This window comes from Rhodoferax sp., assembly GCF_034519335.1.
Lineage (GTDB): Bacteria > Pseudomonadota > Gammaproteobacteria > Burkholderiales > Burkholderiaceae_C > Allorhodoferax.
Genome location: NZ_JAXHOL010000035.1, coordinates 56,133 through 112,574 on the forward strand (window position 1 = coordinate 56,133; position 56,442 = coordinate 112,574).

The following is a 56,442-nucleotide window of genomic DNA, read 5'->3' on the forward strand; positions in this document are numbered from 1 at the left end:
GAAAAAAATAAAAATTAGGTGGCTTTCCAAAAACTAGCGCATAATGATCTCGCATTGCCCGGAGTACGGGTGTGCAAGTTTGCGGTGTTTAGTCAGTTTCGCGTCTGCTTTAAGTCTTCACTGGTTTGTTGATTGCGGTTAAGGACTCCATCGCGTTTTGAGTTATTTTGAGGAGTCCCTCCATGGGCAACAAACTTTACGTAGGCAACCTGCCTTATTCTTTCCGTGACGAAGACCTGCAACAAGCGTTCGCCGCACACGGTTCCGTTTCCAGCGCCAAAGTCATGATGGAACGCGACACCGGTCGCTCCAAAGGCTTCGGCTTTGTGGAAATGGGCAGCGATGCTGAAGCACAAACCGCAATCAACGCCATGAACGGTCAACAGTTCGGTGGCCGCGGTCTGGTTGTGAATGAAGCCCGTCCCATGGAACCCCGTCCTCCCCGTTCCGGCGGCTTCGGCGGCGGTGCTGGTGGCGGCGGCTTTGGTGGCGGCGGCCGCTCCGGTGGCGGTGGCTACGGCGGCGGCGGTGACCGCTCCGGTGGCGGCGGCTACGGTGGTGGCGGTGGCCGTTCCGGTGGCGGCGGCGGTGGTGGTTACGGCGGTGGCCGTAGCAGCTACTAAGCAGCACTCAGCAAGTACACGTACTTCGCAAAAAGGGACCTTCGGGTCCCTTTTGCATGGCGAAGAGATTTAGCTCAAGCCTCGTCTTGTCGGCGTTTGCGGGGGCGCCCAGCCAGCACTTTGTCAAACACCCCATTGGGCAATGCACGCAAAGCCTTGGCCACCCAACCCATCTGCCATGGAATCACACGGTAAGTTGCGCCCTTCGCGATGGCATCAAACGCGCGGTCGGCGAATGTCTCAGGCTGCATGAGGAACGGCATGCTGTAACGGTTCTGGCGAGTCAAGGGCGTATCGATATAGCCTGGACATAGCGTGACCACTTTGACACCACTGCTGCGCAACTCACCCCGCAAGGACTCGCAATAGTTAATCACGGCGGCCTTGCTTGCGCAGTAGGCACCATGACCGGGCAGCCCGCGAATGCCTGCCACACTGCCAATCCCAACCAGCACTCCGCTGCCCCTCTCCTCCATGGCGCGCACAAATGGATGAAAGGTTGCCGCCAGCCCCACGTTGTTCGTATTGAAGGTTCGCACCATGACATCCAGATCACTGCGGATACCGGTATCCATGCCCACGCTGATGCCGGCATTGGCAATCACCACGTCGGGAACCCCCAAATCTGCAACACAGGCATGGCCTGCAGCCACAATGCTATCGATATCTGACACATCAGCGCCGTACACCCGATACCGCGTCGTATCCAGCGACTGGCTCTGGGCCCACGCTTGGATCTCTTCGGTACGTCGTGCGACCAAAGCCAATGAGTAACCCGCCCGGTAGTAGCGCCAGGCCAAGGCTTGACCGATACCACTCGAAGCTCCAGTAATGAAAATCAAGGCGGCCATCGCAAGTACTCCAGCACAGCGTTTAAGGTTAGCGGGGCTCGGGCACCAATGTGCCGCGTACTCTGCCGCGCAGCTTCATGACCTGGTCTACATTGTCAAATTCCATCGCATCGGCGGTGAACCGATCGTTGCCACGGGTGAGCTCCACAGGTTGGTGGGACTTCACCACCTCCGTGTCCATGAATGCATGCAGAAACTCGCCCCGGTATTCCATGCGTGGCGCTGGCTTGCCAGCCACTGATTTGTCTGCTTCGCGAACCACCACTGCCTTCCCCATGAGTTGAACTTCGGATCCGCTGTCATTGGTCAGGCCCCGCTGGGCACTGGCAGTGGTAAGGCGCCCTTGGGCATCAAACGAGCGGATGCGGATGCGGTCAATCTCAATCCATTGCGTGTCAGGGTAATGGCGCGCAACCTCACCCTCTACTTCGGAGCGCATACGCCCCGTTGCATCATAGGTTTTGATGGAAAACCCATGCATAAAATAGTCTGGCTCGTGACCACGCACACGCTCGGCCTGCACGGCCTCTGGGGCCGGCGTGCTGCGCACCAGCCAGTAAGTTCCAAGCGCCAGTACACCCATCACCATTAGGGGCAGGTAAAGCAGGAAGCGCTCCCAAGCTTCGTATACAACGTTTTTCACTGGGTATACGCTCCAAGCAAGTCGGCATACCGGCCACCGGCAACCAGCAGCAAGTCACACAACTCGCGTACGGCACCATGCCCGCCTTGGGAGCGGGTTACAAATTGGGCTGCGCCCAACACTTCCACATGGGCATTGGCAGGCGCGCAGGCTAGCCCGGCGCGACGCATCACCGGCAAGTCGGGCCAATCGTCTCCCATCGCTGCCGCTTGCGACCATTCCAGGCCCAGTGTCTTGAGACTTTGCTCTGCGGCAGGACGTTTGTCCTCGGTGCCGAAATGCGCGTGCTCAACGCCCAGTGCCAGCAATCGAACTCGCAGTGCCTGCGAATCACGTCCGGTGATGATGACGGGGGTGATACCAGCCCTTTGCAGCAACTTCAAGCCATGTCCATCCAGGGTATTGAAGCGCTTGAGGGTTTCACCTGCCTCCGAAAAATACAGCCCTCCATCGGTCAAGACACCATCAACGTCCAAGAATACAACCCGAATTCCCTGGGCGCTCAACAGCAGGTCTGGAGCGAACTGGATATGTGGAGTCAAAGCCATCAGATGACTTTCGCGCGCATCAAATCGTTGCTGTTGAGTGCACCACACAAAGCGCCATGGGCATTCACCACCAGCACACTCGTAATGCGCTTAGCCTCCATAAGATCTGCAGCATCCACCGCGAGGGCCTCCTCCCCAATGGTGTGCGGGTTGGGACGCATCACGTCTTGGGCCAATTTGCCGCGCAGATCCACGCCCTGCTCAACAAGGCGGCGCAAGTCACCGTCTGTAAAAATGCCCAATACTTTTCCGTCTGATCCCACCACGGCGGTGGCACCCAGACCTTTGGCACTCATTTCACGCATCAGCTCACTGAATGTCGCTGTAGGCTGGACTTGCGGTACCGCCTCTCCCGAACGCATTACATCACTCACATGTGTCAACAATTTGCGGCCTAACGCGCCACCAGGGTGGGACCGGGCGAAGTCCTCTGCCCGAAAGCCGCGCGCATCCAACATGGCCACGGCCAGTGCGTCCCCCATGGCCAGTTGGGCCGTGGTGCTGGCCGTTGGTGCCAAATTGAGTGGACATGCTTCCTTGGCCACACCCGTATCAATCCAGAGATCGGCGTAGCGGGCCATGGTCGATTGCGCTTTGCTGGTCATCGCTACCAGTGGCGCGCCCAGTCGCTTGAGCACAGGCAGGATGGCAGCCATTTCTTGCGACTCTCCGCTGTTGGAGATCATCAACACCAAATCATCCGAGGTGACCATGCCCAGATCACCATGACTCGCTTCCGCGGGATGCACGAACAATGCAGGAGTACCCGTAGACGCCAGCGTGGCGGCAATCTTTCGGCCCACGTGCCCACTTTTGCCCATGCCCATCACCACGACACGGCCCTCAATACTCAGCATCCGTTCCACGGCCTGTGCAAAACTATCTCCCAGGCGCTCTTTCAGTCCCAAAATGGCGGCCGCCTCTATCTCGAAAGTTTCTTTGGCAAGGTCCAAAGCCCGGTGGGCGCGTGAAGACCCGCCGCTTGCTGCTTGTACTGTCATGCGGGCATTTTATAGACGTGCATGTCTCTTGCTAGTATGGAGTTATGACTGGACTCGAAATCACCCTGCTTTACCTGCTGGCTGCCGTGCTGGGTGTGGTCGTGTGCCGCTCGTTGAAACTGCCACCTATGTTGGGCTATCTGGCAGTGGGCGTGGTGATTGGACCCAACGCATTGGCACTCTCACAGAATTCTGAAGGTGTTCGGCATCTTGGCGAATTTGGTGTGGTGTTCTTGATGTTTGTGATTGGCCTGGAGTTCAACCTGCCACGATTGCGTGCCATGCGCAAACACGTCTTTGGGCTGGGGCTGTTGCAGGTGGTCGTGACGATTTGTCTAGCTACCGCAGCCACTTTGGGCATGGCGGTTTTGTTTCCCAGGATCTGGAACATGGAATGGCAAGCGGCACTGGCCCTTTCCTGTGCACTGGCCATGAGCAGTACCGCTATTGTGGTGAAACTGATGGTCGAACGCCTGGAGTTGGATTCCGAACACGGCAAACGTGTGATGGGTGTGTTGCTGTTCCAGGACTTGGCGGTGGTTCCACTGTTGGTGTTAATCCCCGCACTGGGCGCCTCTGGTGAACAGTTGTTCGAAGCGCTGGCCTTGGCTGCTTTCAAGGCTGTTGTACTGGTAACGGTGTTGCTGGTGGGCGGGCAACATCTTATGCGGCGCTGGCTCACGCTGGTGGCGCGCCGCAAAAGTGACGAGCTGTTTGTGCTGAATCTGTTGTTCATCACTTTGGGGTTGGCATGGCTCACAGAACTTGCCGGCTTGAGCTTGGCCCTGGGGGCCTTTATCGCCGGGATGTTGATCTCCGAAACTGAATACAAGCACCAGGTGGAGACAGATATCCGTCCTTTCCATGATGTGCTGCTGGGGTTGTTTTTCATTTCCATCGGCATGTTGCTGGACTGGCGTTTGGTGCTTGAGCGGTGGCCATTGGTATTGCTTTTGGTAGTGCTGCCAATCGTCTTCAAATCGGCACTGGTTGCGGGCTTGGCCAAGAGCCTCGGCACTTCATCCGGTGTCAGTCTGCGCACCGGTCTTTATTTGGCACAGGCCGGAGAATTCGGCTTTGTACTGCTAACGCTGGCGCAGAAGAACTCTCTGGTCCCGCCAGCCTTGCTGAATCCGATATTGGCCAGCATGGTGCTGTCCATGCTGGCGACGCCCTTCATCGTGATGTACAGCAACCGCATCGTAATGAAGCTGGTCAGCAGCGAATGGCTGTTGCAATCGCTACAAATGACCACCATTGCGCGCAAATCGATCAATGCCAACCAACACGTCATCATTTGCGGCTTTGGCCGTTGCGGACAAAACTTGGCACGCATGCTGGAGAACGAAGGTATTCCCTACATGGCCCTTGATTTGGATCCCGACCGAGTACGCCAGGCAGCGGCGGCCGGACACTCGGTGGTATTTGGCGATGCGGCCCGATTGCAGGCTTTGATGGCGGCCGGACTTGCCCGTGCAAGCGCTGTGGTGATCACTTACCTGGGTGAAGGCGCAGCACTCAAGGTTCTGGGCAACACCCATGCGCATGCGCCCCACGTTCCAGTCATTGTGCGCACCCAAGACGACCATGCACTGGAAAAGCTGCGTGCTGCAGGCGCCACCGAAGTGGTACCAGAGGCTATCGAAGGTTCTTTGATGCTTGCCAGTCATGCGCTTGCCCTCGTTGGCGTACCCATGCGCCGTGTGATCCGCATTGTGCAAGACCAACGCGATGCCCGCTACAACTTATTACGCGGCTTTTTCCACGGGGCAGACGATGACTCCGTGGATGAGTTGCAACAAGAACGATTGGTAACCGTCAATTTACCGATGGGCGCCAAAGCCTCTGGGAAATCATTGGCGCAATTCGGATTGGAAGTACTGGGCATTCAAGTGCTAAGCCTGCGACGAGGCGATGGCTCCTCTGTTCGAACGGATGCCAAAACTACTCTTGCCAGTGGCGACACCTTGGTTCTGTCAGGCAAGGCTGGCGCGCTGGCTATGGCAGAGCAAAAGCTGCTCAAAGGCTAATTCTGGGATAGTGCGGTTAGGGGCACAATAGCGCCTGCTTCCATTTCAGTACCTGCCAGCCTCTATGCAACACCTCAGCGTCAACCAATACCTTCGGGACAATATTCGCACCGTTCCAGACTGGCCGGCCCCAGGTGTGCAATTCCGCGACATCACCCCTTTGCTGCAGGATGCCAAGGTATTCAGGGTACTGATAGATGCGTTTGTCCATCGTTACATGGATCCGAGCATGCGACCCGATGTGGTAGCCGGGCTTGATGCACGCGGCTTCATTTTGGGTGCCGTTGTTGCCTATGAGCTCAATATCGGCTTTGTGCCGATCCGCAAGAAAGGCAAGCTGCCCTTCACCACCGTTGAGGAAACCTACGAACTCGAATACGGCAGCGCCACCGTAGAGCTGCACACGGATGCTGTGAAGGCTGGTGACCGTGTGCTGTTGATTGACGACCTCATCGCCACCGGCGGCACCATGATGGCCGGGAAGAAGCTGTTGGAGCGCCTGGGAGCCCATGTAATGGAAGGCGCGGCAATCGTGGACCTACCTGAGTTGGGCGGATCAGACCGTTTGCGCGAGTCCGGTTTGCCCTTGTTCACCTTGGTGGATTTTGCGGGCCACTAAGGCGACTGATCACTTCAATTCAATTCGCCGTACTGGGTACCACTCAGCGGCGAGTTACGGTCGTCCAGCTCCGTGTCCTGAAAGCTGGGAGGCGCTGGGTTGCGCCTCCCGGAGCGAACAATTTCTCCAGGCGCTGACAGGGCCGTGGGTGAGGGGATTGCGGCCAATGCCTGTTTGAATGCTGCCACCTCGTCGGCCTGCAAGGGTTCATAGCGAGGCACTGTGGGCGCAGGTGCCACGACAGCAACAGGGGCCGCTGAAACCGGGACTGCATTAGCACTGCGCGCCAAACCTGCCGTTACATGCTCATTCACCCGCCAATACACGGCAGTCACCAAAATGTCATGTCGGGATTTGGCTACCTTTGCGATGTGGCCCTCCATATCGGCAAGTCGCTGCGGGTCAGCGACATTTTGACGCGCCATATCCATCATGATCAGATACTGGCGGCCCCGAGAATCGAGGGAGAGCACTTTGAATTTGTAGCTGGTAGACAGCAATCCCGCACGCGCCATGGATTCACGCACTACCGCATACAAAAGCTCTCGGCGCTCCAAGCGTTCACTTTTGCGATTCGCAGCACTGCCCGGTACTGAATGGGGGCCTCTGGAGCGCGACTTGCTGCTATGGCTAAACGGCAGGGTGGCATCGATATGGCCCAAGCCGGAGCTTTCTGCTGCGGGCTGGGGAGCCCGTGTTTTTCTGGAGAACCAACGGAATAGGGACATCGTTATTGCTTTCTGCAATCTGGAGCGCTGGAGTGTAGTGCAGGCTATTTGCCAATGCAAAACTTCGAAAAGATCACACCCAGCAAATCGTCTGAGCTGAATTCACCCGTTATTTCACTGAGTGCGTTTTGTCCCAGACGCAACTCTTCTGCCAATAGATCCAGCGCATTCGCCCCCGTACTCAAATGTGCGTAGGCCTCCATCAAATGGGCATCAACCTGGCGCAAAGCCTGCAAATGACGCTGACGGGCGATGAAATTACCCCCCGTAGAGGGTTGCCAACCGGCTGACACCAGCAAGCGCTCTCGCAAGACATCCAAGCCAAAGCCTGTTTTAGCCGACAGCACGATGCCCGGCTGTGGTGCTCGGCCAGTCGCGGAATCAGCTTTGTTCCATACGTGAATGATGGGCGTGTTTTTCGCAAGCTTTTGAGCCAATTCGCTTGCTATGTCTGCGTCGGCAGCTACATATTCAATAGCATTCTGACGCGTTAGGTCATGCAAAAACAACACGGCATCCGCTGACTCGATGGCCTGCCATGCACGGGCAATACCAATCTGCTCCACCGCATCGTCACTACGGCGCAAGCCCGCAGTGTCCACCACGTGGATGGGAATACCCTTGATTTGTATGGTTTCCTGCACCTTGTCCCGGGTAGTACCTGCAATCGGGGTAACGATGGCCAACTCGGCACCCGCCAAAGCGTTGAGCAATGACGATTTGCCCGCGTTCGGCTGGCCCGCAATAACCACAGTAATTCCCTCGCGCAGCAAGGCGCCTTGCGTAGCCTGTTGCAGCACTTGCTGCACCGCCGCTTGCAGTTTTTGCAACTGGCCCAGCGCATCCGCTTTCTGCAGGAAATCAATTTCTTCTTCTGGAAAGTCCAGTGTCGCCTCCACCAGCATGCGCAAATGGATCAGCGCCTCCAGCAGGTTGTGTACCTGCTTGGAGAACATACCTGACAAGGACTGGGTAGCACTCCGTGCTGCGGCTTCGGTGCTGGCGTCGATCAAATCCGCAATCGCCTCCGCCTGCGTCAGGTCAATCTTGCCGTTCAGAAAGGCCCGTTGGGAAAACTCGCCGGGCTCTGCAATGCGCAAGCCCTGCAGAATCGAACCATTTGTACCGCCGTGCGGGGTGGCCGCTAACTCCAGGCAACGCGCCACCAATAGCTGTAAAACTACCGCCCCACCATGTGCTTGCAACTCCAGCACGTCTTCACCGGTGAAGGAATGGGGACCGGGAAAGTACAAGGCCAGTCCCTGGTCCAGAGACTGGCCTTGTGCGTCCGCAAAGGGTAAATAGGTAGCCTCACGGGGACGCAAGCTGCGTCCGAAAAAGGCTTGGACAAAACCAGACAGATCTTTGCCGCTGATACGAACTATGCCCACAGCCCCGCGTCCGGGGGCCGTGGCCACGGCCACAATGGGATCGCTCTGGCGTATCAGCAAGACCGCATCCCGCCCTGCTTACTTGAACTTGGGCAGGTTGAACTGAGGCGGTACACCCATGCGGGTGTTGATAATCCATTGCTGCGCAATGGACAAAATGTTGTTGGTAATCCAGTACAACACCAGGCCCGATGGGAAGAAGAAGAACATCACACTGAATGCCAACGGCATGAACCACATCATCTTGGCCTGCAGAGGATCTGGCGGCGCAGGGTTCAGCGCCGTCTGCAACAAGGTGGTCAGGGTCATGAACACCGGCAAGATGAAATAGGGGTCTGGCGAAGACAGGTCCTGAATCCAACCCAACCACGGTGCGTTGCGCATTTCAACACTGGACAACAGCACCCAGTACAAAGCAATAAAGACCGGAATCTGGACCATGATGGGGAAACATCCGCCCATGGGGTTGACCTTCTCCTCCCGGTAGATACGCATCATCTCCTGCTGCATCTGCTGTGGGTTGTCTTTCAGGCGCTCACGCATTTCCATAATGCGCGGGTTCACGGCTTTCATTTTGGCCATGCTGGCATATGCCTTGGCATTGAGCCAGTAGAAGGCAATCTTGAGCAAAAGCACCAAAGCCACGATGGACCAGCCCCAGTTCTGGATAAAACCGTGCAACTTGTCGAGCAGCCAGTACAAAGGCTTGGCGAGGATGGTCAGCCAACCATAGTCTTTGACCAATTCAAGACCCGGAGCGAGGGCCTCCAGGGCCTTTTCCTCTTGGGGACCAACAAACAACGTCGCCGACATCGTCTGGGTCTTGCCCGGCTCAATGGCGGGCACAGGGGCGATCATGGTGGCGCGGTAGCAGCAGTCAGCAGTGGTGGAGCCGATATCCACCCCATCCAAAGAATAGGTACGTGCAGTACCTGCAGGCAGTATCCAAGCGCTGGCAAAGTAATGCTGCACCATGGCGATATAGCCGTTATCCGCTTCCTTTTCAAACGTTGCACTCTTCTTTTTAATCTCGCTGAACTCTACCTTCTGGTACTTCTTGGCCTCGGTGTAAACCGCTGGGCCTGTGAAGGTGGAATAGAAGGAGGACTCGCCCGCTGGCTTGTTGCCATCCCGCACCAACTGCAAGTACAACTGTGGAGACAAGGCTGCGCTGGAAGCGTTGGTCAGCTCGTGCTTGACTGCGATGTCGTAAGCACCACGGCGCAAGGTATAGGTCTTGACCAGCTTCAATCCACCCACTTCGGGGGAAGTGAAGGTGATGACCAATTCGTCTTGGCCTTCTTTCAATGTGCGCTCACCACTGGCCGTCATGACCGATTTGTGCGTTGGCGATGCGCCACCGGCAGCGCCCGGGATCACGCCGGTTTGCGCCAAGTAAACACGGTCTTTGGAATCGTCCAACAACACGAAGTTGCGGATCTTGTCTGCCATGTCCGAGTATTTGAGGAACTCGGAGCGCACCAAGGATCCACCTTCCGTGTCAAAGGTCAGTTTCAGCACATCAGTGCTTACTTCAAACCGTTCGCTGGCTACGGCAGGCGTGGCGGGTGCTACCGGTGCGGCACCTGCCTGGGCGGCAGTTGCAGGCACCAAGGCATCTGTCTTTCCTGCCGCTCCTGCGGCCGCAGGAGCGGCAGCCTTGGTAGGGCTCGGGAAGAAAGTGGCTTTATTGCCGTTGTGGATCTGCCATTGGTCCCAAAGCAACACCATGGAGAAGCCAAAGATCACCCACAGGATGGTGCGGCGAATATCGTTCATGAAGTTTTCTTTTCAGAAGGAGAGGAAATCAGACGGCCAAACAGCCGAGGACGTTCGACAGGAACCGGATCGTGCCCACCCTCACACCAGGGATGGCAACGTGCCAGACGGGCAAGCGTCAAGTAGGTGCCGCCAGCAGCACCATGGCTTTGCAAAGCCTGCAGGGAATACACGGAACACGTGGGCTCGAACCGGCAGGCAGAGCCCAGCCAAGGGCTCAAAAAGAACCGGTAGCCCCTGACCAAGCCCATCAATGCGCGCTTCATCATGGCTTGGCACCGATCACACTAGTGCGCGCACGCGCAAACAGCTGCTGCAACTCACTGCGTACGGCGGCCTTCAAAGGCTCAGAAGTCGCGCTTGGAAATTGCTTACGGTCAAACCCGGACCGCAAACGCACCAGATGCGCATGCGGCCCCAGTTCCGCTGAGAACTCAGCCCCCAGCGTATAAATTTGACGCTTGATGGTGTTGCGCGTCACGGCGCGTTTGGCCCAGCGCTTGGGCACCATGGCCCCTAACCACACCGCAGGTTCCGGAAACAACAAAGCCTCCGACACGTCGGAGGCTGCTGCCAGTGCACGAGCGTGCAGAGCGAAGTGGGCTGTTTTGGACACAGTCATCCCGCCAAGCACCGCTTGAAACTGGGCACGGGTTTTGAGGCGCCGCACCGGGGAATTGCCGGCATGGAGCGAATCCGCAAGGACCAAAAGCCAGTCAGCCTTGGTTTGCCCGATCCGCGCGGATTAGACAGCCAGACGCTTACGGCCTTTGGCGCGGCGTGCATTGATCACGGCGCGGCCACCGCGGGTCTTCATGCGAACCAGAAAACCATGGGTGCGTGCGCGGCGGATTTTGGAGGGTTGGTAAGTGCGTTTCATGTCAATTTTCCTAACAGGCTCTGTGGGTATCCGTACCCACTCCAGAAGGAGAACGGGGCACGAATGTCGGTCTATCGCCCCGAACACAATCAGGGGAACCCGGCATTATCGCAAATTTTATGAATCACAGCAACACCTTATGGCGCACATGCGGTGCAGCACTGTAAGATTTGATTCTGGCGAGCAGAATGTGGATAAAGTCTTGATAAATTACAATCCAGCGCGCAGCAATCCATAACTATCCACAGAAGCTGACACCGACAATGACCCAGGGCCCCCCTCCCCACACTCCAGACATCCACAGCCAGGAACTCGGGCAAAGCCTATGGCAAAGCTGCGTGGACCAACTGGCCCAAGAGCTGCCTGAGCAGCAATTCAACACTTGGATCAAACCCCTTGCGGCCCATGTCCACGACGACATGTCCAAGGCCACCATTTTTGTGGCCAACCGCTTCAAACTGGATTGGGTTCGCGCCCAATACAGCCAACGTATTGCAGCCCTGCTGGAAAAACTTTATGGCCAGCCCGTTGCGATTGAGTTAGCAATCACTCCGCGCGAAGCTCCCACTAGACAAGCCAGTCTACCCCGAGCTGCCGAAGTACCTGCGGCGGTCGATGAGGTTGAAGTGGGCGAAGACCGCGTTAGCGGTGGCCCCAAAAATCGGCTCAATAGCCTGCTGACGTTTGAAAGCTTGGTGGAGGGCACGGCCAACCGCATGGCTCGGGCCGCCGCCATGCATGTGGCCACCATGCCCGGACACCTGTACAACCCACTCTTCATCTACGGCGGCGTGGGCTTGGGCAAAACCCACTTGATGCACGCTGTGGGCAACCGCCTGCTGGCGGACAAACCCGGCTCCAAAGTTCTCTACATCCATGCGGAACAATTTGTATCGGATGTGGTTAAGGCCTACCAACGCAAAACTTTCGATGAATTCAAGGAGCGTTACCACTCCCTGGATTTGTTGCTGATCGACGATGTGCAGTTCTTTGCCAACAAAGACCGCACCCAAGAGGAATTTTTCAACGCCTTCGAGGCTTTGCTGGCCAAAAAGTCGCACATTGTGATGACCAGCGACACCTACCCCAAGGGCTTGGCGGACATCCACGAGCGCTTGGTCTCGCGCTTTGACTCGGGGCTGACGGTAGCCATTGAGCCACCCGAACTGGAAATGCGGGTGGCGATTTTGATCAACAAAGCGCGGGCCGAGGGGTCAGAAATGCCCGAAGAGGTGGCCTTCTTCGTGGCCAAAAACGTGCGCTCCAACGTGCGTGAACTGGAAGGGGCACTGCGCAAGATCCTGGCCTATTCGCGCTTTAACCAGAAGGAAATTTCCATCCAGCTGGCCCGCGAAGCACTGCGTGACCTGCTGTCGATCCAGAATCGCCAGATTTCTGTGGAAAACATCCAAAAAACGGTGGCCGACTATTACAAGATCAAGGTTGCCGACATGTACAGCAAAAAGCGCCCCGCCAGCATTGCCCGGCCGCGCCAAATTGCCATGTACCTGGCCAAGGAGCTGACGCAAAAGAGCCTGCCCGAGATCGGAGAGTTATTTGGCGGTCGCGACCACACGACGGTGTTGCATGCAGTTCGGAAAATCGGGGGGGAGCGCCAGCAACTCACCGAGCTGAACCAGCAGCTTCACGTCCTGGAACAAACCCTGAAGGGTTGAATGTAAAAACTAGTGCCAGACCCCTCAAGTCGCTATCAAAAAAGGGGAAAATGGTGAGATTGTTTGTAAATGCGGGGCTTTTTGCGCCTTGCGTCCATGGTTGAGTTTCAAAAAGAGGTTGACATGATCGTATTGAAGGCAACGCAAGACAAGGTTCTATCGGTTCTGCAGTCCGTGGCCGGTATTGTCGAGCGCCGCCATACGCTGCCTATCTTGGCCAACGTGCTGTTGCGCAAGACTGGGACATCGCTTCAGCTGACCACCAGTGACCTGGAAATCCAGATCCGCACCACAGCCGAACTGGGCGGTGACACTGGCAACTTCACCACCACTATCGGCGCCCGCAAACTGATCGATATTCTGCGCACCATGCCCGGCGACCAGACCGTGTCGCTGGAGTCCAGCCAGAGCAAGATCATCCTCAAGGGTGGCAAGAGCAAGTTCACGCTGCAGACCATGCAGGCCGAAGACTTTCCGCTGGTGCAGGAAAGCGCCAGTTTCGGCCCGGTCTTCAGCGTGCCGCAAAAGACCCTGAAGGACCTGCTGAGCCAGGTGTCCTTCGCCATGGCGGTGCATGACATACGCTATTACCTCAACGGCATTCTGTTTGTCGCCGAAGGCAAGCAACTCAGCTTGGTGGCGACCGATGGTCACCGTTTGGCATTCGCCTCCGCCACACTGGATGTGGAAGTGCCAAAGCAGGAAGTGATCTTGCCACGCAAGACCGTGATCGAGTTGCAGCGCCTGCTGAGCGATGCCGAAGGCGCCATCGAAATGCAGTTCGCCAACAACCAGGCCAAGTTCACCTTTGACGGCATGGAGTTCGTGACCAAGCTGGTCGAAGGCAAGTTCCCCGACTACAACCGCGTCATCCCCAAGAACCACAAGAACAGCATCACCTTGGGCCGCGAAGCGCTGCTCAAGACGCTGCAACGCACCGCCATCCTGACCAGCGACAAGTTCAAGGGCGTGCGTCTGAACATCGACCCCGGCAGCCTGCGCGTGGCGTCCAACAACGCCGAGCAGGAAGAAGCGGTGGACGAGCTGGACATCGACTACGGCGGTGACAGCATCGAAATCGGCTTCAACGTCACCTACCTGATCGACGCCCTGAGCAATATGAGCCAGGACATGGTGCAAGTCGAGCTGTCGGACGGCAACAGTTCGGCCCTGATCACCATCCCGGACAACGCGACCTTCAAGTACGTCGTGATGCCCATGAGAATCTGACGCTACAAAAACAGTAGCTGCTTGCGCAATCAAACCCCCGGCCTCCGGGGGTTTGGTCATTAAAGAATCGAGAGAAAGTTAGCCATGACCGAAGAAAACAAGTCTGTTCCAGCACCCGAAAACAACGATGGCCTCGTCCATACGGGCGACGCGGGCACAGACAGTTCCAACTTCCAGCCCACCATCGACACCAACCAAGCCGGTGCGACCGAGGCCTATGGCGAAGGCTCGATCCAGATTCTGGAAGGCCTGGAAGCGGTGCGCAAACGCCCCGGCATGTACATCGGCGACACGTCGGACGGCACCGGCTTGCACCACCTGGTGTTCGAAGTGGTGGACAACTCCATCGACGAATCGCTAGCCGGTCACTGTGATGACATCCTGGTCACCATCCACTCCGACAACTCCATCAGCGTGGTCGACAACGGCCGTGGCATTCCCACCGGTATCAAGATGGATGACAAGCACGAGCCCAAACGCTCGGCCGCTGAAATCGCCCTGACCGAGCTGCACGCCGGCGGCAAGTTCAACCAAAACAGCTACAAAGTCTCCGGTGGTCTGCACGGCGTGGGCGTGTCCTGCGTGAACGCGCTGTCCAAAATGCTGCGCCTGACCATTCGCCGTGACGGCAAGGTACACACGCTGGAATTCTCCAAGGGCTTTGTGCAGGGCCGCATTGTCGAAACGCAGAACGGCGTTGAAGTCTCGCCCATGAAAGTGATCGGCGACACCGAGAAGCGCGGCACCGAGGTGCACTTCCTGCCCGATACCGAGATCTTCAAGGAGAACAACGATTTCCACTACGAAATCCTTTCCAAGCGTCTGCGCGAACTGTCCTTCCTGAACAACGGCGTGCGCATTCGCCTGAAGGACGAGCGCAGCGGTAAGGAAGACGACTTTGCTGGCGCCGGTGGCGTGCAGGGCTTTGTGAACTACGTGAACAAGGGCAAGACGGTTCTGCACCCCAATGTGTTCCATGCCATGGGCGACCGCCAGAGCGACCAAGGCACGAACATCGGTGTGGAAGTGGCGATGCAGTGGAACAGCGGCTTCAACGAGCAGGTGCTGTGCTTTACCAACAATATCCCGCAGCGTGATGGTGGCACCCACCTGACCGGCCTGCGCGCCGCGATGACACGCGTCATCAGCAAATACATCGAACAAAACGAGCTGGCCAAAAAGGCCAAGGTCGAAGTCACCGGTGATGACATGCGCGAAGGCCTGTGCTGCGTGCTGTCGGTCAAAGTGCCCGAGCCCAAGTTCTCCAGCCAGACCAAGGACAAGCTGGTGTCGTCTGAAGTGCGCGGCCCGGTGGAAGACATCGTCGGCAAGCTGCTGGCCGACTACCTGGAAGAGCGCCCCAACGATGCCAAGATCATCGTCGGCAAGATCATCGAAGCCGCCCGCGCGCGCGAAGCCGCGCGCAAGGCCCGCGACATGACGCGCCGCAAGGGCGTGCTGGACGGCATGGGCCTGCCCGGCAAGCTGGCCGACTGCCAGGAAAAAGACCCGGCGATGTGCGAGATCTACATCGTCGAGGGTGACTCCGCCGGTGGCTCTGCCAAGCAGGGCCGCGACCGCAAGTTCCAGGCGATCCTGCCCCTGCGCGGCAAGATTTTGAACGTGGAAAAAGCACGTTACGAGAAGCTGCTCACCAGCAACGAAATCCTGACGCTGATCACCGCGCTGGGCACCGGCATCGGCAAGGCCGGTGGCAGCACCGGCGGGGACGACTTCAACGTCGCCAAGCTGCGCTACCACCGCATCATCATCATGACCGACGCGGACGTGGACGGCGCGCATATTCGCACCCTGCTCTTGACCTTCTTCTACCGCCAGATGCCCGAGCTGGTGGAGCGCGGCCACATCTACATTGCGCAGCCACCGCTGTACAAGGTGAAGTCCGGCAAGGAAGAGTTGTACCTGCAAGGCCCCGCCGAGCTCGACGGCTTCTTGCTGCGCGTCGCACTGGTGAATGCCTCCGTCTTCACGGGTGGACCCAATGGCACGACCCTGAGCGGAGACACCTTGGCCGAGCTGGCGCGCAAGCACCAGCTGTCCCAGGCGGTGATTGCCCGCCTCAAAAACTTCATGGATGCCGAAGCTCTGCGCAGCGTGGCCGACGGCGTGGTGCTCAACCTCGACACGGTGGCCGATGCCGAAGCCTCTGCAGCCGCACTGCAAGCCAAGCTGCCCGATGCCGAAGTCGCTGGCGAGTTTGACGCCCGCACCGACAAACCCATTCTGCGCATCAGCCGCCGCCACCACGGCAACGTGAAGAGCAGCGTGCTCACGCAAGACTTTGTGCACGGCGCCGACTACGCTGCCCTGGCCGAAGCCGCCAACACCTTCCGCGGCCTGCTCTCCGAAGGTGCCCGTGTGATGCGTGGCGAAGGCGAACGCCAGAAGGAAGAAAAAGTCTCTGACTTCCGTGAAGCCATGGCATGGCTGATTGGTGAAGCCGAGCGCACCTCCAGCCGCCAGCGCTACAAGGGCTTGGGAGAAATGAACCCTGCCCAGCTGTGGGAAACCACCATGGACCCGACCGTGCGCCGCCTGCTCAAGGTGCAGATCGACGACGCCATCGAAGCCGACCGCGTGTTCACCATGCTGATGGGCGACGAGGTGGAACCACGCCGCGACTTCATTGAAACCAACGCATTGAGGGCGGGGAACATTGACGTGTGATGGAGATGTTCCTCCATGGCGCGCGAACTGATTCTTTATTGCGACGAGTCTGACTCTTCAGGCAAGCACTTTGGCAACTTCTATGGTGGCGCGCTCGTAGAGTCAGCACATCAAGCCGAAGTGATTGCCAGACTCGAAAGCTGCAAAGTTCAGCTTAACCTTCTTGGCGAAGTCAAATGGCAGAAGATTACGGAGCCCTATGCGCAAAAGTACATGGAGTTGGTGTCTGAGATTTTTAGCCTGATCCGCGAAGGCAAACTAAAACTGCGAATCATGTTTACGCAGAATTATTTTTCCGCGTACAGGCTTACGTCCGAGCAACGCGAAAACGGTTTCTTCCTTCTGTATTACCAATTCATCAAGCACGCATTCGGTTTGAAACACGGCGGCTTTCCCAATTTCCAATCCGCTGGCGTACGCATCTACTTTGACAAGCTTCCCGATACCGCCGAAAAATGCGCTGCGTTTAAAGGCTACGTTACGGGTCTCACAAAGAGTGTTGATTTCAGGCGTGCTGGCATTGTCATCCGGCAAGATCAATTGGCTGAAATCGACTCGAAGGAACACGTCATATTGCAGGCGCTGGATATCGTGCTTGGTGCGATGCAATTCAGACTGAACGATAAGCACAAAGAAAAACCAGAAGGCAGCAACCGCCGCGGCAAGCGCACTATCGCCAAAGAGCGTGTGTACAAACACGTGCTGAGTGAGATCCGCACTACCTATGACGGCAAAGCATTTAACGTCGGTACAAATACAGGTAGGCCGCAGGGCATGTTGAGCCTGTGGGCTGACCCTTACAGGCACTGGCTATTTAAGCCAGCAGATGGGGCCATCCGCCCTGAGTACGCGAAAAAACGGGGGGCAAAAGAAAAAGGCCCCGCGATCACTACATCAGCGTCCCAAGTGGAACTTGGGCGTTCGTGAATCGAAGGGCCGAGCTGGATCGTACCATAGGGCCAGTTTTGAGTTCGTCGACGCGTCTAGAACACCCCATGCCCACCCTCACCCAGCAACGCACCCAAAAGTACCTGAGCGCCCGCCAGCAGCACCCGGCGTGGATGTTGCTGGCAGCGCGGCGGGGGCCGCTGATGCTCAGTGGCTTGGAGGCGCTGTTTGAACACCAGCGCGACGGCGTGCCCTTTGATGCCGCTGTGCAAGCCTTGGCGGACATGCTGGCCGCGCACGCCAACGACCCGGACTTTGAGATCAACACCGCCGATGTAGCCACCCAGGCGCGGCACGAGCTGCGCGACTGGATCAAGCGCGGACTCGTGACCGAACGGGAAGGCCGCATCTTTGAGACGGATGCGCTCAAGACCGCGCTGCGCTTTGTGACGCAACTCGACCAGCGCATGATGACCTCCACCGCCTCGCGCCTGGCCGTGGTGCAACGCGAAATTGACAACCTGGCCGCCGCCCTCAACCCCGACGCCAAGAGCCGCGCCGCGCACCTGGAGCGGCGCATGGCAGAGCTGCAACAGCAGCTCGACGATGCGCGCGCCGGCCGCATCGCCACCTTGACCGAAGACCAGGCCATAGAGGGCATCCGCGAGGTCTATGCCCTGGCCACCAGCTTGCGTGCCGACTTTAGGCGCGTGGAGGACTCCTGGCGCGAGGCCGACCGCGCACTGCGCCAAGCCATCATCAGCGCCCAATATCACCGGGGCGCGGTGATGGACCAGCTGCTCGACGGCCACGCCCACCTGCTCAACACGCAAGAAGGGCGCGTGTTTGAAGGCTTCCAGCAACAGCTCAACCAGCAAAGCGAGCTGACCGATATGCGCCAGCGCATACGCGCCATCTTGCAGCACCCCAGCGCTGCACGCGCACTGGACGACGTGCAGCACAGCACCCTGCGCTTGCTGGTGCAGCAGCTCATCAAAGAAGCCCAAGTGGTGCAGGGCGTGCGTGCGCGCAGCGAGCGCGAGGTCAGCCAGTTCATGAAAACCGGCCAAGCCGCCGAGAACCAGCGCGTGGGCCAATTGCTCAACGACATCCTGCAAGAAGCCTTGCAGGTGGACTGGCAGCGCCAAGCCGTGCGCCGCCAAGACGCGCCACTGCCCCCACTGGGCGTGGCGCTGGCCCACCTGCCGCTGATCGAGCGGCTGCGCATCAAGTCGATGGAAGGTGGTGCAGGGGCCGAACTGCAGCTCACCACGCAGTACGCCAATTTGGACCAGGTGGAAGACGAGTTCTGGCAAGCCTTCGAAGGGCTGGACCGCGAGGCACTGCGCGCCCGAACACTAGACGTGCTGGAGCACAGCGGCCAGCCCATGACCCTGGCCGCGCTGGCAGAGGCACTGCCGCCCGGCGCGCACGACCTCGAAACACTGACCCTGTGGCTGGCCCTGGCGCGCGAATCGGGCGCGCAATTTGATGACGGCGAGGTAGAACACATTACTACCCACGACGCCGCCACCGGCTGGCAATTCACCGTGCCCCGCGTGGCGCTGGATGCTGCTGCACTCCACGCAGCGGGCGCGTCTGGCGGCGCTGAATGATATGAAAATGATAGCTGCCCACGTATATTACATGGGGGCTACAGCCAAGAATGGCATAAAAAGCTTGCGCAGAGCCGTTTGAGAGCCATCTGAAAAATGCAGAGAGAAACCGATGCCACCTGAACCCGCAGACATCTTTGACCAGTGGGCCAGCGCCGTGCCGACCCACGGCGCACCACGGGGCCAGACTGCCGATAGCGAGGCCGCCACCATGCCCGACGACGCACACGACGCCACCACAGCCGCCGCCGCTACGCCCGCCGACAGTATCCCAGCCACCCCTGCCACGCTGCGCCGCGCGGTGCAAGAGCTGCTCAAGCAAGGCATGCTGGAACGAAGCGCCAAGCCTGCGCTGTTTCGCCACATGGCCACCGACACCGCACGCATCAACGCCTTGCTGGAGCCGCTGGACTTGACTGTGCGCCTGGACGAGCACCGGGGCCTAGCCTTTGTGGCCATCGCCGCCACCTACCAGGCGGACGACGAAGACGAGGATGAATGGACACACCCGCTGGTGCGCCGCCAGCGCCTCACCCAGGAGCAATCGCTCTTGCTGGCCCTCTTGCGGCGTGAATTTTTGCAGCGCGAACAAGAAAGCGGCCTGGGCGTGCCTGTGCAATTAACGGTGGACCACCTGCTGCCCCAGCTGGAAATCTACTTGGGTAGCACTGGCAGCGACATGCAAGAGCGCAAGCGCCTGCTGAACCTGCTGGACAACCTGCGCGGCCACGGCGTGGTGTCCGAGGTGGATGCGCAAGAGCGCTTCACCATTCGCCCCCTGATCGTGCACCTGGCCAACCCCGAAAACCTGCAAGCCTTGCTGCACAGCCTGCGCGAGATGCAGCACGCCCGCGCAGCCGCCGCACCAGGAGGCGAGGCATGAGCAACATAGCCAGCGGTTACCGCCTGCAAGCGCTGCACCTCTACAACTGGGGCGCCTTTGCGGGCCGGCATGTGGCCCACATCGATGCGGACAACACCGCCATCATCGGCCCCACCGGCAGTGGCAAAACCACGCTGATCGACGCGCTCATGACCCTCTTGTGCGCCAGCCCGCGCTACAACCTGGCCTCCACCGGCGGGCACGAGAGCGACCGCGACCTGGTCTCCTACGTGCGCGGCGCCAGCGGCCCCGGCCAGGGCGCGGTGGACAGCACCGACAGCCACAGCCACTTGGCCCGCAGCGGAGGCTGTGTGAGCGCCATTGCGGCGCGGCTGGTGCGCGGCACGGGTAATGCGGGCAGCGCAACGCATGGCGCCCAAGACAAAGCACCAGGCAGCGAGCCAGACTGTGTGCTGATAGGCGCCCTCTTCTGGTTTGACGGCAGCAGCTCCAGCGCCAGCGACCTGAGCAAGCGCTGGTTCTTCGCACAAGGGCCGGAGCACACGCTGGACCTGTGGCTCGAAGAACACCACCACGGCGGTGCCCGCGCGCTGGGCAAGCTGGAAAAAGCCACCGAGAGCCTGCGCATCTTCCCCAGCAAGACGGCGTACTTGGCGCGGCTGCAAAGCTGCTTTGAGGTCGGGCCCAACGCCTTCACCCTGCTCAACCGCGCGGCGGGGCTCAAGCAGCTCAACAGCATTGACGACATCTTTCGCGAACTGGTGCTGGACGACCACAGCGCCTTCGATGCCGCGCTGGACGTTGCCAAAGGCTTTGACGAACTGGCCACCATCCATGCCGAGCTGGAACTGGCCAACCGCCAGTACCTGGCCCTGCTGCCGCTGCGCGCGATGGCAGAGCGCGAAGCGCAGCAAAGCCAGCGCCTGAGCGAGCTGCGCCTGCTGCAAGCGGCGCTGCCGCACTGGTTTGCAGCCCAAGGCGCGCGGCTGTGGGGCGAACGCGTGGCGCAGTTGCAGGCCACGCTGGAGGCGCAGCAGCGCCAAATGATCGCCGCCGCCAACGCGCAGCAACAAGCCCGCGAGCACGAGCACACCCTGCTGAGCGCCTACCTGAGCGCAGGCGGTGGAGACATCGCGTCGCTGGAACAGCTCATCGACGCGCAGCGCAAAACGCTGACCCACAAGCAAAGCAACGCCAAGCAGTACCAAGCGTTGGCGCAGCACCTGGGCCTCATCACCACGCAGCAGGGCGCCACGCCCCTCACTACCGAGCGGCTGGCGCAGCACCAGCAACAGGCCGCGCACCAACTGCAGGCGCTAGAGGCGCAACAAGCCGCACTGCAAGAAGCCACCGAAGCCGCCGTCACCCGCGAGCGCAACGCGCACGCCGAACTGGCGCAACTGCGCCAAGAGCTGGAGGCCGTGCGCGCCCGCCCCGGCTCCAATGTGCCCACCGCGTTCACGCAGTTCCGCACGGCATTGGCCGAGCAGTTGCAACTGTCGCCCGACGAACTGCCCTTTGTGGCCGAGCTGGTGGAAGTGCAGAAAAAGCAGCAGGCCTGGCGCGGTGCCATCGAGCGCGCCCTGGGCAGCCACCGCCTGCGCATTCTGGTGCCGCCGCACGCGATGCAGGACGCACTGGCCTGGGTCAACCAGCGCCATAACCACCTGCATGTGCGCCTGCTGGAAGTGCGCGAGCTTGCCCAAGCCGCACCGTCTGCCGTGCAATTTTGGGGCGACGGCTTTGCCGCCAAACTCAACGTCAAAGACCACGCCTACGCGGGCACGCTACGCCAGTGGCTGGCCGAACACGACTTGCACTGCGTGGACAACGCAGAGGCCCTGCGCACCACGCCGCACGCCATGACGCAGCAGGGCCTGATGTCTGGCAAGGCCCGGCACTTCGACAAGCAAGACCAGCGGCGCATCGACCAGGACTGGATGACCGGCTTTGACAACCGGGACCGCCTGCAGCAGCTCGAAGCGCACATCCGCGAACTGGCTGGGCAGTGGGATTTGCTACAAAAAGAGAAGCTACTCGCGCAGGAAAAACAAGCGCTAGCGGCCCAAAAGGCTCATTTTTTGGGGCAATTGCAGGCCCTGCGATGGGACGATCTCGACGTGGACGGTGTGCAGGCCGAACTGCAGCGCCTGCAAGACCGCCTGCACTCCCTGCTGGCCCCCCAGTCCGACACCGCCCAGGCCAAAGCGCGCTGGGAAGCCGCACGCACTGCCACCCTGCAAGCCGAAGCCGCGCTGCGCACCTTGCAGCAGCAAAGCGCCACCACACAAGCAGACCATCGCCAAGCCGAAAAGCAGCAGGCCAGCTACGCAGCCCGTTGCGCAGAAGCCCCTGCAGACGCACCCGTGCTCACCGAGGAAGCACTGCGCCAGCTGCCCCAAGCCCGGCCCCCGCTGGACTGTGACCAGCTCGACACCCAGGAACGCAAGGCGCTGGCGGAGGTGCGCCAACACCTCGACACCCAAAGCAGCCAGCTCACCGAGCTGCACAAAGACATCATTCGCCAAATGGCCCGCGCCCACAAAGAAGACCGGGGTGCGCTGGCCGAAGAGCTGCAAGAAGTAGCCGCCCTGGGCGCCTACCTCGCCCGCCTGCGCACGCTGGAGGAAGAAGACCTGCCGCCCAAGCGCGCGCGTTTTCAGGACTACCTCAACGCCGCCTCCGACCAGGGCGTGAGCACGCTGCTCTCGGGCATTGAAGCGCAGGTGTCCGAAATCACCGAGCGGCTGGACCGCCTCAACGACACCCTGGCCCGCGTGGACTTCCAGCCCGGCCACTACCTGCAACTGGCGCCGCAAGCCGTGATCCACCCCGTGCTGCAAGAGCTGCACAAAACCATGGCGCAACTGCGCAGCGAACGCCTGCGCGACGACGGCGGCCACAGCCACTACCGGGCGCTGCAAACCATGGTGGCCCTGTTGCGCGAGCACGCCACCAACCGCCGCACCAAAGCCGCCCAGGCGCTGCTGGATGCGCGCTACCGCTTGCAATTTGCAGTCCACGTGCTGGACCGTGCCACCGGCCAGGTGCTGGAGCGGCGCACCGGCTCTCAGGGCGGCAGCGGCGGCGAGAAAGAAATCATCGCCAGCTACGTGCTCACCGCGTCCCTCAGCTACGCGCTGTGCCCGCAGGGGCGCAGCCAGCCGCTGTTTGCCAGCATCGTGCTGGACGAAGCGTTTTCCAAAAGCTCGCAGGCGGTGGCGGCGCGCATCATCCAGGCGCTGCGTGAATTTGGCCTGCATGCCCTCTTCGTCACGCCCAATAAAGAACTGCGCCTGCTGCGCAACCACACCCGCAGCGCCGTGCTGGTGCACCGCCTGGGGCGGCAGGCCACGCTGGCATCCTTGCGCTGGCACGAACTGGACGCGCGCGCTGCGCAACGGCAGCTTGCACAACAAATAGGCCGATAGCGCAGGTAAATCATGCGCAAGCAGCTATCTTTTTAATAGCATATGAAATCTCCCCACCAACTCGCACACCAGCTGCTGCGCCAGTGGCAGCGTGGCGACTGGCGCGAACAACACCTGCTGCGCGACCGGGACGCGTGGCCGCTGCGCCTGTCCATTGGCGAGCCCGGCGCGGCCCGCTTTCGGGACGACAGCGCAGCCCTGCGCCAGCACCTGCAGCAATGGCGGGCGGTGGCCGCGCAGGGGCCGGGCCATGTGGAGTGGGCTGCACGCCAATACCGGGCCGGCGCCACGCCGGTGGACATTCCCATCCACTGGGTCTTGCGCCCCTCCGACTGCCCCGCTGTGTTGGAACAGCATGCCACTGACGGCGGCGGCACGCAGGCCAGCGCCGACTACCGCGCACTCACCGCGCTGCTGCCCCAGGTGGACGCGTGCTTTCACACCTTGCTGGTGCGCAGGCTGGCGCTGTGGCGGCATCTGGAGGTGGCGCAGGTGCTCACCGCCACCCGCATGGCCCTGCAGCTGGAACCCGGCTGCGCCCAAGGCCGCCCCCTGCGCGCACTGGCCTTGGCGGGCAATGACAGCAAGTTTTTTGAGCGGCACGAGGCGCTGCTCACCGCCTTGCTGGACGAACGCTTTGCAGGCGAAGTCAGCGCCCAGGGCCTGGGTGCTTTTCTGGGCGCAGCCGTGGAGGGCGAGCACTGGTTGTTGGTCGTGCCCCTGGCACCGGGGCTCCTGCCCTTCCAGCGCCAGCGCGTTGCTGCCAGCGAACTGCTGAGCACCGCCTTGCCCGCCCGCAACATCGTGCTGGTGGAAAACGAACGCTGCCTGCACCAGCTGCCCCAGCCCACGCCCGACACCATCGCCATTCTGGGGGCCGGGCTCCACTTGGGCTGGCTCGCCGCCCCCTGGCTGCCACAGCGGCGTGTGGCCTATTGGGGAGATATGGATACCTGGGGTTTGGCCATGCTGGCCCAGGCGCGACGCCAGCTGCCGCAGGTGCATGCGGTGTTGATGGATGCGGCCTGCTTTGCGGCGCACCACCACTTGGCGGTGCCCGAACCCGTGCATGCGTCCACAGAATGGAGCGAATGGCTTTTGCCTGCCGAAGCGGCGCTGGACCGCCACCTGCGCACCCTGCCCGCCGGGCGGCTGGAGCAGGAGTTTCTTCCTCCGGCAGCGGTAAGCAACGCCATTGCTCGCTGGTTGAGCGCTAGCTAGCCACCTTACACTGCCGCCTTTGTCACCTACACCTATGCCACAAGCCTCTATTACCCGCATCCACCCAGCTGCCCAATGGTCCGGCGCCGTCGTACACAACGGCACCGCCTACTTTGTGGAGGTGCCCGAAAGCGGCACGGACATCACCAGCCAATCGCAGGCGGTGTTTGCCCAGGCTGAGCGCACGCTGGCGCTGGCCGGCAGCGACAAAAGCCGCTTGCTGATCGCCACCATCTACCTCAAACACATGACTGACCGTGCGGCGTTCAACGCTGCGTGGCAAGCCTGGTTGCCGGAGGGCTGCGCGCCAGCCCGGGTGTGCGTGAGCGCCGAGATGGCCAGCCCGGACTACTTGCTGGAAATAGCGTTTACCGCAGCGACAGCGCAGGGGTAGTCAGGCAGATTTACAAGCAAAATATGCCTTTGGAGTTTATGGATGCTGCGCAAACAGCTCCTTTTTTGATAGCATTTAAGTCGACTTTCACAGACACCCGTATCCACAGCCGCTAGCCGGCGCGCACTCTGGCCGTGGACGCACGCACCACCAGCACCGGGTCGGGCACGTGCACGATGGTGGGTTCGTGGGTAGCGTCTTCTATCAAGTCCAGCAGCAGGTTGATAGAGATGGTGGCCACCTGTTCAATGCCCAAGGCCACGGTGGTGAGCGCCGGGCGCATGTCGCGCGCGAGCTGGATGTCGGTAATACCAATGATCGAAATGTCTTGCGGGATGCGGATACCCCGGTCGGCCAGGGCCTGGCTGGCACCGTAGGCCATCAGGTCGTTGGTACAAAAAATGGCGGTGATGTCAGGGTGCTGTTCCAGCAGCGCGTCGGTGGCTTCGTGACCTCCGGCCACGGTGTCGCTGACATTGCGGACCATGGCGTCTGACAGGGTGATGCCGCTGGCGGCGAGAGCGCTTTTGAAACCATTGAGGCGGCCCAGCTGCATGCCCTCAAGACCACACCCGACGATGGCGCCGATGCGGCGGTGCCCCAGCGCCAGCAAATGCTGGCCCGCAATCTCGCCCGCACGGTGGAAGTTCACCACCACATGGGGGATTTGGTTGGCCAAGTCCACCTGTTCTTCAGATGCCAGCACGATGGGGGAGCGGCGAGTCTTCAGCTCGTTGATGTCCTCGGCGCTGATACCGGTGTGCAGCACCAGCACGCCATCGGCCAAGGTGCCGGCAATCTGGTGCAGGTAGGCGCGGCCAATATCGGGGCGCTCGTCGGTGTTGCACACCATGAGAAAGTAGTTGCGGTGCCTTGCCACCCGCTCGGCCACCCGCACAAACTCCGGGTAGAACGGGTTGTTGATATCGGGCAGCACCAGCGCCACCATGGACGACTTGCCTTCGGCCAGCGCCCGCGCCATCAGGTTGGGCCGGTAGCCCGTGGCGGCAATCGCCTCCTGCACCTTTTGCACGGTGGCAGGCTTCACCTTCTGCGTATTGCGCAGCACGTTGGAGACGGTGGCGGTGGTGACACCGGCCAAGCGGGCGACTTCACTCAGGGTGGCCATGGCGCTGCAACTTCTTGTGAAATGGCATGAATCGATACGTTTTTTGAATCCTAGGACTTACCCTAGGGGCCGGCTTATTTGCGAGCACCCCTAGGTATACTCCAAAAATTGCTGAATTTAACCGCTTAAATTTTAATTTTCGAGGTGTAGCAAGGGAGCTTCCGGGATGTCGCTCCCTTGGCTAGTCAGCGTATGCGGGCCGCAGGTCAGGCCAGAAATTTAACCGCTTAAATTTTGGAAAGGATGCCAGTCGCACCACCGTCATTACACGCAAACCGGAGACAACAAGCCGTGTGCACCAGTGTTCCACTGGGCGCCACTTGCCACTTATTCATTGACACAGAGACAGGAAAACACACCATGAATTTCGCCAAACGCAGCACCCTCAGCACCATGATCGGTCTGGCCCTGAGCACCTCCGGCCTGATGGCCAGCCACGCCGCCAACGCCGGTGAGGTCACCATCTGGGCTTGGGACCCCAACTTCAACATCGCCATCATGCAAGAGGCTGCCAAGCGCTACACCGCCAAGCACCCCGGCGTGACCTTCAAAATCGTGGACATGGCCAAGGCCGACGTCGAGCAAAAGCTGCAGACAACCCTGGCTTCTGGCGTGACCAAGACCCTGCCGGACATCGTGCTGGTGGAGGACTACAACGCCCCGAAGTACCTGCGCTCGTTCCCCGGTGCGTTTGAGCCCCTGTCTGGCAAGGTCGACCACAAGGCGTTTGCCAACTACAAGGTCAACCTGATGACCATGGGCGGCAAGGTCTACGGGCTGCCCTTTGATACCGGCACTACCGGCATGTACTACCGCAGCGACCTGATCAAGCAGGCCGGTTTCAGCGACAAGGACATGCAGAACATCACCTGGGACCGCTACCTGGAAATCGGCAAGCAAGTCGAAACCAAGACCGGCAAGAAGATGTTCGCCATGGACCCGCAAGACATTGCCAGCATCCGCATCATGATGCAATCCGCCGGTCGCTGGTACTTTGACAAAGACGGCAAGCTCGACATCAAGAACAACCCCGCCCTCAAGGCCGCGCTGGAAACCCAGGTCAAGTTCATGAAGACCGGTGTCTACAAGCCTACTTCCGGTTGGGGCGAGTGGGTCGGTGCCTTGAACAAGGGCGACGTGGCCTCCGTCATCACCGGCGTGTGGATTACCGGCTCGGTCAAGGCCGAAGCCAGCCAGTCCGGCAAATGGGCAGTGGCTGCTACGCCCCGCCTGAACGTGCCGGGCGCCACCAACGCGTCCAACCTGGGCGGCTCCAGCTGGTATGTGCTGGCCGCAGGCAAAGAGAAGGCTGCTGCAGCCGACTTCCTGAACGAAATCTACGCCAAGGATGTGGACTTCTACCAAACCATTCTGCAGTCCCGCGGCGCAGTGGGCTCCTTGCTGGCCTCGCGCAATGGCAAGGCTTACTCTGAGGCAGACCCCTTCTTCGGCGGTGCCAAGGTGTGGCAGCAGTACAGCGACTGGATGGGCAAGGTGCCTAGCGTGAACTACGGCATTTACACCGCCGAGGGCGATGCAGCCGTGGCAGCGCAATTGCCTGCTTTGGCACAAGGTCTGCCTGTCGAGAAGGCGCTGGAAAACATCCACAACCAGCTCGCCTCGCAAGTTAAGTAAACCGACCAAAGGAGCACCATGGGGCCCAAGCCTACGACCAGCTACCGACGTTTTTACGACGTCAACGGTTGGCTATTTGTTTCCATCGCACTCGGGCTGATCGGGGTCTTCATGGCCTACCCGATCGTCCGCTCGCTGTGGATGTCTCTGCACGCCGGACAGGGAACGGTGGTTGAGTTCGTAGGCGTGGGCAACATCGTGCGTCTGGCCAGTGACCCTGTCTTCTTGAAAGCGCTGCAGAACACCAGCATTTTTTTGGTGATCCAGGTGCCCATCATGCTCTTGCTGGCGCTGGTCATGGCCAGCTGCCTCAACATGCCCAACCTGCGCTTTCGCGGGCTGTTGCGCACGGCGGTGTTTCTGCCATGCGTGACCTCGCTGGTGGCGTATTCGGTGGTGTTCAAGAGCATGTTTTCGTATGACGGCCTGGTCAACCACGCCCTAGCGTGGCTGGGCCTCATCAGCGAGCCGATTCCTTGGCTCAACGATCCGTTCTGGTCCAAGGTGGTCATCATCATCGCCATCACCTGGCGCTGGACTGGCTACAACATGATCTTTTATCTCGCGGCCATGCAGAACATCGACAAGTCGATCTACGAGGCTGCGCGCATTGACGGCATCTCGGCCTACCGCCGCTTTGTGTCCATCACCATTCCCAATCTGAAGCCGGTGATTCTGTTCACCACCGTGACATCCACCATCGGCACGCTGCAGTTGTTTGATGAACCCATGAACATCACCACCGTGGGCACGGTGTTCTCCGACAACACGCTCACGCTGTCCATGTACATCTACAACCTGTCGTTCAAGTTCGTGCCCAACTTTGGTTATGCCGCCACGGTGTCTTACGTCATCGTCTTGCTGGTTGCCGCGCTGGCCGCCATCCAGTTTTACGCCGCACGGGAGCGTAACTGACATGAGCAACTGGACCGAAAAATTCCGCATGGGCGGCGTCTACCTGTTTCTCGGGGTGATGGCCTTTGTGTCCCTGTTTCCCTTTGCCTGGATGGTGATCAGCGCCACCAACGCATCGGTCGATGTAACCAAAGGCAAGTTCACGCTGGGTAGCGCCTTGCTGGAAAACTTCGAAAAGCTCAACAAGAGCTTTGACGTTGCCCAGGTCTTCTGGAACTCCGGAAAAATCGCCATCATCGGCGGATTCTTCACCCTGGCCATCTCGTCCCTGGCGGGCTATGGCTTTGAGGTGTTCAGCTCCAAGGCGCGTGAACGCCTCTACAACAGCCTGTTGCTCACGCTGATGGTGCCGTTTGCCGCGCTGATGATTCCGCTGTTCATCCTGATGGCGCAGTTCGATTTGCTGGACACGCATCTGGGCGTGATCCTGCCTGCGCTGGCGTCAGCCTACATCGTGTTTTACTTTCGCCAGAGCACCAAGGCCTTCCCGCCCGAGCTGCGCGAAGCCGCCCGCCTGGATGGCCTGAAAGAATGGCAAATCTTCCTGTTTGTCTATGTGCCGGTGATGCGCTCCACCTACGCGGCGGCTTTCATCATCGTGTTCATGGCGGCATGGAACAACTTCCTCTGGCCCCTCATCGTGCTGCAGTCGCCAGAACTCAAAACCATCACCCTGGTCTTATCCTCACTGGGCTCGGCCTACTTCCCCGACTTCGGCGTGATCATGCTGGCGGCCATGCTGGCCACCTTGCCCACCCTGGTCGTCTTTTTCGCAATGCAACGGCAGTTCGTACAGGGCATGCTGGGCTCCGTCAAATAAGGTTTTTCACATGCGTACCGTTACCAAGCTCGTCTCGGGCTGGACCTTCCACACCTCTTTTGCGTCCGAACTGATCACCAAGGCCCAGCCAGGCGCCGCCGTGCGCCTGCCGCACAACGCCGTCGACCTAGACATGACCTACTTCGACGAGCGCAGTTTCCAGAAAGAATTTGCCTACCAGTACACCCTGGCGTGGACACCCGACATGACAGGCCGCGAAGTGGCCCTGCGCTTTGACGGCGCCATGGCCAACAGCGTGGTCTGGGTCAACGGCCAGCAAGTGGCTGCGCACAAAGACGGCTACACCCCCTTCAGCGCCCGCCTGACCGGCTTGCTCAAAGAGGGCGACAACCTCATCACCGTCAAAGTAGACGGTAGCGAGAACCCCGAAATCCCCCCCTTCGGTGGCCAGATCGACTACCTGACCTACGCCGGCATTTACCGCGACGTGTGGCTGCAAGTGACCGACACGGTGTCAATTGCCAACCTGAAGGTGGAAACGTCGAATGAGCTGACGGACGCAAAGGGAGTTCTGGTCAAGGGTTTCATCGCCAACCCCACCAACGCCCCCATCAGCGGCAAAGCCTTGGTGGAACTCTGCAAGGTGGATGGCACGGTACTGCAGCAGCAAACTGTGGCCGTGTCGGGCGCTGGCTTTGAAGCGAACTTCGCGCAACTGACAGGCCTCAAGCTCTGGGAGCTGGACGCACCGCAGCTCTACCTGGTGCGTGCCACCATGGACAACCGCGACCAGCTCAGCACCCGTTTTGGCTTCCGCACTGCGCGATTCACCACCGAAGGCTTTTTCCTCAATGACAAGCACGTCAAGATTCGCGGCCTGAACCGCCACCAAAGCTTCCCCTACGTGGGCTACGCCATGGGCCAGCGCGCGCAGGCCAAAGACGCCGACGTGATGAAGGACTTGCTCAAGTGCAACCTGGTGCGCACCTCGCACTACCCGCAGTCCACCTACTTCCTGGACCGCTGCGACGAAATCGGCCTGCTGGTGTTTGAAGAGATTCCGGGCTGGCAGCACATCGGCGGCCAGGCCTGGCAAGACGAGTCGGTCGAGAACGTGCGCCGCATGGTCGAGCGCGACTGGAACCACCCCTCCATCATCATTTGGGGCGTGCGCATCAACGAGTCGCAGGACAACCACGACTTCTACACCCGCACCAACGCCATGGCCCGCAGCCTGGACAGCACCCGCCAGACCGGCGGCGTGCGTTACATCGAAAACAGCGAGCTGCTGGAAGACGTGTACACCGTGAACGACTTCTGCCACGTGGCCACCGAGGAATGGATGAAGGGCATTGCGCCTACACCGCTGCGCCAGCCCCGCCAGGTGACGGGCTTGGACCACGAGGTGCCGTATTTGGTGACCGAGTTCAACGGCCACATGTACCCCACCAAGCGCATCGACCCCGAAGACCGCCAGGCCGAGCATGTGCGCCGTCATCTGGATGTGCTGAACAAGGCCTACGAGAACCCCGTGATCAGCGGCGCCATCGGCTGGTGCATGTTTGACTACAACACGCACAAAGACTTCGGTGCGGGCGACCGCATCTGCCACCACGGGGTAATGGACATCTTCCGCGAGCCCAAGTTCGCCGCCTGGGGCTACACCAGCCAGTGCAGCCCGGCCGAACAAGCGGTGCTGCAGCCCGTGACCTACTGGGCCCGTGGCGAGAAAGACCGCTGCGAGGTGTTGCCCCTGATCGTGCTGACCAACTGCGACTACGTGGAACTGCAAGTCGGCGACTTTGCCCCCAAACGTGCTGAGCCTGACCGCGAGCGCTACCCGCACCTGCCACATGCGCCGGTGATTTTTGACAGCCGCCACGTCAACATGAACGACCTGGGTGCCTGGGGCATGCTGTGGCGCGACGCCACCGTCACCGGCTATATCAACGGCAAAGCCGTCTCCACCGTCAAGCTCTCCGGCAACCCGGTGCCTACCACCTTGCAAGTGCAGGTGGACGACACGGCCCTGCACGCCCATGAAAAAGACGCCACCCGCGTCATCGTGCGCGCGCTGGACCAAGCTGGCCGCCTGTTGCCCTTCATGGACGATGTAGTGCAGGTCGAGGTGACAGGCGCTGCCAAGCTGCTGGGCCCGGACCTGCTGACGCTCAAGGGCGGCACCACCGGCTTCTGGGTGGAGACCACCGGCGCCGTGGGCAACATCAGCGTGCGCGTATCCACCCGCCGCATGGGCGAACAGCGCGTGACGCTGCAAGCCGCGTAAATTACGGAGTCGACGAGGAATAGAACATGGCAGACGTCAAACTCACCCAGGTCCGCAAATCATTCGGCGAGATCGACATCATCCGGGGCGTGGACCTCGACATCAAACACGGCGAGTTCGTGGTGTTCGTGGGCCCCTCCGGCTGCGGCAAGTCGACGCTGTTGCGCGCCATCTCGGGCCTGGAAGACATCACCAGTGGCGAGCTGCGCATCGGCGAACAGGTCATGAACCATGTGGACCCGTCCAAGCGCGGTATTGCCATGGTGTTCCAGAGCTACGCGCTCTACCCCCACATGACCGTGCGCGAAAACATGGGCTTCGCCCTGAAGCACGCCGGTGTGGCCAAAGACGTGGTCAAGAGCAAGGTCGACGCTGCGGCCAAAATTTTGGGCCTGGAGCCGCTGATGGACCGCAAACCCAAGGCCCTGTCGGGCGGGCAGCGCCAGCGCGTGGCCATTGGGCGCGCCATCGTGCGTGACCCCGAGGTGTTTTTGTTTGACGAGCCACTCTCCAACCTCGACGCCGAGCTGCGCGTGCACATGCGCATCGAGATTGCGCGTCTGCACCGCGAGCTGGGCAGCACCATCATCTACGTCACGCACGACCAGGTGGAGGCCATGACCCTGGCCGACAAAATCGTGGTGCTGCGCGCCGGTGTGGTGGAACAGGTGGGTGCCCCGCTGGAGCTGTATGACAACCCGGCCAACACCTTTGTGGCGGGCTTCATCGGTTCGCCACGCATGAACTTCTTTGACGGTACCGTCAGCGGCCACAACCGCTTCAACGGCGTGAACCAATGCCAGGTGACGCTCGCCGGTTTCAACAACGCAGTGGTGAACCTGCCACTGGATGGGACATTGCCCCCGGTAGGCACTGAAGTGTCCGTGGGCGTGCGGCCCGAGCACTTTGTGGAGGACGGCAGCGCCACGCTGCCCGTCACCATCGACATGATGGAGCACCTGGGCGGTGAGACCTTTGTGTATGGCCGTTCTGCCAGCGGTGTGATGGTGGTGATGGAAAGCAAACACGGCCGCAGCCTGCGCTCGGGCCAAGCTTTGGAAGCACGCTTTGATGCGGCCAAGGCCCTGCTGTTCGACAAGAGCGGCGCCCGCATTTACTGCAACTGAACTGCGCCATGCCCACCCACGCGCCCGAGGCCTCTGCCGACTTCATCACCCTGCACGGCACCTATACCAGCGTGGTGCTGGAAGCGCGCCCGTTTGAGGCCCCGCTGTGGCGCTATTGGGGCCCGCGCCTGCCAGACCACTGCGTGCCGCTGGCCCCGCTGCGCGATGGCCGTGCCATCCCGCCCAGCAGCATGGAGTTTGACCAGCCGCTGACGGTGGCGCCCACCTTTGGCGTGGGTTGGTATATGCAGAGCGCGCTGCTGGCCCACCGCAACGGGCAACAGTTTGCACAGCAGTTCACCGGCTGCCACATCGAGACCCTGGCAGCGGGCCAACGCATTGCAGTTCATCTGACCGACAGCGTGGCGCAACTGCGTCTGGTGCTGCAGGTAACGCTGGATGCGCACGATGTGCTGCAACTGCGCAGCGAGCTGTTCAACGACGGCACGGATGTGCTGGACGTGCAATGGCTGGCCGCAGGCACCGTGCCGCTGCCCGGCGATGCGCACACCGTGCGCTCTTACACCGGCCAGTGGGCCAACGAGTTCCAGCTACAGGAAGACGCACTCTCGCGCAGCCTGTGGCAGCGCGAGAACCGGCGCGGCCGCACCTCGCACGACAGCTTTCCGGGCGCCGTGGTCACCACACCGGGCGCCACCCAGCACAGCGGCACCGTGTATGGCGCGCAGCTGGCCTGGTCGGGCAACCACCGCCAGGCGATTGAGTGGCTGCACGACGGGCAGTACCAATGGCAGATGGGCGAATGGCTGGCACCGGGCGAAGTGCGCCTGGCCGCGGGTGAATCGCTGCAAACACCCACGCTGGTGGCCAGCTGCTCCACACAGGGCCTGAACGGCCTGGCCGCCAACTTCCACGCCACGGTGCGCAGCCGCCTGCCCTGGCCCGGTGGCCGCATGCGCCCGCGCCCGGTACATCTGAACACCTGGGAAGCGGTCTACTTTGACCACCGCACCGACGACATCCGCGCCCTGGCCGCTGCCGCCGCCAGCGTGGGGGTGGAGCGCTTTGTGCTGGACGACGGCTGGTTCCAAGGCCGCCACAGCGACCAGGCCGCCCTGGGCGACTGGTGGCCGGATGCGGGCAAGTACCCGCACGGCCTGCAACCCTTGGCGCAGTACGTGAACGAACTGGGTATGGAGTTTGGCCTGTGGGTAGAACCCGAAATGGTCAGCCCCGACAGCCAGCTCTTCCGCACCCATCCCGACTGGGCGCTACAGCTCGAAGGTCGCCCCCTGCTGACCATGCGCAACCAGCTGGTACTGGACGTGGCCCGCCCTGAGGTGGCGGACTACCTGTTTGCCAAGCTCGACACGCTGCTGCACAACGTGCCCATTGCCTACCTCAAGTGGGACATGAACCGCGACCTGACCACGGCAGGCAACGTACTGGGGCGCCCCGCCTACCGCAGCTTCGTGCATGCGCTGTACGCGCTGTGGGACCGCGTGCGCGCCGCCCACCCGCAGCTGGAGATCGAGAGCTGCGCTTCCGGCGGCGCCCGGCTGGACATGGGCGCACTGGCACACACCCACCGCGTCTGGACCAGCGACTGCAACGACGCCTTGTCGCGCGTGGCCATCCAGCGCGGTGCGCTGCAGTTCTTGCCGCCCGAGATTTTGGGTGCCCACATTGGCCCCGCACCCGCGCACACCACGGGCCGCAGCCAGAGCCTGAACTTCCGCGCCGGTGTGGCCATCAGCGGGCACCTCGGCATTGAGGCCGATGTACGCCACCTGAGCGACACCGAACGCATGGCGCTGAGCCGTTGGGTCGGCCTGTACAAGCAGCTGCGTAACCGCCTGCACACCGGCCAGGTCTGGCTGGGCGAGGCTGGCGACGGCGTGCTATGGCAGGCCCATGGCGATGCGAACGCCAGCGAAGTGCTGCTGCTGGTCTACCGCACCACGCCCACCAGCCACCGCAACACGCCGCCGCTGCGCCTGCCCATGCTGCGCCCCGCAGCGCACTACACCATCGAGCGACTGGACCCGACACCGCCCGACTGGACCAGCAGCCCGCTCAATGACGCCGCGCTGGCCGCCGGTGCCCAACAAGCCCTGCCACCCACGGCGCACGGCGCGTGGCTGGCTGCGGTGGGCCTGCCGTTGCCGCGCATGAACGCTGAGAGCGCACTGATCTACCGGCTGCGCTTCATCCCGCAATAGGCCAAGTTGGCGCGAGGCGGCGACAATCGGAAGGAAACCACCACCTTCCGGGGCTCCCGCATGAAAACACTCGTCGCCAGCATCACCCTTGCCCTGATGGCCCTCTCGGCCCAGGCCAAAGACGTCATCATCGATGTGCGCAGTCCGCAGGAATTTGCCGCCGGGCATGTGGAAGGGGCCATCAATATCGAGCACACCGCCATTGCCCAGGAAATTGCCAAGGCCGGCGTGAGCAAAGACGACACAGTGCTGCTGTATTGCCAGAGCGGCCGGCGCAGCGGCATCGCGCTGGACACACTCAAGGGCATGGGCTTCAGCAAAGCCCAGAACGTTGGCGGCATTGAGCTGGCCCGCAAAACGCTGTCCAAAAAGTAAGGCCGCGTCTCGCCAACGCCCGATTCAGGGCACAAGCTCGGCGGTGAAGGTTCTCAGGCTGTAGCCGCCCTGCGCCATTCCGCGGCACAGCGGGGCTGTTGATGCGTCGGTGAGCACGAAGCCCTTGTCCGTCCAGACCCAGGCATAGTCGGCCCCGCAGTCGTTCACGCCACGCCCCTTGGCGTAAGAGCTCAGGCGCCCATCCTCAAAGCTGGCGTTCATGACGTAGTCGCTGGTTTCGCCACCGGGCATCGGCAGCTCCAGCCGCTTGGCGCGATAGGGCGGCTTGCTGTTGGCAAGCCACAGGCCGCTACCGCCCTGGTAGGCCCCCCGGCCGCATTCCCGCATCACCAGCACCTGCGTAGCGGAGACGCGCGTAATCGACGTCTCGGGGTCGTTGTCGTCGGGCATGTCGTCCCAGCAATCGCGCTCTTTGACGGATTTCAGGATGGGTTGCAGCAGCGCCTCGTCGGCTTTGCTGGTGCCCGGCAGCGTTGCAGCCCGGACCTTCGGAGCGGGCAAGGGCGGCAAGACCGAGGCTTCCGGCTTTTTGCCCTTGCGAAGCAAGGCGCCCGGCGTGCCGACGCGGCCCTGCACATCGTCCATCTTGAGCAGCGCTGCATTGCTGCCGGCCAGAGACACCTCCCAACGCTTGCCACCATCGGCCAGCGTCAGCTTCTGGCCTACCAGCACATGCGCCAGCAGCTGCTGGGTCTGGGTCGGGCTCAGGTCTTCGCCACGGGCCAGGCCCTTGAGTGTTGTACTGCCCAAGCGCAGAGTCAGCTGTCGCGGGTCTTCACTGTCATTCACATCCAGCTGCACCCGCACTGGGGCATTCGGTCCCGCGTCGCGCGACAACCAGAGCACCACGGGCTCCGACGCCGAATCTTCGCTTTGGTAGGCCACGGCTTCACAGTGGCGTGTGTTGTCGCAGGCCACCGCCCAATCCTTGTAGACAAAGGCCTGGGCGTGCGCCATGCCCGCGAGGGCGAGGAGGGACAGTACGGCGGTGTGCGGAATGAAATGCATGCTGGGCGGGCTCACTGGCAGGGTCAGAACATTGGCGAGAATAGCGCAGCAACATCCACCTGATCCGCCCATGCCCACCACTGTGCTCACCGGCCTGCCGCCACTGGTGTCGCCCGCCACGCGGGTGCTGATTCTGGGCAGCTTTCCCGGCGTGCGTTCGCTGCAAACGCAGCAGTATTACGGCCACCCGCAAAACCAGTTTTGGCGCATCTTGCAAGCCATTTGGCCCCTTAGCCCCCATGAAATAAGCGCAAGCAGCTATGAAAACCGTAGCAAATGGCTGCTGGAGCGCGGCTTGGGCGTGTGGGACGTGTACGCCAGTTGCGAGCGCGAAGGCAGCCTGGACAGTGCCATCCGCAACGCGGTGCCCAACGACATCGCTGCGCTGCACCTGCCGCAGCTACAGGCCATCGCCCACAACGGCGGCGAAAGCTTCAAACACGCCCGCCACACCCGCACCCTGGGCGTGCCCGTCTACCAGCTCCCCAGCACCAGCCCGGCCAATGCCAGCTGGAGCTTTGAGCGCAAGCTGGCAGCGTGGCGGGAGGTGATGGAGCAGCATGGCTTGGTTTAAGGCCATAGGGCACTTTGGATAATGGGAAATTGGCTAAGTCTTTGTTTATTAAAGATAATTTTGCTTCTCAGCTTTCATTATCCAGCGGGTTAGATAATGAAATTGTGCGAAGCGCACGACCCATTAGCTCCCTTCCGGTTGTATGTCGTGCAGTAAATCAGCATCTAGCTGACTCGGCTTGCGATAGACCGTGTTGCGCTTGCCCCGCGTGTCGTCACTCACAAGAAGCCCCTGAACAACCCACTTTTGCAGCTGCTTTGAGGACTTCAAGGTGTCCAAGCCCGTAATTTGACAAAGTGCACCGTTGCTAATTGGGCCGTTGCGATCCATCCAATCGCTCACTTGCTCCCACACCGGAGGGCGCTCTTCATTCAACAGCGTCACCACGATCGCCTCTTGCGCCTGATCACGTATTTCTCGGTACTGTGGGGGATACAGATTGCCAGCACGCATCAAACTAAACATCATTCTGACCCCTTCGCCTGCATCCACGTTTGGCGGGACAGGGAACTCACGCAAATTGCTTGCAATGAGTGGGTTGCGTGAAAAGGACCCCATCTTGTGCACAGTGGCTGCAGTGATGCGCCCCGGAAACAGCCCTGGACTAATGACTTCAATACGGTTGTCGAAGATACGTATCTGAACATCACGGTTCAACCGATAGTCCCGATGAATCAGTGCATTGGTGATCGCTTCTTTGATCACACGCACAGGATAGCGATGCACGGTTTGAAAACCAGACGCCGCCAAAGTAAGCCCCTGCGCAAGCTCATCTTGCACATACGCATCAACTTGTGAAATCAGTTGATAAACCTGACCAGAAAATGTTTTCGGCGGCCTCTTCAAATTGGGCACGTCCCCCAATTGCTCCAATGTGCCTTTGTAATGAAACACCCTTACATCAGCGCGGGTCCCCGACGCTGCCAACAGAGCCCCTGGATGATCCGCAAACAAAAGCACGGCAGCTCGTAATGGCTTGAGCACACCACTAGCCTTTTTTGCCAACCCAATGCGGTACAACTGATCTGCAATGTCTGTGGAGGCTAGTCCACGCCCTTGCAGGAAAAGGCGCCAAACCCCGGTATCCAGCAAGTCAAAGTCCACATCAACCGGCTCACTTTCTGCACTATGAACGCCACGGCGGTATGAAAGGTCGGTGATCTCGCTTGCAACCATTTCACGATTACTTGCAGGCAAGCGGATCCATGTACCGCCGTCAATGATCGAATGAACTTTGTCGCTAGGGGGTACCTGAATGCAAATTAATTGATCTAGCTTGCCATCGCGCAACTCGGTCATCAAAAACCAAGGCTGGATACCGGAGATGGGCGGGGTAAAGTTAGTGCGGACTTTGCGCAGTAATTCATCAACTGCTTCTGGATTTTCTTGCACGCCATAAAGGCGGTCACGCCCTGTAGCTTTATCAAAATCCTCCACGCCTAGCATTAGCCACCCGCCGTGGGTGTTTGCAAAAGCACAAATGGTCTGCAATGCCTTGCCAACCATTTTTCCTGAAACTCTTTTGGTCTCCAACTGCAAGGTCTCGCGCCCCTGCAGCACAGAGTCCAACAAAGATTCCGCCATTGCCTTCGGCATTGGAGACATGCCCCATCCATTTTCAAGTAATTTAGGGTAATCGATCATGGGTTCAGTGGCTTTTAGTGGCTTTGCTTGCGGGAGTCTACAAAACCCAGATGCCGACTGGCGCTTTGAGCGCAAACTGGCAGCGTGGCGGGCGGTGATGGAGCGGCATGGCTTGGTGTGAGTCATACGTTCACTGCGACTTGGGTCTGAGCGTCATTTGTTTGTCGGACAGCGTGATCTCGAACTGATTCAAAAAGCTCTGGCCCAGCAGCGCCTCGTCGGGCTCCGCGCCCACCAGCCCCACACCGACCCGCACACCCGACACCTGCGCGGGCCCCAGAGACACCGGCACACCCGTCAGCACACGCCCCTGCAAATCGCCGTTGGCCGTTTTGAACACCGTGGGCGTGCCGCCCACCAGTCCCGCCTGCTGCGCGAACGCCTCGCTCACCGTCACCATGGACGCGCCCGTGTCCACCAAAAACCGCGCCGGCTTGCCGCCCACCGTGCCCGTGGCATAGAAGTGGCCATCGCGCGACATGGGAATCACCAACACCCCACCGGGCAACACCGCCACCGGCTTGGGCTTGAGGTACTGGGCGGACAGCAGGTACAACACGCCCATGACCGCCAGCCACACGGCCACGATCGCCATGGGGCCCCACTTGAGGCTGGTGGGGAGGTCGTTGGAGGGAGGGGTGGAATTAGCCATGCGTTGATGATTTTTACCTAGGATCGCAACACTGGCTGCGTGGCAGGAGGTGATGGAGCGGCACATCAGCCCTCTGGAATGACATGCCCCGCGTCTCGGGCAATCGCAATCCATCGGCGGATACGGGCACTCAGGGCGCGCTGATTCACATCAGGCGGCATGTTTTTCACCAAGGCCAACGCCTCGGAAGGGCGCAGGTACTGGTGCACCAACAGCGCCGTACAAAACTCCATGTCCTTGGCGCGCCCGGCGGCGGCCTTGGACAAAAACAGATCCAGCACCCCAATGCAATAACCCACGCCGGTGGCAAAAGAGGCCTCTGGCACCCGCACCACCCGGGCACGCCAATCGTGCGGGAGTTTGGCCGTGTGGATATCCACACCTTGGGCGTAGTAGCCATTTGTTTCGTGGAAAACCGAACCCTCGCCAATGGCACCATCGATCAACTCGGACAGCGCAGGATTGTTGAGCGGATAAATGTCGGCCTCGGCCGAAACCGTCAGCTCTGCAGGTGGGTTGGGGTGGGTACCCAGAATGGCCTGACTCCCGATGACCACCAACTCGTACTCCTGCGTAATCTCGCTGCAGGCCCGGATCAGGTGTTCCAAGTCGATGCGCCTCATGACTCGGCTCCCTGTATTGGCTGCCCCAAGGTCACACCGGTTTTGAGCTGTGACACTTCGTTCAAGATGGACTGACGCACCTCGGCGGGTAACACGATCGTGAGCGGAGACGCCTGACGCAACTGCTGTGCATGCACAGAGCGCCCGGTCGCTCGCCGGAACGCCCCGGTCTGCAGCATCTGCTGCCACTCACGCCACAAGGGCGCAGAACGGCTGCCGGCGTCAGCATCCAGCCACTTTTGCACGACCTGCCTGGCCTGATCGCGCAGCGCAGCATCGGCCTTGACGAGCCGCACCGCAGCTGCATGCAAGGCCAAGCTCTGCAAGTCTTGCACCTGATGGCGGCCCGCATCCGCAGACACCGTGACCTGCACCACAGGCCGCGCCCGGAGCGAGCGCCCTGCCGCCGTGCCCGGTTGCACGGCTTGCATTACGTCGCTGGCCACCATCGCCAGCTCGCCACTCAAGCCCAAGCACGCCATCACCCGCAAATAGGAACCCATGGATGCATTAGGGTCCCCCGACTCCACCGCATACAAGGTGGTGCGCGACATGCCCGCCTGCTGCGCCACCGCCACGGTGCCCAGCCCCCGCGCCTTGCGTGTGCGCTTGATGCGGTCGCCGAGCTGGTGCAGCAGTTGCATGTCCAGCACGGAAAGGCTATTGGCTTGGGGCGGGAGTGGATTGCTCATTTGTCCAGCATAGTAGTCAAAATAATGTTATTTGTCTATTTTGATGGACGGATGATCAGCTATTTTTCATCAGCTGTGGTGACACCGGCTGGAGCTTCGAACGCAAGCTGGCGGCTTGGCGGGAGGTGGTGGAGCGGTGTGGCTTGGCTTAAGAGTCAAATCAGGCTCTGGCGCTCGTGGATATTGCGCGAACAGCTATTAAAAGCAGAGCAAATAAGTCTATAAAAAGCGCGGATTCAAGTCCGAAGTGCAACTTTGTAATTAACCGGTTGGGTGGGCGAGATGTGAGAGCATCCGAGCCCCTCGACCGCCAAGTCAAAGTTGCCCTGAATGACCTATACACATCTCACCCAAGACGAACGCTACCAGATTGCCATCCTCGCCAAAGCCCATCATGACCAAAGTAGCATTGCGCAACTGATGGGGCGCCACAAGTCAACCATTAGTCGGGAGCTGCGCCGCAACCGGGGTTTGCGCGGCTACCGCCCCAAGCAAGCCCATCAGCTCTCACAGGAGCGTATGTCTGCCTGCCAAAACGGCCGCAGGATTGCTGATGCGATATGGGTCGTGGTGGATAGCAAACTTGACCTTGCCTGGAGTCCCGAACAAATCAGCGGCTACCTTGAAGTCAATGGGCAACCGGGCGTCAGTCATGAGAGCATCTATCAGCGGATCTACGCCGACAAACGATGCGGTGGCACTTTGCACCAGACGCTACGCTGCCAAAAGGCCCGCAAGAAGCGTTACGGGGGCCGTGAGCGGCGTGGCACCATTCCCAATCAGGTCTCGATAGAGCTACGCCCCGACATCGTGGACCAGCGCGCCAGATTTGGGGACTGGGAGGCTGATCTGGTCATCGGTGCAGGGCAGAAGCAGGCGCTGGTGACGATGAACGAGCGCACCTCTCGCTATTCTTTGATCGCCCACGTGCCATTCAAGACGGCCCAAGCCGTGGGCGACACCATGATTGCCTTGTTGCAGCCGTTCGCACATTGCGTGCACACACTCACGACGGACAATGGCAAGGAGTTTGCGCAGCATGAGCGTGTGGCCTCATCCCTGAACGCAGACTTCTTCTTTGCGCATCCCTATGCCTCCTGGGAGCGCGGGGCCAACGAAAACATGAACGGTCTTATCCGTCAGTTCTTCCCAAAGAAGATGGCCTTTGATTCCATCAAGCAAAAGGACATTGCCTTTGCCATGGATCGCCTCAATCATCGTCCCAGAAAGTGCCTGGGCTTCAAGACGCCCCATGAAGTTTTTATGAACCAGTTACAGTTCCATCAACAAGCCGTTGCACTTCGAGCTTGAATCCGCCAAGCCAAAATGGGTGGCGTGCCACGTTAAAAAGCTAGGTGCAGGCGCGAATCTTGAAAGCATACGAATGGGCGCTTTGTCGAACCGCAACAATGCGTCTTGCATAAAGGCATCGGCGGTCTTCGCTTTGAGCTTGGGGCTCACTCGCACGGTGTAGTCAGGCAGGACCGTCATCAACCCCTGATCGTAGGCGCGGTCATGCAGGGCGGAAAGACAAAGGCCGTTCTGCGGATTCAAGCGGTTGTGCGTGTCTTCACTCCAGGGAACGATATGGCTGGCAATGAGCAGACGCTCATCTTGCAAACCGCTGATGCAGCAGGTGCTGTCATAACCCACTAAAACAGACTTGCGAAAGCGGGCTTGATTTACGCGCACTTGAACAGTGGCGGTCCGGGTGCGCCCCAGTTCCGTGGGAGGCAACTCAAGATCCACAACTTCTGCAAGCTCCAGCCCGTGACCTGCCGCCAGCTTTCCATAAATGGAGGCTGCTTCGAGGACCACGGCATCCCAATTCGCCAAGAGCTCTTTCCAAACCGCTTTGTCCACCTTGGATGCCCCGTCCATCCCCTTGCGTCCAGACGCAAGCACTGCAGGATCGAGGCTGGCTAAGTTGCACAGCTTTAACGCCACCGAGTTAGCAGTTCGATTAATCCAAACTGCTAACTCCTTGATCTTGGGGTTGCGCGCATGGAGCTGCCCGTAGTTCAGCTGCAGGTAGATATGCAACCCTGCCAGTACCTGCTCTCGCGTCCAGTCGTTGCGTGGCTTTGTCTCTTTGGGCATACCGCCTTCCTCCTTGAAAAGCAGTATGCCAGGCAGACATCCAATTACTTCGGCATCGGGTTGTGTGCAATCCGATAACCAGCCCGCTTGCTCGTCCTGAACGTGTCCTTAGGTGGCAAACATTCGGTAGGCGGCACGTAGTAAACCGTCCAATCGCCGTAGTACTTTCCAGCGTAAATCAGCATGTCGCCATTGGTCTCCAAATGTAGGTGCGTCAGATCATCGCCAAAGTATCTCTTCGCGTCGCAGTCGGATTCGAACTCGATCTTCACGTCGTTCGCATAGGTGGTGTGGCACCACACCAGTGGACCGATGGTGGGTCCATTGAAGCCCCAGCCATCCATCTTTTGGTTAGGGTCGTCCCGTCCATGGAAGAGTCCCAAGTACAAACCGGGCTTGGCAGGGCTCAGGCCGTACTCAGGAATTGCGTCGTCAGTCTGCACATTTATCGTCATCACCTTCTCCTTTGAAAAGGGCGAAGCGTAGGGAGCTTCCATCGCTTTGTGACCCAGGGCTTTGCCTGGGGTGACAGCGCAATTTCCAACAGCGAAACTCATGGAGGCGGAGTGCACCTAAAATGCGAATCAAATCACCCTCTAGCCCCCGCAAAATATGCGCGAGCAGCTATTAAATTCATAGTATGACTACCTCCACCATCGCCGCCCTGACCACCCACGACACCACGCGCATTGACGATGTGCGCATCGGCGCGGTGCGCCCGCTCATCACCCCCGCGCTGCTGGAAGAAAAGCTGCCGGTGCCGGCCGCGGCCGAGGCGCTGGTGGAGAGCAGCCGGGCGGCCATCTCGCGCATCCTGCAGGGGCAGGACGACCGGCTGGTGGTGGTGGTGGGGCCCTGCTCCATCCACGACCATAGCCAGGCAATGGAATACGCGCGCCTGCTGAAGGCGCAGGCCGATGCGCTGAGTGCCGACCTGCTGGTGGTGATGCGCGTGTACTTTGAAAAGCCGCGCACCACCGTGGGCTGGAAGGGCTACATCAACGACCCGCACCTGGACGGCAGCTTTGCCATCAATGAAGGGCTGGAGATGGCGCGCAAGCTGTTGCTCGACATTCTGGACATTGGCCTGCCTGCGGCGACCGAGTTTTTGGATTTGCTCTCGCCGCAGTTCATCAGCGAGCTGGTGAGCTGGGGTGCCATTGGCGCGCGCACCACCGAGAGCCAGAGCCACCGCCAGCTGGCCAGCGGCCTGAGCTGCCCCGTGGGCTTCAAGAACGGTACCGATGGCGGCATCAAGGTGGCCACCGACGCCATCCAGGCCGCGCAAGGCGCGCACGCCTTCATGGGCATGACCAAGATGGGCCAGGCCGCCATCTTCGAGACACGCGGCAACAACGACTGCCATGTGATCCTGCGCGGCGGCAAGGCGCCCAACTACTCTGCCGCCGACATTGACGCGGCCTGCGCCTTGCTCAAGGCGGCCGGCTTGCGCGAGCAGGTGATGGTAGACGTGAGCCATGCCAACAGCAGCAAGCAGCACGCGCGCCAGATTGTGGTGGCGCAAGACGTGGCCGCGCAGATTGCCGCTGGCGATGCACGCATTACCGGCCTGATGATCGAGAGCCACCTGAACGAAGGGCGCCAGGACATCGTGGACGGCAAGCCGCTACAGCACGGCGTGAGCGTGACGGATGCCTGCATCAGCTGGGCGCAGACCGTGCCGGTGCTGGAGCAGCTGGCGGCTGCCGTACGGCAGCGCCGCCAGGCCGCGCACTAAGCCAAGCCCTCAGGGCAGGCTGGCTTTCACCGCCGCCCAGTCCAGTGGCAGTGGCTCCCAGGGGCCGGGGTGTTGCGCGGCCAGCGCACGCAGCGCGGCTGCGCGCTCGCTGGACGCAGGGTGGGTGGACAGCAGCGCAGGCGGGGTTGCATCTTTGCTCTGCGCAGCAAGTTTGTCCATAAAGCGGGCCATGCCTTCGGGGTTGATCTTGGCGGCCACCAGGCGGCGCAGGCCCTCCATGTCGGCCTCGGTTTCGGCTTCGCGGGAGAACTTCATTTCCAGCAGGCTGGTGCTGGCTTCGCTGGGCACGGCACCGCTCCAGTCACCCAGCAGCACGGCAGCACCGGCCCGCAGGCCCATGCTTTTAACCATGCCCTGCAGGCCGTGGCGCAACTCGGCGTGGGCCACCTCGTGGGCAATGACACCTGCGGCTTCTTCGGGCGTGTCGGTGCCCTTGAGCAGGCCGCTGTAGACCACCACCACGCCACCGGGGGCGGCAAAGGCGTTCATCTCGGGCTTGTCCACCACCAGCCAGCGGTAGCGGTGCAAGGTGCCAGGGGTCAGGCGCTCACCCAGGTGCTTGACAGCGTCCACAGCGGGGCCGCTGTCGATGACGCGCATCTGCGCGCGGGTTTGCGCCAGCACCAGGTCACCCAGCCTGGCCTCTTGCGCATGCGGGATCTGCCGCACGGCCCAGTCCACCACATCGCCGCCGCGCAGCACCAGCAGGGCCAGCGCCAACACCGGCAACAGGGCTACCGCAGCCAGCGCGGCCCACCAGAGTGTGAAGCGCCGCTCCACGCCGCGTGCCGCACGCTGGGCGGCGCCGTGCGGCTGGGCCAGGGTGGCTGGCATGGTGGCGGCAAAGGCGGTGCGTGCCGCACCCGCGTCCACAAAAAACTGCACCTGACCACCCTCCGCAGGCCAGGCCACGCTGAGCTGCGCGGCGTTGAAGCCACCAGCGCTGAGCGTGGGCTGCTCGGGCGCCAGCCATTCGCGTTCAGCCACACCGTCTTGCACGCACACCACCAGCCGCCCCTGGCGCCACTGGCCGGTGGCGGGCACGCCCACCCCGTCCAGGCCGGGCGCAAACAGCCGGCCGCCAAAGATGGTGCTGGTGCTGTGCATGGCGCGTGCGCTCAGTCGTCGCGGCCGCCGCCAATGAGCCCACCCAGCACCCCGGCGCCCAAGAGCGAGCCCTGGTCTGCCGAGCGGCCACCTGCGGCCGGGGCCGACAGGATGATGCGGTTGGCCAGGCGCGACAGCGGCAGGCTTTGCAGCCAGACCTTGCCGGGGCCACGCAGCGTGGCAAAGAACAGGCCTTCGCCACCAAAGATGGCGGACTTGATCTTGCCCACAAACTGGATGTCAAAGTCCACCGTGGGCTGGAAGGCCACCACGCAGCCGGTGTCCACGCGCAGCGTTTCGCCGGGGGCCAGGGTGCGCTCCATCAGCGTGCCACCGGCGTGCACAAAGGCCATGCCATCACCGTCGAGCTTTTGCATGATGAAGCCTTCGCCCCCAAACAGCCCCACACCCAGCTTCTTCTGGAATGCAATGCCCAGTGACACGCCCTTGGCCGCACACAAGAAAGAGTCTTTCTGGCAAATGATGGTGCCGCCCAGCTGGCTCAGGTCCATGGGCACGATCTTGCCGGGGTAGGGCGCAGCAAAGGCCACACGCTGCTTGCCCGCACCGCTGTTCTGGAACACGGTGGTGAACAGGCCTTCGCCGGTGAGCAAGCGTTTGCCCGCGCCCATGAGCTTGCCAAAGAAGCCGCCTTGTTGCGAACCATCACCAAAGATGGTGTCCATGGTGATGCCTTCTTGCATGTACATCATCACGCCTGCTTCGCCGATGGCGGCCTCGCCAGGGTCGAGCTCCACCTCGACGTATTGCATCTCGGAACCAAAGATTTCGTAGTCCACCACATCCATTGCCATCACGCACTCCTTTGAACAAAACGCGCCCCATGTTGGGCTCAAGCCGTAACGATAGCAGCCCGCATTGGTGCGCCTGGTACCCCTGTGGAAATCAGGCTTGTGCGGGTGCATGGCTTGACATATAACTGACACCTTGCTGTCTTAATCTCCGAAGGGTTTGGCCACTTCTGGCCAAAACTTCCATCCACTTCAAGGACGATTCCATGACTTTCAAACGTGCTTCTATTGCTGCTGCCGTCGTGACTCTGGTGTTCGGCGGTTCTGCCATGGCCCAAGAAAAAACCCTGCGTTTGCTGACCTGGGCCGACTACGCACCCGCTGCAGTGGTGGCACAGTTTGAAAAGGAAACCGGCTACAAGGTCGAGCTGACTTTGTCCAACAACGAAGAAATGATTTCCAAGCTGCGCGCCACGGGCGGCGCTGGCTTTGACCTGGCCCAGCCTTCGCAAGACCGCATTGCCGGCCCGCAAAAAGAATTTGGCATCTACAAGCCGCTGGACCTGAGCAAGCTCAAGAGCGAGCTGTTCATCCCCTCCATGCTGGACGCTACCAAGGGCAACACCACAGTGGATGGCAAGGTCTACGGCCTGCCCCACATCTGGGGCACCGATGGCCTGGTAGTAAACACCAAGCTGGCCCAAATGGCCGACTACACCGACCTGTGCAAGGCCGACTACAAAGGCAAGGTGGCCTACCGCCTGAAGCGCCCCACGCTGCTGGCATTTGCATTTGCGGCTGGCAAGAACCCCTTTGCCCTCTACAACGATGCCAAGGCCTATGGCGCGCTGATGGATGAGGTGGGCAAGACCATGATTGCCTGCAAGCCCAACGTGAAGTTCTACTGGGACAACAAGGACCAGCTGCTCAACGGCATGCGCGCCGGTGAAATCGTGGGCGCCATGATGTGGGACACCGGTGGCTGGAAGCTCAACGGCGAGAAGGCCGAGATCCAGTTCATCGCCCCCAAGGCGGGCGCCATGGGCTGGATTGATACCTTCGCCATCCCTGCCAAGGGCAAGAACGACGCGGCAGCCTACGCCTGGATCAACTTCAACATGCGCCCCGAAATTGCTGCCAAGGTGGCTGGCTCGGCTGGCAACTTCACTGCCTCCAAGGGTGCAGACCAGATGATGGACGCCAAGCTCAAGGCCCAGTTTGCCGCCAGCTTCCCCGAAGCGGCGCTGAAGAACATCAAGTGGTACCCCGCTGTGCCCGCTGGCATTGAAGAGATCGAAGGTCGCGTGCTCGACCGCATCAAAGCTGCCAACTAAGCGGTAGCGTTGAGCGCCGCCACCATTGACCTTGAAGCCGTAGGCGTAGCCAAACGCTACGGCGCGTTTGCGGCGGTGGACGACCTGTCGTTCACCGTGCAACGCGGGTCGTTCTTTTCTATTTTGGGCCCGTCTGGCTGCGGCAAGACCACGCTGTTGCGCATGGTGGCGGGCTTTATCCAACCCGATGCAGGCGAGATCCGCATTGGCGGCAAACCCATGAACGGTGTGCCGCCCAACCAGCGGCCGGTGAACATGGTGTTCCAGCACCTGGCGCTGTTCCCCATGATGACGGTGGGCGAGAACGTGGGCTACGGCCTGGCGCGCCGCGGTGTGGCGGCTGACGAGATCAAGCGCCGCGTGGGCGAGATGCTGGAACGCGTGAGCCTGCCCGGTGCGCAGGCCAAGCGGGTGGACCAGCTCTCCGGCGGGCAAAAGCAGCGCGTGGCCATTGCGCGCAGTCTGGTGCTGGAGCCCACGCTCTTGTTGCTGGACGAACCGCTGGGCGCGCTGGACCTGAAGCTGCGCGAGCACATGAAGATCGAGCTCAAGCAGCTGCAAGCCGCCTTTGGCACCACCTTTGTTTACATCACGCACGACCAGTCCGAGGCCTTGGTGCTGTCGGACCATGTGGCGGTGATGAACCATGGCCGCTTTGAGCAGCTGGGCACACCGCAGGCGCTGTACTACGAGCCACATACGCCGTTTGTGGCGGGCTTTGTGGGTGCCAACAACCGCCTGGTGGGCAAGGCCGTGGGCGTGCAAGGCGATGTGGTGCAGGTGAGCACGGCCAGCGGACTGGCCCTGCATGCGCGGGCGGCGCATGGCCATGCCCACATCAAGGCGGGTGATGCCGTAGAGGCTTTTGTGCGCCCCGAGGTTGCCAGACTTGCGCGAGCAGCTACTGAATTCATAGCAACCGGCATGCCGCACTTCACCGGCGTGGTGGAGAGCCTGCTGTTTGATGGCGCCAACTCGGCCGTGCTGCTGCGCGAAAAGCACAGCGGCGCTGAGTTCCGCATTGCGTTGCCACAAACCGGCCAGTTTGCCGACCTGCGTGCCGGTGAGGACGTGGTGTTTGGCTTTGACCCGCAGCGCGCCGTGTGCTTTGCCGCACCGGCGCAGGCCCATGCTGGCTGAAGGCGTGCCACGCAGCACCATGGCCCGGCTGCTGGGCATGCTGCTGCTGGCGCCTGCCCTGCTCTGGCTGCTGGGGCTGATCATCCTGCCGCACGCAGAACTGGCGGTGCTGTCGCTACGCGCACGGATCGCACCCCGGGTCTACGAGCCCAGCCTGGCGCAGTACCTCACCTTTATTGACGAGCCGCTCTACTGGCGCACCTTTGTGCGCACGGCGGTCATGTCACTCATTGCCACCGCCATCACGCTGCTGATGGCGTTTCCGATTGCCTGGACGATTGCCAAGATTGCGCGCGGCCGCAGCAAGGCGCTGCTGTTTGTGCTGTGCCTGATTCCGTTTTGGGTGAGCGAAACGGTGCGCACGCTGGGCTGGATGATTCTGCTGCGCGAATCGGGCGTGTTACCCGGCATTCTGGTGTGGCTGGGCGTGACGCCCGCGCCGGTGGAGATGCTGTACCACGACGCGACCATCCTCGTTGGCCTGGTCTACACCAGCATGCTGTTCATGGTGATTCCGCTGATCAGCGCGCTGGAGAGCCTGGACGACTCCTTGATTGAGGCGGCCTACGACCTGGGCGGCAATGGCTGGTCCATCCTGCGGCACATCATCATTCCGCACGCCGCGCCGGGCATGGTGGCGGGCTGCATTGTGGTGTTCATGCTCACGCTGGGCAACTACCTCACGCCCACACTGTTGGGTGGCAAAAACTCCCTCTGGTTCACCGAGCAGATCTACACCCAGTTCATCACCCGATTCAACTGGGAACAGGGCGCCGCCTTTGGCTTCCTGCTGCTGGCGCTGAGCACGGGCCTGGTGTGGCTGGGGCTCAAGCTCTCGGGCCAGAAGTTTGGCGAAGTGATGCAACGCTCATGATCCCATCCCTCCCCCGCCCTGCCTGGCTGCGCGCCAGCACCGTGGTCTACGGTGTGCTGTTCTTTGCCTTTCTGTTTTTACCGCTGGCTGTGGTGGCGGTGTTTGCGTTTAACGATGCGCCCTACCCGGCCCCGCCGTGGAACGGCTTTACGTTGGACTGGTTTTTAGGCGGCGCAGACGGCCCGCGCCGTGGCCTGTTTGCCGACACCGCACTCTTGGGCAGCCTGTGGACCAGCGTGGTGGTGGCGTGCTGGGTGACGCTGCTGTCGGTGCTGGTGGGTACCGCCAATGCATTTTTGATCGAGCGCACGCAGTTCCGTGGCAAGCAGGCACTGAGCATGCTGATGCTGGCGCCGCTGGTGATTCCGGGGGTCATCTTGGGCATCTCCATCCTGGCACTGGCCAGCCGTGTGGCCAACCTGGCGGATGACCTGTGGGGCCTGGAGCTGGAGTTTTTGCGGCCCGGCCTGCCGCTGGTGGTGCTGGGGCAGTTTGCCTACATCGCGTCCATCGCCACGCTCACCATCTCGGCCCGGCTCAAACGCTTTGACATCACGCTGGAAGAAGCGGCTTACAACCTGGGTGCCTCGCGTTTTGCGGTGCTCACCACCATCACGCTGCCCTACCTGAAGCCTGCGCTGATTGGCGCAGCGGCCATTTCGTTTCTCATGTCGTTTGAGAACTTCAACACCACCTTGATGCTGGTGGGCTCCGACGCGCCACTGACGGTGATGATGTACGGCCGCATGCGCGAAGGCGCTACCCCGGTGCTCAATGCGGTGAGCCTCTTCCTCATGGTGGCGTCAGCGTTGCTGGCGCTCACCCTGCTCAAGCGCTCAGACGCCCCGCAGGAGCGCTGAGCGTCTGGTCTGCCTGCGGGGCTCAGGCCTTGCGCAGATGCCAGGCCTTGGGCCGCGTGAAGGTCTGGATGCCGTAGGTGGACAGCGTAAGACCCACGCCCGAGTCGCCATGGCCGCTCCAGGGCAGGCGCGGGCTCACGCGGTCACAGCAGTTCCAGTACACCGTGCCCGCGTTCACCTGTTCCAGCACCGCCTTGGCCCGTGCCTCGTTGGGCGTGAATACACCGGCGGTCAGGCCGTAGCGCGTGTCGTTCATCAGCTTCACGGCCTCGGCATCGCTGCCCACTTTTTGGATGCCAATGACCGGGCCAAAACTTTCTTCGCGCATGATTTCCATGCTGTGGTTCACGTCCGAGAACACGGTAGGTTCAAACCAGTTGCCTTCGCCGGTGCCGCGGTGGCCACCGGTGTGCAGGGTGGCGCCCTTGGCCTTGGCGTCGTCCACCTGGGCCTGCAGCACATCGAGCTGCGGGGCGCGGGTGATGGCGCCGATGTAGGTGTCCTCGGCCACCGGGTCACCGGTCTTGAAGGATTTGACGGTGGCGACAAAGGCCTGCACAAACTGGTCGTACACCTTCTCGTGCACATAGACCCGCTCCACCGAGCAGCAGCTCTGGCCGGTGTTGTACATGGCGCCATCGGCCAGGCTCTCGGCGGCCACTTGCACATTGGCGTCGTCGCACACATAGGTGGGGTCCTTGCCACCCAGCTCCAGCTGCAGCTTCACGAACTTGCTGCCCACCGTTTGCGCAATGCGCGCGCCGGTGGCGTAAGAGCCCGTGAAGAACACACCGTCCACCTTTTGCTCCAAGAGCGCGGCGCCCACGGCACCGCCGCCCACCAGGCAAATCATCACGTCTTCGGGCACACCGGCTTTGTGCAGCAGGCGGGTGATTTCCAGGCCCGTGAGGGTGGCGTACTCCGAGGGTTTGTAGAGCACGGTATTGCCGGTCAGCAGCGCGGGCACGATCACGTTGCAGCCGACAAACCAGGGGTAGTTCCAGGCCGAGATGTTGGCCACCACGCCCAGCGGCGTGTGCTGGATCTGTTCGGTCATGCCACCGTCGGCAAACACGGTCTGGGTGGCTAGCGTGGCGTCGGCCTCGGCCAGGAAGAAGTCGATGCGACCGAGCAAGCCATTGAGTTCGTTGCGCGACATCTTGATGGGCTTGCCGGTCTCGCGCGTCATGGTGAAGGCCAGGGACTCGAGGTCGTGCACCACCCCGGCTCGAAAAGCCGTGATGCAAGCCTTGCGCTCGGCCAGTGGCGTGGCGGCCCAGGCATGCTGGGCCGCGCGCGCGCGCGCAGCTTTGGCGGCCACGGTGCTGGCATCGTCGGCGCCCAGGGTGGTGATGAGGTGGCCGGTGGCCGGGTTGTGGATGGCGAGTTGGCTCATGGTGGTACTCAAAGTTCAGGAGAAAGGGTTGGGCTGGCCGCCACGCGCGCCGCGTGCGCCTGGGCCAGAAAGTCGTGCAAGAGCGGCGTGTCGTCCAGCGTGCCGTGCTCGGGTTTGTGGAACTCGGGGTGCCACTGCACGGCGGCGATCCAGTCGGTGCCGGTGGCGCGGATGGCTTCAATGGTGCCGTCGTCCGGGCAACGCGCTTCCACCTCAAAGCCGGGCGCCAGGTCTTTGATGCACTGGTGGTGCACGCTATTAATTTTGTAGCTGCTCGCGCAATCCAGTAGCGCGCTGAGGCGGGTTTTTGGCACTAATTCGAGCTGGTGGAAGTTGTGGTCGTAACGGTCGGCATCGCGGTGCTGCAGGGCCTGGGGGCGCTGGGTGGGGATGTCCTGCACCAAGGTTCCGCCATAGGTGGCGTTGATGAGCTGCAAGCCGCGGCAGATGCCAAACACCGGCTTGCCCGCCGCCACAAAGGCCTTGACCAGCGCCATCTCATACGCGTCACGCACCTTGTCGCCCTGCCAGCACGGGTCGATGGGGGCCTCGCCATAGCTGCCCGGCCACAGGTCGGCGCCACCATGCAAGACCAAACCATCGAGCCACTGCGCGTAGTCGTCCAGCGTGACGCTGCCGCGCGCCGTGTCGCCCGTGGGCGACGGCACCATGACCGGCAGCGCGCCACCGGACATGAGCCAGTGCGGTACCGACTGCTCCACGTAGTTGAGCGTCTTCTTGGCAAACGCGGCACGCGCCGGGTCAGGGTGCATGAAGCATGCACTCACGGCAATCTTGAGACGTTCCCCGGCCTTGTGCATCACATGGCAGCCTTGAACAGGCGCTCAAAGTCGGCCGCCGTGCAAGGGCGGGGGTTGGTCTGGTGGCAGATGTCGGCCGTGGCCACCTGCACCAGGCGCGGCAGATGTTCAGGCTTGACGCCGTGGCTTGCCAGCGACCCGGTGATGCCCACGCTGGCCTTCAAGGTTTTGAGCCAAGGCACCAAGGCCTTGCCACCACCGGCCACGCCGCACACATGGGCCAGCTCGTCAAACTTGGCGGGCGCGGCTTCCAGGTTCCAGGCTATCACGGTGTCGATCATCAGCGCGTTGGCCAGGCCGTGGTGCAGGTCACACACGGCGCCCAGCGCATGGGCGCAGGAGTGCACAGCGCCCAGGTCTTTCTGGAAGGCGATGGCGCCCATCATGGACGACATCATCATGTCGGAGCGCGCGGACAGGTTGCCGGGGTCTTTGACCGCCGTGACCAGCGCGGCAGCAGCAATGCGCGTACCCTCCAGCGCAATGCCATCGCACAGCGGGTGGTAGGCGGGCGAGAGGTAGCTCTCGATGTTGTGGGTCAGGGCGTCCATACCGGTAGCGGCGGTCACGTGTGCAGGCAGACCCAGCGTGAGCTCAGGGTCGGCAAACACCGTCTTGGCCAAGATTTTCGGACTGAAGACCACGCGTTTCAAGTGCGTGTCGTTTTCGCTCACCACGCTGGAGCGACCCACCTCCGAGCCGGTGCCCGAGGTGGTGGGCAGTGCCACAAAGTAGGGCAGCTCGTTCACGATGGGGCGCACCTGCGGGTGGTCCCACACGTATTCCAGAATGTCGCCCGGGTGCGTGGCGGCCAGGCCCACGACCTTGGCCACGTCCAGCGCGGCACCGCCGCCAAAACCGATCACACAGTCCGCCTTGTGCGCCTTGTAGGCGGCTGCACCGTCCATCACCTGGCTGCAGGTAGGATTGCCAAACACGCCAGAGAACACAGCCACGTCCAGCCCCGCCAAATGGGTCTGGAACTCGGCCTGCACGGGCAGGGCGCCCAAGGCTTTGTCGGTAACGATCAGCGGGCGCTTCAGGCCCAGGTCCTTCAAGTGCTGGGCGACAAGCTTGCGGGCGCCGGCACCAAACTTGATGGGCGTAGGGAAGGAGAAGGAGGTGATGCTCATGGTGGCCTCTAGATGATTTCGAAGTAACGTTTCATTTCCCAGTCGGTCACGGCGTCCAGCCACTGGCGCCACTCCCATTCGCGGGTGGCGGCAAAGTGGTCGACAAAGGTGTCGCCCAGCCAGTCGCGTGCGACGGCTGATTCCTTGAAATTGCGCGTGGTCTCTATCAGGGTGCGCGGCGCACGCGGGACGTGCTCGGCGCCGCCATTGGTGCCGGTGATGGGTGGCGTGCTGAGCTTGAGGCCTTTTTCCACACCATCGAGCCCGGCCGCAATCACCGCAGCCATCGCCAGATACGGATTCACGTCGGCACCGGGGCAGCGCGTCTCAAGGCGTGTGGCCTTGGGCGATCCGGCAATGACGCGGAAGCTGGCGGTGCGGTTGTCCATGCCCCAGGTGGGTTTGACGGGCGCCCAGAAGCCGTCCACCAGGCGTTTGTAGCTGTTGATGGTGGGCCAGATCATGGGGCCAAACTCCATCAGGCAGTTGATCTGTCCGGCCAGGTAGCTCTCGAACAACTTGCTCATCTTGCGCGGGTTCTTCGCATCAAAGAACAGGTTGGTCTTGCCCTCATCACCCAGTTTTATCAGGCTTTGGTGGATGTGGCCACTGCAGCCCGGCAGCGGCTGGTGCGGCTTGGCCATGAAGCTGGGCATGATGCCAAAACGCGCGCCGATTTCTTTGGCGCCGGTCTTGAACAGCACGGCCCGGTCGGCCTGCTCCAGCGCCTCCGAGAAGCCGATGGCGACCTCGAATACGCCGGGGCCGGTTTCGGTGTGCAGGCCCTCGATGGGCACCTTGAAGGCCAGCATGTCGTCCATGATGGCGTTGAAGAAATGGCGATTCTGGTTGGCGCGCAGGAGCGAGTAGCCAAACATGCCAGGCGTGAGCGGTGTGGCGCCCACGCCTTGTTTGTCGGCCCAGCTTTGCGGCGTTTCCAGAAAGTTGTACCACTCGAACTCCATGCCGGTCATGGGCTGCAGGCCCATCTTCTCGGCGCGCTTCAACACGCGTTTGAGGGTCTGGCGCGGGCACAGCGGGTGGGGCGTGCCATCGGCGTTGACAAACTCACCCAGGAAGAAGGGCACACCGTCGTCCCACGGAACATGGCGCGCCGTGTTCAGGTCCAGCCGCGCCAGCGCATCAGGGAAAGCCGTGCTGCCAGCCGGTGACGGTGGTGTTGTCGTAGCAGTTGTCCATCATGTCCCAGCCCATCACCACGTCGCAGAAGCCAAAGCCTCCGGCCGGGTAGGGCTCGGCCGCACCGAGGAACTTGTCGCGGTGCAGGTACTTGCCACGCAGCACGCCGTCGATGTCGGTCACTGCCACCTTGACTTTGGGGGCGCCGGATTTTTGTACTGCGGCCAGCGCTGCATGGGGCGCAACTGACGTGGCCCGCGCGCTACCAGCGGAAGACTTGCGTGTTGCCATGTTGGTCTCCGGTGGATTCAAGAGCGTGCCTTGTCGGCCATGTCCATGGCGAACTCTTCTTCAGGCGAAAGGATCAGGCGCTTGCGCCCCACCAGGGCAAAGTAGGCAATACCGGCGGCAAACCAGACGGCGACCCACATCACACCGTCACGGTACAGCGGGTCGCTGAGCTGGAAGTACAAGGTGACCACCGCAATCACCACGGTCAGCCCCGCACCCACCACGCCCAGCGGGCTGCGGTAGGGGCGGGGGATGTTGGGCATGTTCTTGCGCAGCATGATGAAGGACAGCGCCTGCATGATGTAAGAGAACATGGCGCCAAACACCGCCATATTGAGCAGCGTGCCGCCGATCACGGCCGCGCCCTTGTCGGAGCCCAGGCTGAACCACAGCACGAACATCACGGCCAGTGCCACCACCGAGCCGAGGATCATGGCCAGGTGCGGTGTCTTGCGGCTGCCGTGGGTAATGGACAGCACCGAGGGGAAGTAGCCGGCACGGCTCAGCGAGTAGATCTGGCGGCCCTTGGCAAAGATGATGGTGTGAAAGCTGGCAATCAGGCCCAGTACGGCCACCAGTGCCAGCACTTTGGCAATGCCATCCCCATAGATGGCCTTGAAGCCATCCAGCAGGGGTTCGCCCGATTTGGCCAGGGTGTGCGCACCGATACCAGCAATCGAGGGGTTGAGCCACAGCACCATGAAGGCCGAGAAGATCAGCGTGAAGATGCCGGCCAAGATGCCGCGCGGCATGTCGCGCTTGGGGTCCACCGATTCTTCGGCCGCCAGCGGCAATTGCTCAATCGCCAGAAACAGCCACACGGCAAACGGCATGGCGGCCAACACCCCGGTGATGCCCATGGGCAACAAGGGGCCGTTACCGTTTTCCAGCAAGGCACCGCCCTCACCCACGTTCATGGCCCAGCGGCTGAAGTCGATATTCGGCAAGGCGCTGGCCCAGAACACGGCAAGGCAGGCCAGCGCCAGCAGCGTGATGACGAGGGTGACC

Annotated in this window: 53 protein-coding genes (2 of these 53 running past the window's edge); 27 read left to right on the forward strand and 26 right to left on the reverse strand. The window is 61.2% G+C overall.

Annotated elements, in window-relative coordinates; genetic code table 11:
• On the forward strand, positions 1-18 hold the final stretch of the coding sequence (locus tag U5O12_RS15635; RefSeq protein WP_322579532.1) for a zf-HC2 domain-containing protein. It extends 216 nt beyond the left edge of the window; only the last 18 of its 234 coding nucleotides appear in the window; its start codon lies beyond the left edge, outside the window; the stop codon is at positions 16-18.
• Positions 19-182: 164 nt separating this feature from the next.
• Positions 183-623 (forward strand): RNA-binding protein, encoded by a 441-nt coding sequence (locus U5O12_RS15640; protein WP_322579533.1) that lies wholly within the window; start codon positions 183-185, stop codon positions 621-623.
• A gap of 74 nt (positions 624-697) precedes the next feature.
• Here U5O12_RS15640 and U5O12_RS15645 read toward each other — a convergent pair whose 3' ends face one another.
• The 4 genes from U5O12_RS15645 to U5O12_RS15660 are packed head-to-tail and all read right to left on the reverse strand — an operon-like array spanning position 698 to position 3,666.
• Entirely contained in the window at positions 698-1,474 is a 777-nt protein-coding gene (locus tag U5O12_RS15645) for an SDR family oxidoreductase (protein WP_322579534.1), read from the reverse strand.
• Positions 1,475-1,502: 28 nt separating this feature from the next.
• Positions 1,503-2,063: an LPS export ABC transporter periplasmic protein LptC gene (gene lptC, locus U5O12_RS15650; protein WP_416221510.1), complete on the reverse strand. Its 561-nt coding sequence runs from the start codon at positions 2,061-2,063 to the stop codon at positions 1,503-1,505.
• A 50-nt stretch (positions 2,064-2,113) separates the two neighbouring features.
• Positions 2,114-2,665, reverse strand: a complete 552-nt coding sequence (locus tag U5O12_RS15655) for a KdsC family phosphatase (RefSeq protein WP_322579536.1) — start codon at positions 2,663-2,665, stop codon at positions 2,114-2,116.
• Positions 2,665-3,666: a KpsF/GutQ family sugar-phosphate isomerase gene (locus U5O12_RS15660; protein WP_322579537.1), complete on the reverse strand. Its 1,002-nt coding sequence runs from the start codon at positions 3,664-3,666 to the stop codon at positions 2,665-2,667. Before U5O12_RS15660 ends, U5O12_RS15655 begins: the two co-directional genes overlap by 1 nt.
• A 44-nt stretch (positions 3,667-3,710) precedes the next feature.
• Here U5O12_RS15660 and U5O12_RS15665 point away from each other — a divergent pair, with 44 nt between their 5' ends.
• Both U5O12_RS15665 and U5O12_RS15670 read left to right on the forward strand, forming a co-directional pair.
• On the forward strand, positions 3,711-5,696 hold the full coding sequence (locus U5O12_RS15665; RefSeq protein WP_322579538.1) for a monovalent cation:proton antiporter-2 (CPA2) family protein: 1,986 nt from the start codon (positions 3,711-3,713) through the stop codon (positions 5,694-5,696).
• Positions 5,697-5,760: 64 nt separating this feature from the next.
• A complete protein-coding gene (locus tag U5O12_RS15670) occupies positions 5,761-6,315 on the forward strand; it encodes an adenine phosphoribosyltransferase (protein ID WP_094476681.1) in 555 nt (184 codons plus the stop codon).
• A gap of 14 nt (positions 6,316-6,329) precedes the next feature.
• Here U5O12_RS15670 and U5O12_RS15675 read toward each other — a convergent pair whose 3' ends face one another.
• The 6 genes from U5O12_RS15675 to rpmH form a co-directional block, all read right to left on the reverse strand.
• The gene (locus U5O12_RS15675; RefSeq protein WP_322579539.1) at positions 6,330-7,043 is read right to left on the reverse strand and encodes a hypothetical protein; all 714 of its coding nucleotides are present in this window, start codon (positions 7,041-7,043) and stop codon (positions 6,330-6,332) included.
• Positions 7,044-7,087: 44 nt separating this feature from the next.
• On the reverse strand, positions 7,088-8,494 hold the full coding sequence (gene mnmE / locus U5O12_RS15680; protein WP_322579540.1) for a tRNA uridine-5-carboxymethylaminomethyl(34) synthesis GTPase MnmE: 1,407 nt from the start codon (positions 8,492-8,494) through the stop codon (positions 7,088-7,090).
• An 18-nt stretch (positions 8,495-8,512) separates the two neighbouring features.
• Positions 8,513-10,213 carry a membrane protein insertase YidC gene (gene yidC / locus U5O12_RS15685; RefSeq protein WP_322579541.1) on the reverse strand — a complete coding sequence of 567 codons (1,701 nt, stop codon included), beginning with the start codon at positions 10,211-10,213 and terminating at the stop codon, positions 8,513-8,515.
• Positions 10,210-10,482: a membrane protein insertion efficiency factor YidD gene (yidD, locus tag U5O12_RS15690; RefSeq protein ID WP_322579542.1), complete on the reverse strand. Its 273-nt coding sequence runs from the start codon at positions 10,480-10,482 to the stop codon at positions 10,210-10,212. The genes yidC and yidD overlap by 4 nt, the downstream gene beginning before the upstream one ends.
• On the reverse strand, positions 10,479-10,883 hold the full coding sequence (locus U5O12_RS15695) for a ribonuclease P protein component (protein ID WP_322579543.1): 405 nt from the start codon (positions 10,881-10,883) through the stop codon (positions 10,479-10,481). The genes yidD and U5O12_RS15695 overlap by 4 nt, the downstream gene beginning before the upstream one ends.
• Positions 10,884-10,958: 75 nt before the next feature.
• Positions 10,959-11,093 carry a 50S ribosomal protein L34 gene (gene rpmH, locus U5O12_RS15700; RefSeq protein WP_006299042.1) on the reverse strand — a complete coding sequence of 45 codons (135 nt, stop codon included), beginning with the start codon at positions 11,091-11,093 and terminating at the stop codon, positions 10,959-10,961.
• 263 nt (positions 11,094-11,356) lie between these two features.
• On the opposite strand from rpmH, the gene dnaA reads away from it, so the two are divergent.
• The 9 genes from dnaA to U5O12_RS15745 all read left to right on the forward strand — a co-directional run bounded on the left by dnaA (position 11,357) and on the right by U5O12_RS15745 (position 25,081).
• Positions 11,357-12,769 carry a chromosomal replication initiator protein DnaA gene (dnaA, locus tag U5O12_RS15705; protein WP_322579544.1) on the forward strand — a complete coding sequence of 471 codons (1,413 nt, stop codon included), beginning with the start codon at positions 11,357-11,359 and terminating at the stop codon, positions 12,767-12,769.
• Positions 12,770-12,892: 123 nt separating this feature from the next.
• A complete protein-coding gene (dnaN, locus tag U5O12_RS15710; protein WP_322579545.1) occupies positions 12,893-13,999 on the forward strand; it encodes a DNA polymerase III subunit beta in 1,107 nt (368 codons plus the stop codon).
• Between the two features lie 84 nt (positions 14,000-14,083).
• On the forward strand, positions 14,084-16,687 hold the full coding sequence (gene gyrB, locus U5O12_RS15715; protein WP_322579546.1) for a DNA topoisomerase (ATP-hydrolyzing) subunit B: 2,604 nt from the start codon (positions 14,084-14,086) through the stop codon (positions 16,685-16,687).
• 15 nt (positions 16,688-16,702) lie between these two features.
• Positions 16,703-17,614: a DUF3800 domain-containing protein gene (locus U5O12_RS15720; protein ID WP_322579547.1), complete on the forward strand. Its 912-nt coding sequence runs from the start codon at positions 16,703-16,705 to the stop codon at positions 17,612-17,614.
• Positions 17,615-17,682: 68 nt separating this feature from the next.
• Entirely contained in the window at positions 17,683-19,191 is a 1,509-nt protein-coding gene (locus tag U5O12_RS15725; RefSeq protein WP_322579548.1) for a DUF3375 domain-containing protein, read from the forward strand.
• A gap of 112 nt (positions 19,192-19,303) precedes the next feature.
• Complete coding sequence (locus U5O12_RS15730) at positions 19,304-20,074, forward strand: DUF4194 domain-containing protein (RefSeq protein WP_322579549.1); 771 nt, start codon at positions 19,304-19,306, stop codon at positions 20,072-20,074.
• A complete protein-coding gene (locus tag U5O12_RS15735; protein ID WP_322579550.1) occupies positions 20,071-23,466 on the forward strand; it encodes an ATP-binding protein in 3,396 nt (1,131 codons plus the stop codon). Before U5O12_RS15730 ends, U5O12_RS15735 begins: the two co-directional genes overlap by 4 nt.
• 42 nt (positions 23,467-23,508) lie before the next feature.
• Positions 23,509-24,687, forward strand: a complete 1,179-nt coding sequence (locus tag U5O12_RS15740; protein WP_322579551.1) for a Wadjet anti-phage system protein JetD domain-containing protein — start codon at positions 23,509-23,511, stop codon at positions 24,685-24,687.
• 34 nt (positions 24,688-24,721) lie between these two features.
• Positions 24,722-25,081 (forward strand): RidA family protein, encoded by a 360-nt coding sequence (locus tag U5O12_RS15745; RefSeq protein WP_322579552.1) that lies wholly within the window; start codon positions 24,722-24,724, stop codon positions 25,079-25,081.
• A gap of 112 nt (positions 25,082-25,193) precedes the next feature.
• Here the strand turns inward: U5O12_RS15745 and U5O12_RS15750 are convergent, their stop codons facing one another.
• Positions 25,194-26,210: a LacI family DNA-binding transcriptional regulator gene (locus U5O12_RS15750; RefSeq protein ID WP_322579553.1), complete on the reverse strand. Its 1,017-nt coding sequence runs from the start codon at positions 26,208-26,210 to the stop codon at positions 25,194-25,196.
• Between the two features lie 360 nt (positions 26,211-26,570).
• On the opposite strand from U5O12_RS15750, the gene U5O12_RS15755 reads away from it, so the two are divergent.
• From U5O12_RS15755 to U5O12_RS15785, 7 genes are read left to right on the forward strand one after another with little or no spacing between them, the layout of a single operon-like run.
• Positions 26,571-27,845: an ABC transporter substrate-binding protein gene (locus U5O12_RS15755; protein ID WP_322579554.1), complete on the forward strand. Its 1,275-nt coding sequence runs from the start codon at positions 26,571-26,573 to the stop codon at positions 27,843-27,845.
• An 18-nt stretch (positions 27,846-27,863) separates the two neighbouring features.
• Positions 27,864-28,760, forward strand: coding sequence for a sugar ABC transporter permease (locus U5O12_RS15760; protein ID WP_322579555.1), 897 nt, complete (start codon positions 27,864-27,866; stop codon positions 28,758-28,760).
• Position 28,761: 1 nt separating this feature from the next.
• Positions 28,762-29,580 carry a carbohydrate ABC transporter permease gene (locus U5O12_RS15765; protein WP_322579556.1) on the forward strand — a complete coding sequence of 273 codons (819 nt, stop codon included), beginning with the start codon at positions 28,762-28,764 and terminating at the stop codon, positions 29,578-29,580.
• A gap of 10 nt (positions 29,581-29,590) precedes the next feature.
• Complete coding sequence (locus U5O12_RS15770; protein WP_322579557.1) at positions 29,591-31,828, forward strand: glycoside hydrolase family 2 protein; 2,238 nt, start codon at positions 29,591-29,593, stop codon at positions 31,826-31,828.
• 26 nt (positions 31,829-31,854) lie between these two features.
• Entirely contained in the window at positions 31,855-32,955 is a 1,101-nt protein-coding gene (locus U5O12_RS15775) for a sn-glycerol-3-phosphate ABC transporter ATP-binding protein UgpC (RefSeq protein WP_322579558.1), read from the forward strand.
• Positions 32,956-32,963: 8 nt separating this feature from the next.
• Positions 32,964-35,138, forward strand: a complete 2,175-nt coding sequence (locus tag U5O12_RS15780) for an alpha-galactosidase (RefSeq protein ID WP_322579559.1) — start codon at positions 32,964-32,966, stop codon at positions 35,136-35,138.
• Positions 35,139-35,198: 60 nt separating this feature from the next.
• On the forward strand, positions 35,199-35,513 hold the full coding sequence (locus U5O12_RS15785) for a rhodanese-like domain-containing protein (RefSeq protein ID WP_322579560.1): 315 nt from the start codon (positions 35,199-35,201) through the stop codon (positions 35,511-35,513).
• A 24-nt stretch (positions 35,514-35,537) separates the two neighbouring features.
• Here the strand turns inward: U5O12_RS15785 and U5O12_RS15790 are convergent, their stop codons facing one another.
• Positions 35,538-36,542, reverse strand: coding sequence for a DUF1176 domain-containing protein (locus U5O12_RS15790; protein WP_322579561.1), 1,005 nt, complete (start codon positions 36,540-36,542; stop codon positions 35,538-35,540).
• A 70-nt stretch (positions 36,543-36,612) separates the two neighbouring features.
• Here U5O12_RS15790 and U5O12_RS15795 point away from each other — a divergent pair, with 70 nt between their 5' ends.
• On the forward strand, positions 36,613-37,116 hold the full coding sequence (locus tag U5O12_RS15795; protein ID WP_322579562.1) for a DNA-deoxyinosine glycosylase: 504 nt from the start codon (positions 36,613-36,615) through the stop codon (positions 37,114-37,116).
• Positions 37,117-37,239: 123 nt separating this feature from the next.
• Here the strand turns inward: U5O12_RS15795 and U5O12_RS15800 are convergent, their stop codons facing one another.
• The 4 genes from U5O12_RS15800 to U5O12_RS15815 form a co-directional block, all read right to left on the reverse strand.
• A complete protein-coding gene (locus U5O12_RS15800; RefSeq protein ID WP_322579563.1) occupies positions 37,240-38,760 on the reverse strand; it encodes an ATP-binding protein in 1,521 nt (506 codons plus the stop codon).
• Positions 38,761-38,890: 130 nt separating this feature from the next.
• Positions 38,891-39,412 (reverse strand): retropepsin-like aspartic protease, encoded by a 522-nt coding sequence (locus U5O12_RS15805; protein ID WP_322579564.1) that lies wholly within the window; start codon positions 39,410-39,412, stop codon positions 38,891-38,893.
• Positions 39,413-39,477: 65 nt separating this feature from the next.
• A complete protein-coding gene (locus tag U5O12_RS15810) occupies positions 39,478-40,035 on the reverse strand; it encodes a DUF6036 family nucleotidyltransferase (RefSeq protein WP_322579565.1) in 558 nt (185 codons plus the stop codon).
• A complete protein-coding gene (locus tag U5O12_RS15815; RefSeq protein WP_322579566.1) occupies positions 40,032-40,727 on the reverse strand; it encodes a helix-turn-helix transcriptional regulator in 696 nt (231 codons plus the stop codon). Before U5O12_RS15815 ends, U5O12_RS15810 begins: the two co-directional genes overlap by 4 nt.
• Before the next feature lie 330 nt (positions 40,728-41,057).
• Here U5O12_RS15815 and U5O12_RS15820 point away from each other — a divergent pair, with 330 nt between their 5' ends.
• Positions 41,058-42,038 carry an IS30 family transposase gene (locus tag U5O12_RS15820; protein WP_322578420.1) on the forward strand — a complete coding sequence of 327 codons (981 nt, stop codon included), beginning with the start codon at positions 41,058-41,060 and terminating at the stop codon, positions 42,036-42,038.
• Here U5O12_RS15820 and U5O12_RS15825 read toward each other — a convergent pair.
• Positions 42,000-42,827, reverse strand: coding sequence for an HNH endonuclease (locus tag U5O12_RS15825; protein ID WP_322579567.1), 828 nt, complete (start codon positions 42,825-42,827; stop codon positions 42,000-42,002). The genes U5O12_RS15820 and U5O12_RS15825 overlap by 39 nt on opposite strands.
• A gap of 44 nt (positions 42,828-42,871) precedes the next feature.
• Complete coding sequence (locus tag U5O12_RS15830; protein WP_322579568.1) at positions 42,872-43,384, reverse strand: hypothetical protein; 513 nt, start codon at positions 43,382-43,384, stop codon at positions 42,872-42,874.
• Between the two features lie 83 nt (positions 43,385-43,467).
• On the opposite strand from U5O12_RS15830, the gene U5O12_RS15835 reads away from it, so the two are divergent.
• A complete protein-coding gene (locus tag U5O12_RS15835) occupies positions 43,468-44,565 on the forward strand; it encodes a 3-deoxy-7-phosphoheptulonate synthase (RefSeq protein WP_322579569.1) in 1,098 nt (365 codons plus the stop codon).
• Positions 44,566-44,574: 9 nt separating this feature from the next.
• On the opposite strand, the gene U5O12_RS15840 is transcribed toward U5O12_RS15835, so the two are convergent.
• Positions 44,575-45,693 (reverse strand): M48 family metallopeptidase, encoded by a 1,119-nt coding sequence (locus U5O12_RS15840; RefSeq protein ID WP_322579570.1) that lies wholly within the window; start codon positions 45,691-45,693, stop codon positions 44,575-44,577.
• A gap of 11 nt (positions 45,694-45,704) precedes the next feature.
• The gene (locus U5O12_RS15845; RefSeq protein WP_322579571.1) at positions 45,705-46,508 is read right to left on the reverse strand and encodes a TIGR00266 family protein; all 804 of its coding nucleotides are present in this window, start codon (positions 46,506-46,508) and stop codon (positions 45,705-45,707) included.
• Positions 46,509-46,711: 203 nt separating this feature from the next.
• Between U5O12_RS15845 and U5O12_RS15850 the strand changes: the two genes are divergently transcribed.
• The 4 genes from U5O12_RS15850 to U5O12_RS15865 are packed head-to-tail and all read left to right on the forward strand — an operon-like array spanning position 46,712 to position 50,653.
• Positions 46,712-47,779 carry an extracellular solute-binding protein gene (locus U5O12_RS15850; protein WP_322579572.1) on the forward strand — a complete coding sequence of 356 codons (1,068 nt, stop codon included), beginning with the start codon at positions 46,712-46,714 and terminating at the stop codon, positions 47,777-47,779.
• Positions 47,780-47,788: 9 nt separating this feature from the next.
• Positions 47,789-48,919: an ABC transporter ATP-binding protein gene (locus U5O12_RS15855; protein ID WP_322579573.1), complete on the forward strand. Its 1,131-nt coding sequence runs from the start codon at positions 47,789-47,791 to the stop codon at positions 48,917-48,919.
• Complete coding sequence (locus U5O12_RS15860) at positions 48,909-49,793, forward strand: ABC transporter permease (RefSeq protein ID WP_322579574.1); 885 nt, start codon at positions 48,909-48,911, stop codon at positions 49,791-49,793. The genes U5O12_RS15855 and U5O12_RS15860 overlap by 11 nt, the downstream gene beginning before the upstream one ends.
• Positions 49,790-50,653 carry an ABC transporter permease gene (locus U5O12_RS15865; RefSeq protein WP_322579575.1) on the forward strand — a complete coding sequence of 288 codons (864 nt, stop codon included), beginning with the start codon at positions 49,790-49,792 and terminating at the stop codon, positions 50,651-50,653. The genes U5O12_RS15860 and U5O12_RS15865 overlap by 4 nt, the downstream gene beginning before the upstream one ends.
• 22 nt (positions 50,654-50,675) lie before the next feature.
• Here the strand turns inward: U5O12_RS15865 and U5O12_RS15870 are convergent, their stop codons facing one another.
• The 6 genes in view from U5O12_RS15870 to U5O12_RS15895 are tightly spaced (at most 55 nt apart) and all read right to left on the reverse strand, a layout consistent with a single transcriptional unit that may run on beyond the window.
• Positions 50,676-52,049: an aldehyde dehydrogenase family protein gene (locus tag U5O12_RS15870; RefSeq protein ID WP_322579576.1), complete on the reverse strand. Its 1,374-nt coding sequence runs from the start codon at positions 52,047-52,049 to the stop codon at positions 50,676-50,678.
• 8 nt (positions 52,050-52,057) lie between these two features.
• Complete coding sequence (locus tag U5O12_RS15875) at positions 52,058-52,870, reverse strand: type 1 glutamine amidotransferase (protein ID WP_322579677.1); 813 nt, start codon at positions 52,868-52,870, stop codon at positions 52,058-52,060.
• Entirely contained in the window at positions 52,870-54,003 is a 1,134-nt protein-coding gene (locus U5O12_RS15880; RefSeq protein ID WP_322579577.1) for an iron-containing alcohol dehydrogenase, read from the reverse strand. Before U5O12_RS15880 ends, U5O12_RS15875 begins: the two co-directional genes overlap by 1 nt.
• Before the next feature lie 8 nt (positions 54,004-54,011).
• On the reverse strand, positions 54,012-55,091 hold the full coding sequence (locus U5O12_RS15885; protein WP_322579578.1) for a glutamine synthetase: 1,080 nt from the start codon (positions 55,089-55,091) through the stop codon (positions 54,012-54,014).
• Between the two features lie 55 nt (positions 55,092-55,146).
• Positions 55,147-55,434 carry a hypothetical protein gene (locus U5O12_RS15890; RefSeq protein ID WP_322579579.1) on the reverse strand — a complete coding sequence of 96 codons (288 nt, stop codon included), beginning with the start codon at positions 55,432-55,434 and terminating at the stop codon, positions 55,147-55,149.
• A gap of 17 nt (positions 55,435-55,451) precedes the next feature.
• On the reverse strand, positions 55,452-56,442 hold the 3' portion of the coding sequence (locus U5O12_RS15895; protein ID WP_322579580.1) for an amino acid permease. It continues 488 nt past the right edge of the window; 991 of the gene's 1,479 nt are visible here — the last part of the coding sequence; its start codon lies off the right edge, out of view; it ends in the stop codon at positions 55,452-55,454.

Excerpts from the sequence above, each read along its gene's own strand:
- U5O12_RS15760 (WP_322579555.1), top strand. The coding sequence starts at position 27,864 with ATGGGGCCCAAGCCTACGACCAGCTACCGACGTTTTTACGACGTCAAC.
- U5O12_RS15755 (WP_322579554.1), top strand. The coding sequence starts at position 26,571 with ATGAATTTCGCCAAACGCAGCACCCTCAGCACCATGATCGGTCTGGCC.
- yidC (WP_322579541.1), bottom strand. The coding sequence starts at position 10,213 with ATGAACGATATTCGCCGCACCATCCTGTGGGTGATCTTTGGCTTCTCC.
- dnaN (WP_322579545.1), top strand. The coding sequence starts at position 12,893 with ATGATCGTATTGAAGGCAACGCAAGACAAGGTTCTATCGGTTCTGCAG.
- U5O12_RS15720 (WP_322579547.1), top strand. The coding sequence starts at position 16,703 with ATGGCGCGCGAACTGATTCTTTATTGCGACGAGTCTGACTCTTCAGGC.
- U5O12_RS15735 (WP_322579550.1), top strand. The coding sequence starts at position 20,071 with ATGAGCAACATAGCCAGCGGTTACCGCCTGCAAGCGCTGCACCTCTAC.
- U5O12_RS15775 (WP_322579558.1), top strand. The coding sequence starts at position 31,855 with ATGGCAGACGTCAAACTCACCCAGGTCCGCAAATCATTCGGCGAGATC.
- U5O12_RS15830 (WP_322579568.1), bottom strand. The coding sequence starts at position 43,384 with ATGAGTTTCGCTGTTGGAAATTGCGCTGTCACCCCAGGCAAAGCCCTG.
- U5O12_RS15765 (WP_322579556.1), top strand. The coding sequence starts at position 28,762 with ATGAGCAACTGGACCGAAAAATTCCGCATGGGCGGCGTCTACCTGTTT.
- U5O12_RS15780 (WP_322579559.1), top strand. The coding sequence starts at position 32,964 with ATGCCCACCCACGCGCCCGAGGCCTCTGCCGACTTCATCACCCTGCAC.
- yidD (WP_322579542.1), bottom strand. The coding sequence starts at position 10,482 with ATGATGAAGCGCGCATTGATGGGCTTGGTCAGGGGCTACCGGTTCTTT.
- gyrB (WP_322579546.1), top strand. The coding sequence starts at position 14,084 with ATGACCGAAGAAAACAAGTCTGTTCCAGCACCCGAAAACAACGATGGC.
- U5O12_RS15785 (WP_322579560.1), top strand. The coding sequence starts at position 35,199 with ATGAAAACACTCGTCGCCAGCATCACCCTTGCCCTGATGGCCCTCTCG.
- U5O12_RS15805 (WP_322579564.1), bottom strand. The coding sequence starts at position 39,412 with ATGGCTAATTCCACCCCTCCCTCCAACGACCTCCCCACCAGCCTCAAG.
- U5O12_RS15845 (WP_322579571.1), bottom strand. The coding sequence starts at position 46,508 with ATGGCAATGGATGTGGTGGACTACGAAATCTTTGGTTCCGAGATGCAA.
- U5O12_RS15795 (WP_322579562.1), top strand. The coding sequence starts at position 36,613 with ATGCCCACCACTGTGCTCACCGGCCTGCCGCCACTGGTGTCGCCCGCC.
- U5O12_RS15815 (WP_322579566.1), bottom strand. The coding sequence starts at position 40,727 with ATGAGCAATCCACTCCCGCCCCAAGCCAATAGCCTTTCCGTGCTGGAC.
- U5O12_RS15770 (WP_322579557.1), top strand. The coding sequence starts at position 29,591 with ATGCGTACCGTTACCAAGCTCGTCTCGGGCTGGACCTTCCACACCTCT.
- U5O12_RS15665 (WP_322579538.1), top strand. The coding sequence starts at position 3,711 with ATGACTGGACTCGAAATCACCCTGCTTTACCTGCTGGCTGCCGTGCTG.
- U5O12_RS15865 (WP_322579575.1), top strand. The coding sequence starts at position 49,790 with ATGATCCCATCCCTCCCCCGCCCTGCCTGGCTGCGCGCCAGCACCGTG.
- U5O12_RS15645 (WP_322579534.1), bottom strand. The coding sequence starts at position 1,474 with ATGGCCGCCTTGATTTTCATTACTGGAGCTTCGAGTGGTATCGGTCAA.
- U5O12_RS15825 (WP_322579567.1), bottom strand. The coding sequence starts at position 42,827 with ATGCCCAAAGAGACAAAGCCACGCAACGACTGGACGCGAGAGCAGGTA.
- U5O12_RS15750 (WP_322579553.1), bottom strand. The coding sequence starts at position 26,210 with ATGGCCACCCTGAGTGAAGTCGCCCGCTTGGCCGGTGTCACCACCGCC.
- U5O12_RS15890 (WP_322579579.1), bottom strand. The coding sequence starts at position 55,434 with ATGGCAACACGCAAGTCTTCCGCTGGTAGCGCGCGGGCCACGTCAGTT.
- rpmH (WP_006299042.1), bottom strand. The coding sequence starts at position 11,093 with ATGAAACGCACTTACCAACCCTCCAAAATCCGCCGCGCACGCACCCAT.
- U5O12_RS15800 (WP_322579563.1), bottom strand. The coding sequence starts at position 38,760 with ATGATCGATTACCCTAAATTACTTGAAAATGGATGGGGCATGTCTCCA.
- U5O12_RS15810 (WP_322579565.1), bottom strand. The coding sequence starts at position 40,035 with ATGAGGCGCATCGACTTGGAACACCTGATCCGGGCCTGCAGCGAGATT.
- U5O12_RS15860 (WP_322579574.1), top strand. The coding sequence starts at position 48,909 with ATGCTGGCTGAAGGCGTGCCACGCAGCACCATGGCCCGGCTGCTGGGC.
- U5O12_RS15740 (WP_322579551.1), top strand. The coding sequence starts at position 23,509 with ATGAAATCTCCCCACCAACTCGCACACCAGCTGCTGCGCCAGTGGCAG.
- U5O12_RS15725 (WP_322579548.1), top strand. The coding sequence starts at position 17,683 with ATGCCCACCCTCACCCAGCAACGCACCCAAAAGTACCTGAGCGCCCGC.
- U5O12_RS15660 (WP_322579537.1), bottom strand. The coding sequence starts at position 3,666 with ATGACAGTACAAGCAGCAAGCGGCGGGTCTTCACGCGCCCACCGGGCT.
- U5O12_RS15790 (WP_322579561.1), bottom strand. The coding sequence starts at position 36,542 with ATGCATTTCATTCCGCACACCGCCGTACTGTCCCTCCTCGCCCTCGCG.
- U5O12_RS15675 (WP_322579539.1), bottom strand. The coding sequence starts at position 7,043 with ATGTCCCTATTCCGTTGGTTCTCCAGAAAAACACGGGCTCCCCAGCCC.
- U5O12_RS15875 (WP_322579677.1), bottom strand. The coding sequence starts at position 52,870 with ATGCACAAGGCCGGGGAACGTCTCAAGATTGCCGTGAGTGCATGCTTC.
- U5O12_RS15655 (WP_322579536.1), bottom strand. The coding sequence starts at position 2,665 with ATGGCTTTGACTCCACATATCCAGTTCGCTCCAGACCTGCTGTTGAGC.
- U5O12_RS15870 (WP_322579576.1), bottom strand. The coding sequence starts at position 52,049 with ATGAGCCAACTCGCCATCCACAACCCGGCCACCGGCCACCTCATCACC.
- U5O12_RS15640 (WP_322579533.1), top strand. The coding sequence starts at position 183 with ATGGGCAACAAACTTTACGTAGGCAACCTGCCTTATTCTTTCCGTGAC.
- U5O12_RS15670 (WP_094476681.1), top strand. The coding sequence starts at position 5,761 with ATGCAACACCTCAGCGTCAACCAATACCTTCGGGACAATATTCGCACC.
- U5O12_RS15745 (WP_322579552.1), top strand. The coding sequence starts at position 24,722 with ATGCCACAAGCCTCTATTACCCGCATCCACCCAGCTGCCCAATGGTCC.
- U5O12_RS15835 (WP_322579569.1), top strand. The coding sequence starts at position 43,468 with ATGACTACCTCCACCATCGCCGCCCTGACCACCCACGACACCACGCGC.
- U5O12_RS15850 (WP_322579572.1), top strand. The coding sequence starts at position 46,712 with ATGACTTTCAAACGTGCTTCTATTGCTGCTGCCGTCGTGACTCTGGTG.
- U5O12_RS15730 (WP_322579549.1), top strand. The coding sequence starts at position 19,304 with ATGCCACCTGAACCCGCAGACATCTTTGACCAGTGGGCCAGCGCCGTG.
- U5O12_RS15880 (WP_322579577.1), bottom strand. The coding sequence starts at position 54,003 with ATGAGCATCACCTCCTTCTCCTTCCCTACGCCCATCAAGTTTGGTGCC.
- lptC (WP_416221510.1), bottom strand. The coding sequence starts at position 2,063 with ATGGTGATGGGTGTACTGGCGCTTGGAACTTACTGGCTGGTGCGCAGC.
- dnaA (WP_322579544.1), top strand. The coding sequence starts at position 11,357 with ATGACCCAGGGCCCCCCTCCCCACACTCCAGACATCCACAGCCAGGAA.
- U5O12_RS15820 (WP_322578420.1), top strand. The coding sequence starts at position 41,058 with ATGACCTATACACATCTCACCCAAGACGAACGCTACCAGATTGCCATC.
- U5O12_RS15840 (WP_322579570.1), bottom strand. The coding sequence starts at position 45,693 with ATGCACAGCACCAGCACCATCTTTGGCGGCCGGCTGTTTGCGCCCGGC.